The sequence below is a fragment of the Pseudomonas sp. NPDC089554 genome (genome assembly GCF_050280645.1).
In the GTDB taxonomy this organism is placed as follows: Bacteria; Pseudomonadota; Gammaproteobacteria; order Pseudomonadales; family Pseudomonadaceae; genus Aquipseudomonas.
This window is the reverse complement of record NZ_JBNNVR010000043.1, coordinates 1-40,727: the sequence shown is the minus strand read 5'-3', so window position 1 is coordinate 40,727 and position 40,727 is coordinate 1. Positions and strand designations below refer to the sequence as shown.

Sequence of the window (40,727 nt, the reverse complement as noted above, 5' to 3'; positions counted from 1 at the left end):
GTCTCAAGATGAGATCTCACTGGGATCTTGAATCCCCTAAAGGGCCGTCGAAGACTACGACGTTGATACTGGCCAACGCCATTGCCGCGTGCAACAAGGCCGGCAAGTACATCGGCATCTGCGGCCAGGGCCCCTCGGACCACCCGGACCTGGCTAAATGGCTGATGGAGCAGGGCATCGAAAGCGTGTCGCTGAACCCGGACTCGGTACTCGAGACCTGGTTCTTCCTCGCAGAGGGCCAGGGCGCAGCCTGATGCGCTGAACGCGGGGGCGCCCCGTGGCGCCCCCGCCCGGTTTCACCCAGGGCGAGTTCCAGTAATGGACCCCGCCCTTTTTTCGTCCAGAACCTATGCAAAGCAGCAGCACCCTTTTTCCCGTGGCCTTGCTCAGTGCCGAGCGCCGCGGCGACCTCAGTGAAGACGTGTACCGGATCAAGGCCGGCAACAGCCCCGACGTCAGCGTCGAACTGGCCGTCACCCGCCTGGGTTTGGCCGACCAGGGCGGTGCCCAGGGTATGCCGGTGATCCTTCTGCACGGCAGTTTTTCCAACCGGCGCTTCTGGTATTCGCCCAAGGGTATTGGCCTGGGCGCCTACCTGGCACGTGCCGGTTTCGATGTATGGATACCCGAGATGCGTGGCCACGGCCTTTCGCCGCGTAACCGCCAGTGGCAGGACAACTGTGTGGCCGACTATGCGCGTGACGACCTGCCGGTGATCGGCGCGTTCGTGCGTGAACAGTGTGGGCAAGCGCCGCACTGGGTCGGTCATTCGCTGGGCGGCACCACCTTGGCTGCCGCCCTCGGCGGTGGTTACCTGGAGCCCGGCCTGGTGGCCAGCGTGGCGTTGTTCGGCACCCAGATCAGCCGCGTGTATTGGCCTTTGAAGGTGCCGCCGGTGGCGTGGGGCGCGCGTGCCGTGCTCAAGCGCTTCGCTCAGTTGTCCGGCCCGCGTTTCAAGCGCGGGCCGGAAGACGAGCCCATCGGCCTGGCCTTGGAAAGCTTGCGCTGGCATGGCCTGTTCGGGCGTTTCGGGGTGAAGGGCAACGACTGGTGGGCAGGGCTTGCCGAGGTCGATGTGCCGCTGCTGGCCGTGGCGGGGGCCGGAGACTTCCAGGACCCGGTGTGGGCCTGCCGCAAGCTTTACGAGCAACTGGGCGGCACGCGCAAGCAGTTCCTGCGCCTGGGGCGCGAGGAAGGCTTCGAGGCGTTCGGGCATGTCGACATGCTGGTCAGCAAAGCAGCGCAGGCGCAGGTGTGGCCGCTGGTCGAGGGCTGGCTGCGCGACCCGTCGGCGGTCGTGCAGGGGGCTGAGGTAGTGGTGCAGGTGCCGGCCACGCAAACCTGACTGCGTGGTCTCAGATGGCTGGAAGCGCTTCCAGGGTGTAGCCTTGCCTTCACCCGTTTTCGTTATGACTGACAGGAGTTTCCCATGCAGCATTACGTAACCCCCGACCTGTGCGACGCCTACCCGGAACTGGTTCAGGTGCTGGAGCCGATGTTCAGCAACTTTGGTGGCCGCGACTCGTTCGGCGGGCAAATCGTCACCATCAAGTGCTTCGAAGACAATTCCCTGGTCAAGGAGCAGGTTGAGCTCGACGGCAAGGGCAAGGTGCTGGTGGTCGACGGCGGCGGTTCATTGCGCCGCGCGCTGCTCGGCGACATGCTCGCCGAGAAGGCGGCGAAGAATGGCTGGGAAGGGTTGGTGATCTACGGCTGCGTGCGTGACGTGGACGTGCTGATCCAGACCGACGTCGGTGTGCAGGCCCTGGCCAGCCACCCGATGAAGACCGACAAGCGCGGCATCGGCGACCTCAACGTCGCGGTGACCTTCGCCGGGGTCACCTTCCGTCCGGGTGAGTACGTGTATGCCGACAACAATGGCGTGATCGTCTCGCCAAGCCCGCTGAAAATGCCGGAGTGACGCGCAGCGCGCTGATGGAGCTTTGATGTTCGAGGAAGACAACGCGCAATGGGGCCTGGTCCATGCCCTGGTGCTCGATGGCAAGGGCGGTGCGCGTTCCATCGCCCGCACCGAACTGGACGACCTGCAACTGCAACCCCAGGAAAGCCTCTGGCTGCACTGGGACCGCAGCCATCCACAAACCCGCTCCTGGCTGCTGCGTGACAGCGGCCTGAGCGCGTTCGCCTGCGAGCTGCTGCTCGAAGAGAACACCCGCCCACGGCTGTTGCCGCTGGCCGATGAACAGCTGTTGCTGTTTCTGCGTGGGGTCAACCTGAACCCGGGTGCCGAGCCAGAAGACATGGTCTCGGTGCGTATCTTCGCCGAGGCGCGCCGGGTGATTTCCCTGCGCCTGCGGCCGCTGCGCGCCAGCGACGAGGTGTTGCAGCACCTGGACGAGGGCAGGGGGCCGAAATCGGCCTCCGAGCTGCTGCTATTGATGGGCGAGTTACTCACCGAGAAGGTCCAGGCGCTGATCAGCGACCTGTCGGAAGTGGTCGATCTGGAAGAGGAAAAGGTAGAGTCCGACGAACGGTATAGCCCGGCACCGGGCAGCTTGCAGCAGATTCGCCGACGTGCTGCCGGCCTGCGCCGTTTCCTTGCCCCTCAGCGCGACATCTACGCGCAGCTGTCGCGGCACAAGTGGAGCTGGTTCGCCGATGCCGACGCCGATTACTGGAACGAGCTCAACAACAGCCTCATTCGCTACCTGGAGGAGCTGGAGCTGACCCGCGAGCGCGCCGCGCTGCTGCTGGAAAACGAAGACCGTCGGCGTGCCGAGCGGATGAACCGCACCATGTACCGCTTCGGCATCATTACCTGCATCTTCCTGCCCATGAGCTTCGTCACCGGCCTGTTGGGCATCAATGTCGGCGGCATTCCGGGTGCGGACAGCCCCTATGGCTTCCTGTTCGCCAGCCTCCTGGTGCTGGGCTTGGCGGCCGGGCAGTGGTGGTTGTTCCGGCGCTTGCGATGGGTCTAGCGGGTTTGTTTCGTTCGCAACTTGAAACATTCGTCCCACTTTTCGGTGTGACCTATCTTTCACCATCCTCGTCTCTGACTGACATTGCGCGAGGTGCACATGCACGATCCGTTTGAAGAATCCCTGCGCGACCTGCTCAAGGCGTCGCCGTCCGGCAAGGACCGCGACGACGACGCTTGCCTGGGTCGCGTGCTGAAAACCGCCAACCGCCAGGTCGGCGTGGGCGATCTGTTCAGCCTGCTGGGCCGCTGGAGCCAGGCGCTGCTGATCGCTGTCAACAATGGCTCGGCGCATGTCGCGCCGGTGCGTCGTACGCCTGCCGCTGGCAGAACGAAAGCTGATAAGGCCGATTGAATATGGAACTCGATCTCTGGACCCAGAGCCTGGTCACCGCCATGACCGCCCTTTGGACGAAGGTTGCCAACTTCATCCCCAACCTGTTTGGCGCGCTGGTGGTGGTGCTGCTCGGTTTCGTGGTGGCCAAGCTGCTCGACACCTTGCTGTCGAAACTGCTCGCCAAGTTCGGCCTGGACCGCCTGATGAGCGGCACCGGGCTGACCAAGATGTTGGCCCGGGTTGGTATCCAGGTGCCGATCTCCACCTTGATCGGCAAGATCGTCTACTGGTTCGTGTTGCTGATTTTCCTGGTTTCCGCTGCCGAGTCCCTGGGCCTTGAGCGGGTTTCCGCGACTTTGGACATGCTCGCCCTGTACCTGCCCAAGGTGTTCGGCGCAGCCTTGGTGTTGCTGGCCGGTGTGCTGCTGGCGCAACTGGCCAACGGCCTGGTGCGTGGCGCTGCCGAAGGCATTGGCCTTGAGTATGCCGGTGGCCTGGGGCGTATCGCCCAGGGCCTGGTGATCATCATCAGCATCTCGGTGGCCATCAGCCAGCTCGAGGTCAAGACCGACCTGCTCAACCATGTGATCGTCATTGGCCTGATTACCGTTGGTCTGGCCGTTGCCTTGGCCATGGGCCTGGGCAGCCGCGAAATTGCCGGGCAGATCATCGCCGGTATCTACGTACGTGAACTCTACCAAGTGGGCCAGCAGGTGCAGATTGGAGAGGTCGAAGGGCAGATCGAGGAAATCGGAACGGTGAAAACCACCTTGCTGACCGATGATGGCGAATTGGTGTCGTTGTCCAACCGGGTGTTGCTCGAGCAGCGAGTCAATAGCCGCTAACCGCACAAAAGCTGTTAATGTATGCCGCCGCGAAAACCGGCCCACGGGGCCGAGCGGCGACATTGACCTGACTGTCGGCCAGATCCGTTTTGAATAAAGTCCATTCGCCGCCCATGCGCTATGACCCCCGCGAGCTCACCGACGAGGAGTTGGTGGCGCGTTCGCATGAGGAACTGTTTCACGTCACCCGCGCCTATGAAGAGCTGATGCGGCGCTACCAACGAACCCTATTCAACGTCTGTGCACGTTATCTTGGGAACGATCGGGACGCCGACGATGTCTGTCAGGAGGTGATGTTGAAGGTGTTGTACGGTCTGAAGAACTTCGAGGGTAAATCGAAGTTCAAGACCTGGCTCTACAGCATCACCTACAACGAGTGCATTACCCAGTACCGCAAGGAGCGCCGCAAGCGGCGGTTGATGGATGCCCTGAGTCTGGACCCTGTTGAAGAGGCGTCCGAAGAAAAGGCACCGAAAGCCGAAGAAAAAGGCGGGCTGGATAAATGGCTGGTGCATGTGAACCCGATCGACCGGGAAATCCTGGTGCTTCGATTTGTCGCAGAGCTGGAATTCCAGGAGATCGCCGACATCATGCACATGGGCCTGAGCGCCACGAAAATGCGTTACAAACGCGCGCTCGACAAACTCAAGGAGAAATTTGCAGGTTTGACTGAAACTTAGTGGCCAGCAAATATCTCTAAGCAATCGGCGAGTTCTGCTAGACTTGCCGTCGAGTTGTCCCCCCGGTTTTTGGTGGGACCGCTTAACTATCACCAGATGGGGATTTAACGGATGAAATTGAAAAACACCTTGGGCTTGGCCATTGGCTCGCTCGTTGCCGCTACTTCGTTCGGCGTTCTGGCACAAGGCCAAGGCGCTGTCGAAATTGAAGGTAACGTTACCAAGCAGTTCTACGACAGCGAGCGTAACTTCAAGAACGACGGCACCAACCCTGGTGTTCGCCTGGGTTACTTCCTGACCGACGACGTTTCCCTGGACCTCGGCTACAACGAGACCCACAACGCCCGTGGCGAAGTCTTCAACAAAGACATCAAAGGCTCCAAGACCAAGCTGGACGCCACCTACCACTTCGGTACCGTGGGCGACGCTCTGCGTCCGTACGTCTCCGCGGGTTTCGCTCACGAAAGCCTGGGTCAAGCTACCCGTAGCGGCCGTGACCACTCCACCTTCGCCAACGTTGGCGCTGGCGCCAAGTGGTACATCACCGACATGTTCTTCGCCCGTGCTGGCGTCGAAGCCATGTACAACATCGACAACGGCAACACCGAGTGGGGCCCAACCGTTGGTCTGGGTCTGAACTTCGGTGGCAGCGGCGGCAAGCAGCCAGCTCCGGCTCCGGCTCCAGTTGCTGAAGTGTGCTCCGACAGCGACAACGACGGCGTGTGCGACAACGTCGACAAGTGCCCTGACACCCCGGCCAACGTCACCGTTGACGCCGACGGCTGCCCGGCTGTTGCCGAAGTCGTTCGCGTTGAGCTGGACGTCAAGTTCGACTTCGACAAGTCGGTCGTCAAGCCTAACAGCTACGGCGACATCAAGAACCTGGCCGACTTCATGAAGCAGTACCCACAAACCACCACCGTGGTTGAAGGTCACACTGACTCCGTAGGTCCAGACGCTTACAACCAGAAGCTGTCCGAGCGTCGTGCCAATGCTGTCAAGCAGGTTCTGACCCAGCAGTACGGCGTTGAAGCTAGCCGTGTTGACTCGGTTGGCTACGGCGAAACCCGTCCGGTTGCCGACAACGCTACCGAATCGGGCCGCGCTGTTAACCGCCGCGTAGAAGCTCAGGTAGAAGCCCAGGCCAAGTAATTGGTTTGACGCTTCATGAAAAACCCGGCCTCGGCCGGGTTTTTCTTTGTGCTCCATAAAGTGTACGGCATGGCCTCAGCCCTTGAGCCAGGCCAGCAACATCACCAGGTTCACCAGCAAAGACACCAGCGCCACCGTGCGCCATACCTTCAGCGGCTCACGCTCCAGCAGCGGTCGTGCCCGCCCCGGCAACTCCTGCCGATCCCCACGTTCCAGCAACAACAGCCACTGCTCGGCGGTCTCGAAACGCTGCACCGGGTCTGCGGCCACTGCCTGTTCCAGGTTGTGTTGCAACCACTCTGGCAGGTCCGGCCGATAGCGTGCGGCATTGACCGGGTTGCCGAAACGAGGGTGCTGAAACGCTTCGACCTCGCCATAGGGATAATGCCCGGTCAGCAGGTAATACAGCGTCACGCCCACGGCATAGAGGTCCTGGCGCGGGCTGGGCGGGCGGCCTTCGAATGCCTCTGGCGCGATGAACGACGGTGTGCCGGGCAGGTCATGGGGTTGGTCTTCGGACAAGCCTGGGCAGTAGGCCAGGCCAAAATCCAGCAAGCGCAATTGCCCGTCATCGCCCAGGTGCAGGTTTTCCGGCTTGATATCCCGGTGCAACAGGTTGCGCCGGTGCAGTATGCCCACGGCCTGCAACAGCTGGCGGGCCAGCTCCAGCCATTGTGCCAGCGGCAGGGGGCCGTGTTCGGCCAGCAGGCTGGCCAGGGTTCTGCCGGAGTACTCGCGCATCACGTAGTACAGCTGCTGGCGCTGGCTGGCGGCGTGCACATGGGGGAAATGCCGACCGGCAACCCGGCGCAGGAACCACTCTTCGAGCAACAGTTGCTGGCCAGCCAGTGGGTCTGTCTCACGTGAGGGGGGCAGGGTCTTGAGCAGCCAGGGCTGGCCCTGGCTGTCCTTGACGCGGTAGAGCAGTGACTGCTTGCTCTGCGCTACCAGGCTGTCTACCAGCCAGTCGTCGATACCTTGGCCGGGGCGCAGCAGTGGCGGCGTCGACCAGTCCTGCAACTGCGCCAAGGTATCGCCGAGGTTGGCCGGGCCAAGCTGTTCGACCCGCACCAGCAAGGCGCTGGCGTTGTCCTGGCTGCCTGCATGATGGGCGGCGGCCACCAGGGTGTCGGCTGCTACTTGCAAGTCGGCCTGCTCACGCAGGATCGACAGGATGTGTTGATCGCCCAGGCTGGCCCACACGCCGTCGCTGACCAGCAGAAAGCACTCGCCCGGTCGTAGCTCGCCCTCCAGGTAGTCCACCAGCAGGTGTTGGTCCAGGCCCAGCGCGCGCTTGAGCACATGCTGCATGCCGGGCTGTTCCCAGACGTGGTCTTCGCTCAGGCAGTGCAACTGGTCGTCGTGCCAGCGGTAGGCGCGGCAGTCACCGACATGCGCCAAGGTGTAGCGGCGCCCACGCAGCACCAGGGCGGTAAGCGTGGTCAGCAGTGTCTGGCCCGTTCCCTGGGCACGCAGCCAGCGGTTCTGGGCCAGCAACAACCGGTCCAGCGCCTGGGTCACGCCCCAGGTTGCGGGCGTGGCGTAGTAGTCCAGGGCCAGGGCCTGCAAGCTCGCCCGGGCCGCCAGCCCGCCATCGGCGCACTGGCTGACGCCGTCGGCGAGGGCGAACAGGTAGCCCTTGCTGGCCGCCAGCTCCGGGGCTGGCGTGACCAGGCGCAGGGCGTCCTGGTTCTCGGCCCGTGGGCCGGTGGCGCTGGCCTGGGCGAATAGCAGTTGCAGGCTCATCGAGCCGGTCAGACCCGCGCCGCAGTGACGGCGGCCGAGCCCCATGTGGTGCGCCAGCGTAGCTTGACGCCATACAGGCCGAACCAGGCCAGCACGCCAAGGCTGGCGAACAGCCACAGGCCCAGCTGATAGTCACCGGTCTGCTGCTTGATCGCACCAAGGCCTGCGGCCAGCAGGAAGCCGCCGATGCCGCCGGCCATGCCGATCAGCCCGGTCATCACCCCAAGTTCCTGGCGGAAGCGCTGTGGTACCAGCTGGAACACCGCACCATTGCCAGCCCCCAAGCCAAGCATGGCGATCACGAACAACGCCAGGGCCGCCATGGCACTCGGCAGGTTGAAGCCCACCGCAGCGATGCAGGTTGCCGCCACGGCGTACATACCCAGCAGCGTGCGGATACCGCCGAAGCGGTCGGCCATGGCGCCGCCCAGGGGGCGCATCAGGCTGCCGGCGAACACGCAGGCGGCGGTGTAGTAGCCGGCGGTGACCGGGTTCAGGCCGTACTGGTCGCTGAAGTAGCCGGGCAGGGCGCTGGCCAGGCCGATGAAGCCGCCGAAAGTGACGCTGTAGAAGAACATGAACCACCAGCTGTCACGGTCACCCAGAGCCTTGAAGTAGTCGGCCATGGCCTTGGGCTTCGGACGCTCCGGGGCGTTGCGTGCCATCAGGGTGAACAGCACCAGGGTCAATGCCAGCGGGATCAGCGCAAAGCCGAACACGTTGTTCCAGCCAAAGCCGGCCGCCAGGGCGGGTGCCAGCAGGGCGGCGAACACCGTGCCGGAGTTGCCGGCACCGGCGATCCCCATGGCTTTACCCTGGTGCTGGGGCGGATACCACTGCGAAGCCAGCGGCAAGGACACCGCGAACGAGGCGCCGGCAAAGCCCAGGAACACGCCGAGCAGCAGCGCTTGCTCATAGCTGCTGACGCCGATGAACCAGGCGCAAGCCAGGGCGACGATCACGATCACTTGGCCGATCAGGCCTGCGGTCTTGGGCGAGAGGCGGTCCACCAGCATGCCCATGGCGAAGCGCAGCACGGCGCCCGCCAGGATCGGCGTGGCCACCATCAGGCCGCGTTGCTGGGTGGTCAGTTGCAGGTCGGCGGCAATCTGCACCGCCATGGGGCCGAGCAGGTACCAGACCATGAAGCTCAGGTCGAAATACAGGAACGCGGCGAACAGGGTGGGCACATGCCCGGATTTCCAGAAGCTCGTATTCATCGAACACCTCGCGCGGCTTGCAACGGTAGTCATGCCCTAGTTTTCAGGGGCGCAAATGAAAAAGACGCCGCTACCCGGTCCACCAGCGTGGAGGGGAGAGCGACGTCTTTGTCGGGGTATGGGGGCAACCGCCGTTGGCTACCTGGGAATTGCTGAGCAAGAGGCGGGCCAAGATGCCTTGGCTAGCCGAGCATCTCGTGCATGGCGATGATCTGCTCGGCCACTTGCACCAGCTTCTGCTGGCGGCTCATGGCCTGGCGACGCATCAGGGTGTAGGCCTGTTCCTCGTTGCAATCCTTCATTTTCATCAACAGGCCCTTGGCCTGCTCGATGCGCTTGCGCTCGGCCAACTGCTGGTCGCGGGCCAGCAGCTGCGCGCGCAGCGCCTGGTCGCTCTCGAAGCGCGCCATGGCGACATCGAGTATCGGTTGCAGGCGTGCAGCATGGATACCTTCGACGATATAGGCACTGACCCCGGCCTGGATGGCCTGGCGCATCACCCCGGGGTCGTGTTCGTCGGTGAACAACACGATCGGCCGTGGCCGGTCGCGGCTGACCAGCACCACCTGTTCCATTACATCGCGGCCCGGTGACTCGGTATCGATCAACACCACGTCCGGGCGCACTGTTTCGACGCAGGTGGGCAGGTCGATGGTCAGGCCTTGGGCTTCGATCACTTCGAAGCCGGACTCGATCAGCGCGGCTTTGAGGCGGCCGACTTTCTTTTCGGTGTCGTCGATCAACAGGATGCGCAACATACGGGCCTCCTCACGAACCGACACGGGCATCAGCCGCATCGCCCAGGGCGTGCAGGCGGAAACTGCGGGCATAGCCATAGGGGTCGCTACCGTCCCAGCGGCTGCCGTCGATCAACAGGCTGCTGCGCATGGCCGGGCCATTGCAGGGTATGCCGAGCGCTTCGGCGGCCTCGCGGTACAGCGTCAGCTGCTGCACGTCGGTGGCCACGGCCAGGTAGTCGGGGTCTTCGCGCAACAGGCCCCAACGGCGGAACTGAGTCATGAACCACATGCCGTCGGACAGGTACGGCAGGTTGGCGCGACCTTGGTCGAACAGGCGCAAGGCGTGGCGGTCTTGCCAGTGGTTGCCCAGGCCATCGTGGTAGTCGCCGAGCAGGCGCGGCTCGATGCTGCTGGCGGGCAGGTCCAGGTAGGCCGCGCCGCTGAGCAATTGCGCGGTGCTGCGGCGGTTTTCCGGGCTCTGCTCGATGAAGCGGCTGGCGGCCAGGATGGCTTTGACCAGCGCGCGTGCGCTATTGGGGTATTGCTCGACGAAGGCGCGGGCGCAGCCCAGCACTTTCTCCGGGTGGTCCGGCCAGATCGACTGGCTGGTGGCCAGGGTGAAGCCCTGGCCCTGGGCCACGGCATCGGCCGACCACGGCTCGCCCACGCAAAAGCCATCGATACGCCCGGCTTGCAGGTGTGCGACCATTTGCGCCGGTGGTACCACCACGCTGTCGACATCGTGCAGGGGGTGGATACCTTGGCTGGCCAGCCAGTAGTACAGCCACATGGCGTGGGTGCCGGTGGGGAAGGTCTGGGCGAAGGTCAGTCGCGCGCCATTCTGGTGCGCCAGTTTCGCCAGTGCTTCAGGGCAGGTCACACCCTTGCGTTGCAGGGCGGGGGAAAGGTTGATGGCCTGGGCATTCTGGTTCAGGCCCATGAGCACTGCCATGTCGGTGGCGGGCACGCCGCCCAGGCCCAGGTGCACGGCGTAGACCAGGCCATACAGGCAATGAGCGGCGTCCAGTTCGCCGCTGACCAGCTTGTCGCGCAGCCCGGACCACGACGCCTGGCGCTGCAGGTTGAGGGTCAGGCCGTATTGCTGGGCGAAGCCCTGGGTGGCGGCGACCACCACGGAAGCGCAATCGGTGAGGGCCATGAAGCCGATATTCAGGCTGGGTTTTTCCGGCGCATCGCTGCCGTTGACCCAGGCCAGGGGTGCTGCGGGGGGAACTGTATTCACGAAAAATCCTCGCCCGTACCGATCGGGCTGCACCCAGGGCGAAGCAACCCATATGCCAAGGCCCTGTCCCCCAGGCGGCGCGCTGGCTATAATCGCACCCCTCACTCACCCCGAGTCTTGCCCGCCCATGTATACCCTGGCCCGCCAGCTATTGTTCAAGCTTTCCCCGGAAACCTCCCACGACCTGTCCCTGGACCTGATCGGCGCCGGTGGCCGCCTGGGCCTCAATGGCCTGCTGTGCAAGCGCCCGGCCTCGCTGCCGGTGACGGTGATGGGCTTGAACTTCGCCAACCCCGTGGGCCTGGCCGCAGGCCTGGACAAGAACGGTGCGGCCATCGATGGCTTCGCCCAGCTGGGCTTCGGCTTCGTCGAGATCGGCACCGTCACGCCGCGTGCGCAACCGGGCAACCCCAAGCCGCGCCTGTTCCGCCTGCCTGAGGCGACGGCGATCATCAACCGCATGGGTTTCAACAACCTGGGTGTGGACCACCTGCTGACGCGGGTACGGGCCTCGCGCTACGACGGCGTGCTGGGTATCAATATCGGCAAGAACTTCGACACCCCGGTGGAGCGAGCCCAGGACGACTACCTGATCTGCCTGGAAAAGGTCTACAACGACGCCAGCTACATCACCGTCAACGTCAGCTCGCCCAACACCCCTGGCCTGCGTACCTTGCAGTTCGGCGATTCGCTCAAGCAACTGCTCGATGCCCTGGCCGAACGTCGCGAGCAATTGGCGGGTGAGTATGGCAAGCGCGTACCGCTGGCGATCAAGATCGCCCCGGACATGAGCGACGAGGAAACCGCGCTGGTGGCCTCGGCACTGCTGGAATCGGGCATGGATGCAGTGATCGCCACCAACACCACCCTGGGCCGCGAAGGAGTAGAGGGCTTGCCGTTCGGCGGCGAGGCGGGTGGGTTGTCGGGTGCGCCGGTGCTGGAGAAGAGCACGCACATCGTGAAGGTATTGGCCGGTGAGTTGGCCGGCAAGTTGCCGATCATCGCAGCGGGGGGCATCACCGAGGGCCGTCATGCGGCTGAGAAGATCGCCGCTGGCGCGAGCCTGGTGCAGATTTACTCCGGCTTCATCTACAAAGGCCCGGCGCTGATTCGCGAAGCGGTGGATGCCATTGCAGCAATGCCGGGACGCTGATCGAACGCAATAAAAAGGGCCCCGAATGGGGCCCCTGGGCCGCAGCCCGCCGCCCGGATAGGGCGCGCATGGTGACTCGAATTCAGTGTCCTCGTTCAGCCAACGGCGTGATTTTCGTTGAGTCTATGGATGCCAGCGGTGCCGGTCATGCCGTCCCAGTTGTCGCCGCGACCTTCACGCCAGCCGTTGATCCAGGCCTGGCGAACGGATGGCAAATTGAAGGGGCAAAGCTCGCGGGATTTACCGGTGACCCCATACTGGTAGCCACGTGAATATGCTCTTTCCAACGGATCACGCTTAAGTCTTCTCATAGGGTGTTGCCCTCACTTGTTGACTGTAATGTCCCGTCGGCCTCTGGGAGGCCGGGCAGAATCGTTCTGCCGGTTTTGCGCTCGCTGCCGGCGTCGCGAGCGGAAAGTGCCAACTCGTTGCGAGATGGCCTGAGAGGAGTTCTAACGCACCGCGCGTCACAGTGTGAATGATCGATTTGTCATAAGGACGTAACGTTTCCAAGGGTCATAGGATAAGTAAATAAATGAGACACCAGGCGATTCAGGGTTCAGCCCGCTATGATCAGGGTTTCGCCTCGATTGACGTCAAATGGCCAGCGTTTTTGCGGCCATGGTGGTAACAAGAAGTAATACGACGAAGGGTCATTTTGCGGCACTCGACCAACGAAATTTTCACACTGCTCGACGATCAAAGCCTTTTCACTCGATAGGTTTGTCGCTCGGGTGGCCCGGCCGCCAGTTGGCGAGCCACCCCGGTTGAAGCCTGTTGGAAGGGCGCCGGGGCAAACATCGGCAGGGCGTGCGCCGCCTTGCCACTGCATGGCCCAAGGCCCTGGATTTGCTCATGTCGGACCGTATCGAACTCTACCTCACCTGCCCCAAGGGCCTTGAAGGCCTGCTGGCCGAAGAAGCCCGCGGGCTTGGCCTGGAGGATGTGCGTGAGCACACCTCAGCCATTCGCGGCCTGGCCGACATGGAAACCGCCTACCGCCTGTGCCTGTGGTCGCGCCTGGGCAACCGCGTGTTGCTGGTACTCCAGCGCTTCACCATGAAGAACGCCGACGACCTCTACGACGGCGTGCACGCGGTGGACTGGCAGGACCACCTGGCCGCCGATGGCACCCTGGCCGTGGAGTTCAGTGGCCACGGCTCGGGCATCGACAACACCCATTTCGGTGCGCTCAAGGTCAAGGATGCGATCGTCGACAAGCTGCGCAACCGCGAAGGCCAGCGCCCCTCGGTCGACAAGCTCAACCCGGACCTGCGTGTTCACCTGCGCCTGGACCGCGGCGAGGCGATCCTCTCCCTTGACCTCTCCGGCCACAGCCTGCACCAGCGCGGCTATCGCTTGCAGCAAGGCGCCGCACCGCTCAAGGAAAACCTCGCCGCTGCCGTGTTGATCCGCGCCGGTTGGCCGCGCATCGCCGCCGAAGGCGGCGCCCTGGCCGACCCGATGTGCGGCGTAGGTACTTTCCTGGTAGAAGCGGCAATGATCGCCGCCGATATCGCCCCTAACCTCAAGCGCGAGCGCTGGGGCTTCACTGCGTGGCAGGGCCACGTGCCGGCGCTGTGGCGCAAGGTTCACGACGAGGCCCAGGCCCGTGCGCAGGCAGGCCTGGCCAAGCCACCGCTGTGGATCCGCGGCTACGAGGCCGACCCGCGTTTGATCCAGCCGGGGCGCAACAACGTCGAGCGCGCCGGGCTGGGCGATTGGGTGAAGATCTACCAGGGCGAGGTGGCCAGCTTCGAGCCGCGCCCCGACCAGAACCAGAAAGGCCTGGTCATCAGCAACCCGCCCTATGGCGAGCGCCTGGGCGACGAGGCGAGCCTGCTGTACCTCTACCAGAACCTTGGCGAGCGCCTGCGCCAGGCCTGCATGGGCTGGGAAGCGGCGGTGTTCACCGGCGCACCGGAGCTGGGCAAGCGCATGGGCATTCGCAGCCACAAGCAGTACGCCTTCTGGAACGGCGCCTTGCCGTGCAAGCTGCTGCTGTTCAAGGTGCAACCCGACCAATTCGTCACCGGCGAGCGCCGTGCTGCCGGCGCTGACGACGGCGAAAGCCGCCCTCAGGCCGCGATGGCCGCTGAGCCTGCGCGCCTGTCCGAAGGCGCGCAGATGTTCGCCAACCGCCTGCAGAAGAACCTGCGTCAGCTGGGCAAGTGGGCGCGTCGCGAGCAGGTGTCATGCTACCGCCTGTACGATGCCGACATGCCCGAGTACGCGCTGGCAGTCGACCTGTACCAGGATTGGGTGCACGTTCAGGAATACGCCGCGCCACGCTCGATCGACCCGGACAAGGCCCAGGCCCGCCTGCTCGACGCCTTGGCCGCCATTCCCCAGGCCCTGGGCATCGACCCGCAGCGTGTAGTGCTCAAGCGCCGCGAGCGCCAGAGCGGCACGCGCCAGTACGAGCGCCAGGCCACCCAGGGGCAGTTCCAGGAGGTCAGCGAAGGTGGCGTGAAGCTGCTGGTCAACCTCACCGACTACCTCGACACCGGCCTGTTCCTCGACCACCGCCCGATGCGCATGCGCATCCAGCGCGAGGCCGAGGGCAAGCGCTTCCTCAACCTGTTCTGCTACACCGCCACGGCCACCGTGCATGCGGCCAAGGGCGGCGCGCGCAGTACCACCAGTGTCGACCTGTCGAAAACCTACCTGGATTGGGCGCGGCGCAACCTGTCGCTCAACGGTTTCTCCGAGCGCAACCGCCTGGAGCAGGGCGATGTGATGGCTTGGCTGGAGAACGCCCAGGAAAGCTTCGACCTGATCTTCATCGACCCGCCGACCTTCTCCAACTCCAAGCGCATGGAAGGGGTGTTCGACGTCCAGCGCGACCACGTGCAACTGCTCGACCTGGCCATGGCGCGCCTGGCGCCGGGGGGGGTGCTGTACTTCTCCAACAACTTCCGCAAGTTCCAGCTCGATGAGCATTTGCAGGCACGCTATGCGGTGGAGGAAATCAGCGCGCAGTCCCTGGACCCGGACTTCGCCCGCAACAGCCGTATACACCGGGCCTGGCGCCTGCAACTGCGTTAAGCCGACGCCTAGTGTTGCGGGGCTAATGGCTAATAGCTATAACCCGTACAGGGCCGGACAATTCGCAGGACGCTGATGTGACGAGAATGCTTTATGGCGAAACATGGCGTGCGCGCGAAGATGTTCGGTCTGGTCAGCGAGGAGCTGTCGGCGCAGGGCGTGGCCTTGGTCGCGCTCTGCGCCGGCGGTTTGCTGACTGCGGCACTGGGCTTTGCTGCTGAGGGTTTCTACCAGCAGCAACTGCGCCAGCGCTTCGAGCTGCTGGCCAATGAGCGCTACAGTCGAATCGCCGAACGCTTCGAGGATCAAGCCCAGCGCCTGGATGGGCTGAGGCGCTTTTTCAGCTATTCCAGCGAAATCACGCCAGCCGAGTTCGATGGCTACGCGCGGCCCTTGCTGCACCGTACCCAGGCCTATTCCTGGGCGCCACGGGTCGAGGCCGGACAGCGCGAGGCCTTCGAGCGCCAGGCCAGTGCCAGGCTCGGGCAGCCCTACCAGATCCGCGACCACGACGAACAGGGCCGCTGGCAGCCGGCGCCGCAGCGCGACTACTACTACCCGGTGCTCTATACCCAGGCCACGCACCAGGAAAAACAACCCTACGGCTTCGACCTGCGTAGCCAGCCCCAGCGTGAACAAGCGCTGTTGCGTGCAAGCACCCCGGGCAGCATGGCGGTCTCGGTACCGCTGGACATGATCAACGTTGAGCCGGCCTACACCCGCGGCTTGCTGGTGGTCGCGCCCTTGTTCAGCGAGGCGAAGGCCAATGGCCCGCCGTCCGGTTATGTCATGGCGTTGCTCAGCATGCACCAGTTGATCGCCGAAGGCCTGCCGACCAGCGCCGATGACAACTTGGTGGTGCGCATCGTCGATTTGTCCGACGGCATTGGCCATGAGGTGCTGTACGACTCACGCAATCCGGCAGCGCCGCTGGCGCTGCAGAGCCGTCACCTGCTGCACCTGGCCGACCATCGTTACCAGCTCGATATTCGTCCCAGCCAGGCGTTCCTGCAGGCCAACCGTTCTTCGGCGATGCTCACGGTGACCTTGCTCGGCGGGCTGTTGAGCGTGATGCTCAGTGCGTTGTTGTACAGCCTGTTCAGCCAGCGCCAGCGGGCCCTGACCCTGGTCGAGCAGCGTACTGCCGAGCTGCGGGTCAGCGAGCAATCGCTGCGCGAGACCCACAACCAACTGCACAGCGTGCTCGAGGCCGCTACCCAGGTGGCGATCATCGCCACCAGCCTGCGCGGCGTCATCAGTACCTTCAATGCCGGTGCCGAGCGGATGCTCGGCTACTCGGCCAACGAAGCCCTGGGCCATCTGACCCTCGAACACCTGGTGCTGCCCGAGGAACTGCACCAGCGCGCGCATGCCCTGAGCCTGCGCTATGGACGCGAGATCGCCGGGGGCCAGGCGATGTTTGCCGAAACCGTACAGGAAGCCGGCGGCGAGCCGGGCGAATGGACCCTCGTGCGCAAGGATGGCAGCCAACTGCTGGCCAACATGCTGGTCACCGCCGTGCTCGACGAGCAGGGGTTGTGGGTGGGTTACCTGGCGATTTGCATCGATGTCACTGAGCGACGCCGGGTGCATGAGGCCCTTGAGGCCCGGGACCGCCTGCTGGAGAAGCTGAGCGCCGAGGTGCCGGGCGGTATCTACCAGTACCGCCTGGATACCGATGGACGCTCCTGTTTCCCTTATGCCAGCCAGGGGTTGCACGACATCTACGAGGTCGATCTGCAGCAACTGCGCGAAGATGCCTCGACGGTGTTCGAACGCATCCACCCCGATGACCTGGAACGTGTACGTCGCTCGGTGCAAACGTCCGCCGAGCATTTGACCCCCTGGCGTGAAGAGTACCGGGTGTGTTTGCCCCGGGCAGGCTTGCGGTGGGTGCGTGGCGAGGCGACGCCAGAAGTGGGCGAGGCTGGCTGCACGCTATGGCACGGCTACCTCACTGACATCTCCGACCTCAAGCGGGTGGAGGAGGAGTTGCGGGCGCTGTCGATCACTGATGCCCTGACCGGCATCCACAACCGCCGCTATTTCCAGGAGCGCCTGCGTACCGAGCTGGAGCGGGCACAGCGTGACAAGCTGGACCTTGCGGTGATCATGCTGGATATCGACCACTTCAAGAGTATCAACGACCAGTTCGGCCATGCCGTGGGCGACCATGTGCTGCGCAGCCTGTGCCAGCGTATCGGCCAGCGGCTGCGGCGCACCGATGTGTTCTGCCGCCTGGGCGGCGAGGAGTTCATGGTGTTGTGCCCGGGCACCGATGCCGAGCAGGCACGCTCGTTGGCGCTGGAGTTGTGGCAAGGGTTGCGCAGTGTGCCGGTGGAGGGCGTCGGCCGGGTTACCGCGAGCTTTGGCGTAGCAGGCTGGCGCCCGGGGGAGGGCGCCGATGCGCTGCTGCTGCGTGCCGATGCTGGGGTGTATGCGGCCAAGCAGGCCGGGCGCGACAGGGTCGAGGCGGAACTGCCCTAAGACCTGCAACACAGTACAGAATTTGCGGTGTTCTTCAGAACGGTACGATCGATGCGTAGGGCTTGTCGGGGCGCCGAACCGCCGCGAACACCGGCTTCGCCGGTGCCATGCACCGCGGTGTCTGGTTCGCGGGCAAGCCCGCTCCTACAAAGTCAACCGATTAGGTCTGGATCACGGCACCACACCAACAGTGCTGCCACCCACCTTGGGCTGGCGATACAGGTCCAGCAGCACCTGGTCGAGCACCTGCGAGGCGCCCCAGGGTTTCGGGTCGTTGAGGATCGCCGCCACCGCCCAGGTGTTGCCGTTGCTGTCGCGGCTGAAGCCAGCGATGGCGCGCACGGTGTTCAGCGTGCCGGTCTTGATGTGCGCTTCGCCGGTCATGGCGGTGCGTTTCAAGCGCTTGCGCATGGTGCCGTCCATGCCCACCAGCGGCATGGAGCTGATGAACTCGGCCGCGTATGGGCTCTTCCAGGCAGCTTGCAGCAGCGCTGCCATCTCGCGGGTACTGACCCGCTCGGCCCGTGAAAGCCCCGAACCGTTTTCCATCACCAGGTGCGGCGAGGTGATGCCTTTCTTGGCCATCCACTGGCGTACCACACGCTGGGCGGCGCGGGCATCGTCGCCATCGGCGTCGGTGCGGAACTGCGCGCCAAGGCTCAGGAACAGCTGCTGGGCCATGGTGTTGTTGCTGTACTTGTTGATGTCGCGGATCACTTCCACCAGGTCTGGCGAGAAGGCGCGGGCCAGAAGGCGCGCGCTCTTGGGTACGTTCTCGATGCGGTCGCTGCCCTGGATGGTGCCGCCCAGCTCGTTCCAGATCGCCCTTACGGCGCCTGCGGCATAGGTCGGGTGGTCGAGCAGCGCCAGGTAGGTCTGCGAGTTGCAACCATCGCCCAGCTGGCCGCTGACCGTAACGCTCACGCCGTCGGCCTGTGGCACCGGGTTGTAGCGCACATCGCCGGTGCACTGCTTGGAGGCGACCGCCTTGACCTGGTTGTCGATGCGCACGCTGGCGATCGGCGGCTCGACCGCGATGGTGACCCGGCCGCCGTCGTTACGGGCGACGAAACGCAGGGCCTTGAGGTTGACCAGCAGTGAGTCGGGCTTGACCAGAAAAGGCTTGTTGAGGTCGCCGCCGTCATCGTCGAAATGCGGCAGGTTGGGCTGTACGAAGTGGCTACGGTCCAGCACCAGGTCGCCGGTGATGGTGCGCACGCCATTGGCGCGCAGGTCACGCATCAGCAGCCAGAGCTTTTCCATGTTCAGCTTCGGGTCGCCACCGCCCTTGAGGTAGAGGTTGCCGTTGAGCACCCCGTTGCTCAAGGTGCCGTCGGTGAAGAACTCGGTCTTCCACTGGAAGGTCGGGCCGAGCATTTCCAGGGCTGCGTAGGTGGTGATCAGCTTCATGGTCGAGGCTGGGTTGACCGAGATATCCGCGTTGTAGACGGTAGGCGTGCCCGGGCCGTCCAGGGGCAGCATCACCAGGGACAGGGCCGAGTCCTGCAGTTTGCTGGCCTTGAGTGCCTGCTGCACCTTGGGCGAAAGGCTGGTATTGACGGCAGCGGCGTGGCTGGACAAGGCCAGGGGTAGCAGCAGGCCGGCGAGAAGCAGTGGGCGAAACGTCTTTATCATGGGAACAGAAACCCTACTTGCGAGGGAAAAGGACGACGGGGCCGTAAGAAGTGATAACCCCTGCACGAAATATAGTGCGCATTATGCCCCAAGCGTGCCGCGCATGGGCATGCCTGACATAAATGTAAGAGTTTGGCGGGAAAGGGGGCAGGGCGGGGGGATTGGGCTAGCTGCGCAGCCCATCGCGACGCAAGGCCGCTCCCACCGAGCACATTGGCCATCTGTGGGAACGGCCCTGGGGCGCGAAAGGGCCGCAAAGCGGCCCAGGCGATCTCAACCGAACCGTTGCGTCTCAGGCAACCGGGTTGATCGGGTTCTGCGGGTACCAGGCATCGAGCAGCGGGCTGACTTCGATCTTGGTCAGCTCTGGACGCGCCTTGAGCCAGGCTTCGACCACGCTGCGCTGTTCTTCGCTGACCGAGCCACGCTTGGCCAGGCAGACCAGGCCGAAGTCGTCACCGCCGACGTAGTCCAGGCCGTTGGCGTCCATCGCGTCTTGCAGGAAGGCATCGAGGAAGGCGTCGATTGCTGCTTCAGACAGGTCTTCCTTGAATTCCAGGTTGAGCTCGAAGCCCAGTTCCTGGAACTCGCCTACACACAGCTTCTTGCGCAGACGACGGGAGCGGTTGGTGGCCATGAAACAATCCTCTTAGGTAATAACGGCGCGCAGTCTACCAGCTAACGCGGCGGGCCGCCTGTCTCTGTGCGCGGTGCGGGAGTTTTAAGTTTGCCTTCAAGGGGCGTGCGCGGTTAAGCGATATTCCGGCGTTTGCCAAGTATCTAGTCTTTAAGGGATGACGCTCTCGCAGAAGGGCGGTACCGGCTAACCCCACTGTGAACCGACGAGGAGCCCCCCATGGCACACCAGCTGAAGATCAACGGCACCGTTCATGAAGTCGATGTCGATGACGACACCCCCTTGCTCTGGGTACTGCGCGATGTGCTGCACATGACCGGCACCAAGTTCGGCTGCGGCATGGCGCTGTGCGGGGCCTGCACCGTGCACATGAATGGCACCGCCATCCGCTCGTGCGTGATGCCGGTCAGCGCCTTGGCCGGGGCCGAGATCACCACCATCGAAGGGGTGGGTGCGACGCCGGCCGGCAAGCGTGTGCAGGACGCCTGGCTGGCCCACGAGGTGGTGCAATGTGGCTACTGCCAGTCCGGGCAGATCATGACCGCCAGCGCCTTGATCGCCGGCAACCCGGCGCCGGACGACGCGGCCATCGACGCGGCCATGTCGGGCAACCTGTGCCGCTGCGGCACCTATGTGCGCATTCGCGAAGCGATCAAGGGCGCTGCCGCCTCTACCCCGGAGAAGCAAGCATGAACAGCATCGCGCAATCGGGTTTCAGCCGCCGTGGCTTTCTCAAGGCGAGTGCGGCGGTGGGCGGCGGCTTGCTGGTCAGCTTCGTGCTGCCACGTGGCCTGCTCGATGCCCAGGCCGCTGGCGAGGCCTTCAACCCCAATGCCTATGTGCGTATCGACCGCAGCGGCAAGGTGTTCCTGACCATCCAACCTGTGGAAATGGGTCAGGGCACTTATACCTCGATGCCGGCGCTGATCGCCGAGGAACTGGAGGTGGGCCTCGATCAGGTGGTGATCGAACACGCACCGGCCGACGACAAGCGCTACGCCAACCCTGTGCTTGGCTTCCAGGTAACCGGCGGCTCCACCTCGGTGCCGGGCAACTGGAAACCGCTGCGCGAGGCCGGTGCAGCGGCGCGCATCCTGCTGGTAAGCGCGGCGGCCGAGCGCTGGAAGGTCAGCCCGGACAGCTGCAGCGTGGAGAAAGGCGTGGTGATGCACGCCGCCAGCGGGCGCAAGGCCAGTTATGGCGAGCTGGTCGATGACGCGGCCAAGCAGAAGCTGCCGGCCACCATCCCACTCAAGGCCCCGGCGGACTTCAAGCTGATCGGCACCCCCGCCCGGCGCACCGACAGCCCGGACAAGGTCAATGGCAAGGCGGTGTTCGGCATCGACGTACACCCCGAGGGCATGAAGGTCGCCGCGATCCAGTTGTGCCCAGTGGCCGGTGGCACCTTCGCCAGCGTCGACGAAAGCCCCGCGATGGCGGTGAAGGGCGTGCGCAAGGTGCTGCACAGCGACACCGCCGTGGCGGTGGTGGCCGACCATATGGGCGCGGCGCGCAAGGGCCTGGCCCTGTTGCAGGTGAAGTGGAACGAAGGCGCCAATGCCAAGCTGACCAGTGCCAAGCTGCTCGAAGACATCGAGGTTGCATCGCGCCAGGAGGGCGTGCAGGTGCGCAACGAGGGTGATGTTGCCGCTGCCATGGCCAAGGCCAAGCAGAAGGTCGAGGTGGTGTACCAGGTGCCCTTTCTCGCCCACGCCTGCCTGGAGCCGGTGAACTGCACCGTGCATGTGCGCAAGGATGGCTGCGACCTGTGGTTGGGCATCCAGGTGCCCGCGCGGGCCAAGGCCCTGGCCGCGCAACTCACCGGCCTGCCAGAAGACAAGGTGCAGGTGCACAACCACCTGATCGGGGGCGGCTTCGGGCGGCGCCTGGAGGTGGACTTCGTCGGCGAGTCGGTGAAGCTGGCGCGCCAGGTCGACTACCCGCTGAAAGTGGTCTGGTCGCGCGAGGAAGACACCCGCCACAGCACCCTGCGGCCGTTCCACTACAACCACCTGTCTGCCGCCCTGGACGAGCAAGGCAGGCCGACGGCCTGGACCCACAAGGTCACCGGCGGCTCGATCCTGGCGCGCTGGGCACCGGCGGCGTTCGTCAACGGTATCGACCGCGATGCGATACGCGATGCTGCGGGGCCTTACGCCTTCCCCAATATCCACGTGCGCTATGTGCGCCACGAGCCGCCTGCGGGCATTGTCCCGGCGTTCTGGCGTGGGGTAGGACATACGCAGAACGGCTTCATGGTCGAAGGCCTGCTCGATGAGCTGGCGGTGCTGGCCAAGATCGACCCGTTCGAGTACCGCTACCCTCTGCTGGAGAAGCACCCAAGGGCCGTGGCGGTGCTCAAGGCGCTGCGCGAGAAGTCGGGCTGGGACAGCCCGTTGCCGGCCGGGCATGGTCGCGGCCTGGCGCTGACCTATTGCTTCAGCACCTACGCCGCGCAGGTGGCCGAGGTGAGTGTCAGCGACAGCGGCGAGGTGACAGTGCAGCGGGTGACCACTGTGGTCGACTGCGGCATCGCCATCAACCCCGACAGCGTGGTCGCCCAGATACAGGGCGGCACGATATTCGGGCTGACAGCGGCGCTGTTCGGCAATATCACCTTCAAGGACGGGCGCGCTGAGCAGGGCAACTTCGACACCTACCGCTTGCTGCGCATCAACGAGGCGCCGCGCATCGAGACTCACCGCCTAGACAGCAGCGAGCCGCCGGGCGGGCTGGGCGAGGTCTCGACCGTGACCATCGCGCCTGCCGTGGTCAACGCGGTGCACGCCGCCACCGGCAAGCGTCTGCGCACGCTGCCGATCGACCCGCAGCAACTGCGCAAGGCGTGAGCTTGCGCTGAACGCTAAGGCCAGCGCCTGATACCAGGCGCTGGCCTTGTTGCCTGTCGCTTCAGTTTTTCTCAAACGAGCCACGTCTTTATATCGTTTGTCGGCCTTGCGGCGACTCCCGAACATACCTCCAATGCGCCGCCACCGCGGCTGCTGCTACTGGAGGTAGAACAATGACTACAAACCTTTGGAGCGAGGATACGCCAGCGCGGCTCCTGGCCTCATGCCACCGCGAAACCGGCGAAGTCGCCTTCCCGCCACTGCCCGCTCACTCACCGATTGCCCATCAGTACGAACCCTACGTACTGCAAAGCCACGGCACGCTGTACAGCTTCACCATCATCCACCCCTCCCCGAAAAGCGGCCTGGCGCCGTTCGCCCTCGGCTACCTCGACCTGCCGGGGCCGGTGCGTCTGTTCGGCCGGGTCAATGCCAAGCGCCGCCCGGCGATCGGCGACACCTGCCAGGTGGTGGCCGACGCCACCTACGGCTATGCCTTCGAATTGCTGGAGACCGCGCAATGAAGCACATGCACGTGATGGGTGGGGCCATGACCCGCTTTGGCAAGCACAGCAACGTGAAGGCGCCGGAGCTGGCCCAGCAGGCGATACTCGCCGCCGTGGCCGACGCGGGCCTGGCCTTGCAGGATATCCAGGCGATCTACTGCGCCAACGTGCTCGGCGGGATGATCCTCGGCCAGGTGATCCTGCGTGACCTGGGCCTTGCCGGTATTTCCGTCTACAACGTCGAGAACGCCTGCGCCAGTGGCGCCACGGCGGTGCACCTGGCGCGCCATGCGTTGCTGGCCGAGCAGTACGACACCGTGCTGGTGTTCGGTATCGAGCAACTGACCCAGCTGGGCGGCGGCACCATTCCGATGCAGCGCAACGATGAAAAGACCGACCTCTATGCCACTGCCGGCATGGTCCTGCCGGCGGTGTACGCCATGCGCGCCACGCGCTTTCTGCACGAGCGCGGCGCAAGCCCTGCCGACCTTGCCGCCGTGGCGGTGAAGAACCGCTACCACGGCTCGCTCAACGAATACGCCCAGCAGCGCACCGAGGTGACCCTGGAAGAGGTGCTGGCCTCGCGGATGATCGCCGACCCGCTGACCCTGTTGCAGTGCTGCCCGTCGCAGGTCGATGGCGCCGCGGCGATGGTGCTGAGCAAGCGCCGTGGCCCGCATGCCAAGGACGTTCGCGTACTCGGCTCGACCGTGGTCTCGGGCCTGGGCGAAGGCCCGCGCGACGACATCCTCGATGCCGAAATCACCGCCCGCGCCGCGCGCCTGGCCTACGAGCAGGCCGGGGTCGGCCCGCAGGACGTGGGCGTGGTCGAGCTGCACGATGCCTTCACCATCGCCGAATTGCTGTACTACGAAGCCCTTGGCCTGGCAGCCCCGGGCGAGGCGGTGGCGCTGCTGCACTCCGGCGCCACGCGGGTCGGTGGCCGGGTACCGGTCAACCCCAGCGGCGGCCTGCTCGCCAAGGGCCACCCGCTGGGCGCCACGGGCATTGCCCAGATGGTCGAGCTGATGTGGCAGCTGCGTGGCATTGCGGGCGCACGCCAAGCCAATGAGCCACGCATCGGCGTGGCGCAATGCACCGGTGGCGGTATCGCTGGCGTCGACCATGCGGCCTCGGCCGTGCACATCCTGGGGGTGTGAGATGAGTGCACAACGTTTCAATGCCGGCCAGGTGGCCGTGGTCACCGGTGCCGCGCGCGGCATCGGCCTGGGCATCGCCACGCGCCTGGCGCAGCAGGGGGTGTTCACCTATTTGCTGGACCGCGACGAAGGGGCACTGGCCGCCGAAATCGAACGCATGCAGGCGCTCGGCCTGCAAGTGCATGGCATCGCCCTGGACCTCACCGAGGCCCAGGCGGTCAACCGCGCCTTTGCCCGCATCGAGGAAGTGCATGGCCGCCTCGACTTCCTGGTGAACAACGCAGGCGTGGTGCGCGACAAGCGCTTCCTGCAAATGACCGACGATGACTGGGACCTAGTGGTCGATACCAACCTGCGCGCGCAGTTCCTGTGCTGCCGTGCGGCCATCGGGCTGATGCTCGGCAAGGGCTTCGGGCGCATCGTCAACCTGTCGTCGCGGGCCTGGCTCGGTGGCTTTGGCCAGGCCAACTATTCCGCAGCCAAAGGTGGCGTGGTCAGCCTGACCCGCAGCCTGGCCATCGAGTTCGCGGCCAAGGGCATCACAGTCAACGCGGTTGCCCCAGGCATCGTCGACACGCCGCTGTTCCGAGGTTTCGACGAACAGGTGCAGGCGCGTTTGAAGGACACCGTGCCAGTCAAGCGCATCGGCACTGCCGACGATATCGCCCACGCCGTGGAGTTTCTGCTGGACCCTGCCAGCAGCTACGTCACCGGGCAAACCTTGTATGTCTGCGGCGGGCGCAGCCTGTCGTCGGCCAGTGTGTAGGAGGCAGCCATGAGCGTACACCTGAGCCTCTATGGCAGCCTCGCGCACATCGTCATCGACCGCCCCGAGGCACTCAACGCCCTGAGCCTGGACGCGCTGCGCGAATTGCGCGGGCATTTGTGCGAGGTGCGTGACCGGCAGGAAATCCGCGCAGTGGTCCTCACCGGTGGCGGCGAGCGGGCGTTCTGTGTCGGCGCCGACCTCAAGCGTACCCGCGAGTCGTCCAGCAGCTACGCCCAGGCGCTGTTCCAGGCGCGCGAGCCGTCGGCTGATGCGGGTTTGTACATTCGCCTGATGGACCTCAGCGACCTGGAGCTGCGCAAGCCCTTGATCGCTGCCATCAATGGCCACTGCCTGGGCGGCGGCCTGGAGCTGGCGCTGCAATGCAGCCTGCGTATCGCCTCGGCCAACGCCACCTTTGGTCTGCCCGAGGCGGTGGTGGGGTCGATCCCGGCAGTGTCTGGTTTGCACCGCCTGCTCAAGGCCGTGCCGGGTGCCCATGCCATGCAGATGGCCCTGACCGGCCAGCGCATCGACGCCAACCAGGCGGCGCAGATCGGCCTGGTGTCTGAGGTGCTGGCCACCCAGGGCCAGTTGGCCGACCGCGCCTTCGAACTGGGCGAGCGCATCGCCTCGGCAGCGCCCCTGGCGGTGCAGGCGTTGATGGCCCTGTCGACCCAGACCGCGCACTTGTCCGATGCCGATGCCCAGCGCCTCACCGAGCTGTACTGGGGCGTATTGCGTGACACCGATGACCGTCGCGAAGGCCGCGCTGCCTTCGCCGAAAAACGCCCTCCTGAATACCGGGGGCAGTAATGGTCGCTAGACGAAAAGGAGGGTCTCGCCATGTTGCGTGACGCACTCAAGGGCCTGACGGTGCTGGATTTCACCCAGATCGCCGCCGGCCCCACTTGCAGCATGCTGCTGGCCGACATGGGCGCCCGGGTAATCAAGGTCGAACCGCCCAGTGGCGACCTCGGCCGCCTGCTCGGCCCGGCCTGGGTCGGCAACGACAGCGCTCTGTACCACGGCTTCAATCGCGGCAAGCAGGGCTTGTGCCTGGACCTCAAGCAGCCCGAGGCGGTGGCGGTGGTCGAGCGTCTGGTGCTCGAGGCCGACATACTGATCGAAAGCATGCGCCCCGGGGTGATGGAGCGCCTGGGGCTTGGCCACGCGCGCCTGGCTGAGCTGAATCCGGCGCTGGTTTACTGCTCGATTTCCGCCTATGGCCAGCAAGGCCCCTATGCGCAGCGCGCGGGTGTGGATGGGATCCTGCAAGCCGACTCCGGGCTGATGAGCCTGATCGGCCTGCCGGATGCGCCACCCTGCAAGGTGCAGGCGCCGGTGGTGGATGTGGTGACCGGCTACATGGCGTGTATGTCGATCCTGGCCAAGTTGCGCGCGCGCCAGCAGGACGGGCAGGGCGGGCACCTGGACGTCAGCCTGATGAACTCGGCGCTGGCCTTGCAGCAGTCGTCGATCAACAGCTTTCTGCACGACGGCCAGCGGCCGGTGCCGATCGGCAGCGCTGCACCCTATGCGGCGCCGAACGAGGCGTTCAGGACCGCAGACGGCTGGATCATGGTCGCCGCCTACAACGGCAACCGCTGGCAGCAGCTGTGTGCGGTGCTAGGCCAGGCCCAATGGGTGAACGACCCGCGTTTCGCCACCTCGGCCTTGCGCGTGGAGCACCGGGCGGCCATGCAGGCGGCGCTCAATGGCGTGTTCGGCCAGCAGCCGACGGCGCACTGGCTGGAGCGCTTGCAGGCGGCGGATATCCTCTGTGCCAATGTGGCTAACTACGATGACCTGCTGGAGCATCCGCAGTTGGCTGCCAATGGCCTGCTGGCGACGGTCGAGCACCCTCGGCATGGGCGTTTGCGTTCCGTGGGCTTCCCGGTGAACAGTGCCGAGGCGGCTTGCGAGCCTTACTTGCCCGCGCCGGATTTGGGCGAGCATACCCGCAGCGTGCTGCGTTCGTTCGAGTTCAGCGAAGCGCGTATCGATGCGTTGCTGGCCAGCGGCGCGGCGCGTTGACGAGAGCGACGCGGTCCCTGTAGGAGCGGGCTTGCCCGCGAAGCATACACCGCGGTGTGTGGCCGGGGCCTAGCCCCGGTTCGCGGGCAAGCCCGCTCCTACAGGGGCTGCGTCGTTGGGCGGTTCAATTGCCGCTACGGGTCTGGCGCGCCTGTTCCAGCAGCCACAGACGAAAGGTGGTCATGTCCTCGGCTTCCGGGCGGTGCCGTGGCGTCAGCAGGTAATAGGTGTAGGCGCCCATGTCCACCGCCTGCTCGAAGGGCCGCACCAGCTTGCCTTCTTTCAATTCCCGCTCCACCAGGAACAGCTGCGCCATGGCGATGCCCTGTCCGCCCACGGCGGCGGCATAGGCCATGGACGAGCTCTGGTAGCTCATCCCCGCACGCGCATCGACCTGCCCCATCACCCCCATCGCCCGCAGCCAGTGCGCCCAGTCATCGGGGCGTGCCAGTGAATGCAGCATGGTGTAGCTGGCCACGTCCCTTGGCCCATGCAGGCCGGGCGGCTGTTCCAGCAAGGCCGGGCTGCACACCGGCGCCAGCTGGTTCTCGCTGAGCACGTAGCAGTGGCAGTTCGGCCAGTCGCCGGCGCCCAGGCGAATGGCGGCGTCCAGGTCTTCGCGCTGGAAATCCACAGGCTCCAGGGAGGCGGTCAGCAGCACTTCGATCTTCGGGTGCTCCTGGTGGAAGCTGGCCAGGCGCGGGATCAGCCACTGCATGGCGAAGGTGGTATAGGCGCGCACCTTGATCTGCCGTCGGGCCGGTGGGCGCTTGAGGGCGCGGGTGGCGCTGCGCAGTTCCTCGATCAGCCGGGCGACCGCTTCGAAGTACTGCTGGCCGGCGGGGGTCAGGGTGATCTGCCGGTGGCCGCGCACGAACAGCGGTTGCTCGATGAATTCCTCGAGGCCGCGGATCTGCCGAGAGACTGCGCCGGGGGTCACGTTCAGCTCGTCGGCGGCAACCGTGATGCTCAGGTGCCGTGCGACGGCCTCGAAGGCGCGGATCGCATTGAGGGGCGGTAGTCTGTCCTTCATGGGGGCTTCTTGTAGTGGTTGTACAGCGCCATTCTAGCAACGCACGATGCCCCGCGAGAGCGGGGCATGCAAGGTGCAGCGGGACAGCCTCAGAGGCGGATGATGATCGACTTGAGCTGGGTGTAGTGCGACAGCGCGTCCAGGCCCTGTTCGCGGCCATAACCGCTTTGCTTGAAGCCACCGCAGGGCGTCTGCACGAAGCCGCCGCTGTATTCGTTGACCACGATGCGCCCTGCCTCCAAGCCCGCGGCCATGCGGTGCACGCGGCCGATGTCGCGGCTCCAGATACCCGCGCCCAGGCCGAATTCGCTGTCGTTGGCGATGTGCAGGGCGTCGGCTTCGTCCTTGAACGGGATCACGCAGACGATCGGCCCGAACACCTCTTCCTTGGCCAGCGTCATGTCGTTGCGCACGCCCGTGTAAACCGTCGGCTCGATGTACCAGCCGCTGCCCAGGGCCGCGCCACTGGCGACCTTGCCGCCGATGGCCGGGGTCAGGCCATCGCGCTCGGCCACGCCGAAGTAGCTCTGGATCTTCTCGAACTGCGCCTGGGTGGTGATCGGCCCGGAGGTCGCGTTGAAGTGCGGCCCGATGTCCAGCGCCGCCACTTCTGCGATGAGCTTCTCGACGAAGCGGTCATGGATGTTTTCCTGCACCAGCAGGCGCGTGCCGGCGGCGCACCATTGCCCGCTGTTCCAGGTGAAGGCACGGGTGGCACCTTTGGCGGCGGCATCCAGGTCGGCATCGTCGAACACGATGTTGGCGGACTTGCCGCCCAGCTCCAGGGTCAGTGGCAGGATGCGTTCGGCGGCGATCTTGCCCAGCTCCTGGCCGGCAGTCAGGCCGCCGGTGAAGGAGATCTTGCGCATGGCCGGGTGACGCGCCATCACCGGGCCGATCACGCTGCCCTTGCCGACTACCACGTTGAACACGCCCGGCGGCAGGCCGGCTTCCTCGACGGCAATGCGCGCCAGTTCCACCAGCGAGGCGGAGGTGTGCTCAGAAGGTTTGGCCACCACGCTGTTGCCGGTCGCCAGGGCCGGCGCGATGGCGCGCACCGCCTGGTGCAGCGGTGCGTTCCAGGGCAGGATCGCGCCAATCACGCCGAACGGGTCGCGGCGGGTGTAGATGTGGTAGTCCGGGCCCTGGTTGATGACTTCACCGTCCATGGCATTGACCAGCCCGGCGTAGTACTCGAAGTATTGTGCAGTCAGGTCCATCAAGCCGGCCATCTCAACGCCTGGCTTGCCGGTGTCGGCACTTTCCAGGGCGCCCAGGCGGTCTTCACTGCGCCGAATGATGCGGGCCAGCTCCAGCAGGATGCGGCCGCGCTCGCTGGGGCGCAGGTTGCGCCAGGCCGCTTGCGCGCGGTCGGCGTCTTCGATGGCCAGGGCCACGTCGGCGGCTGGGCTGTTGGCCACCTCGGCCATCTTCTCGCCGGTGCGCGGATCGAGCTTGTCATTGTAGCGACCATCGCTCGGAGGCAGCGCGCGACCGCCTATGTAACTGTTGACCTTGAACATCGTCGGGTGTCCTCGTTCGGGTAGCGGGCGCCTGGACAGACGCCTCTTGTTAACGATCCTGGGATCATGCTCCGCAGGTTGCTGCCAGGCGCGGTGGGCTTCAACGGAAAATTGCGCGTACGTGACTTGAGAAAAACTAAAGGGAAGCGCTTGCCTCGCTTGCGCCTGGCTCAAGCGAACCCTTCGCAAAACTCGCTTCACCGCCGCCACGGCGGCTGCCATCGTTCAGCTCATCACAACAAGAACAGCAGCCCTCGGGAGCCATGCCATGTCTCATGAAAGCGGTGCCTTGCACCATCCCCTGCCTGAAACCGGCGCTCACGCCGAGCCTGCCAATGCCGGGCGCAAGCTCGACAGCCGCGAACGCAAGGCCATCGTCGCCGCCACCCTCGGCACCATCGTCGAGTACACCGACTGGGTGATCTACGCGACCTTCTCATCCATTCTGGCCAAGCAGTTCTTCCCCGCTGGCAACAGCCTGACTGCCTTGCTCTCGGTGCTGGCGGTGTTTGCCGTGGGCTTCTTGATGCGGCCGATCGGCGGCGCGGTGCTTGGCGTGTTCGCCGACCGCCATGGCCGCAAGAAAGGCCTGACCTTGTCGATCCTGCTGATGTCGCTGGCGTCCCTGGTGATCGGCCTGTGCCCCAATTATGAAAGCATCGGCATCGCGGCGCCGATCATCCTGGTGCTGGCGCGCCTGACCCAGGGCTTTTCCGCCGGCGGCGAGTACGGTTCGGCGTCGGCCTTCCTGATCGAGTCGGCGGCGCCCAACCGCCGTGCCTTTGCAGGTTCCTGGCAGTGGTTCGCGATCAATGCCGGCACCTTGGTTTCGTTCCTGCTGGGGGTGATGCTGGCCTCTATCGGCAGTGACACGGCCCTGGAAACCTGGGGCTGGCGCGTGGCCTTCGTGATTGCCGCGCTGCTGGGTCTGGTGACCCTGTGGATTCGCCTGTCGGTGAAGGAAACCGAGGTGTTCAAGGCCAAGGTGGTGAAGAAAGCTGCCGAGAAGCGCCCGATCCGCGAGCTGTTCACCCGTCACCGTCGCGATGTGCTGCGGGTGATCGGCGTGGCCATGGCAGGCAACCTGCTCAACTATGTATGGATGGTCAGCTACCCGGCCCAGGTGCACCTGCTGACCGGCATGTCCATCCGCGACACCTTGGTGGCGGGCGCCATCGCGGTCTCGGTGTCGCTGCTGCTGATGCCGTTGATGGGCATGCTCGCCGACCGCATTGGCCGCAGGCCGCTGCTGATTGGCTTCGCGGTGTGCGCAATGGCCTGGGCCTGGCCCAGCTTCGGGCTGCTGTACACCGGGATCAGCATGCTCGAAGTGACGCTGTTGCAGACCGTGTCCATGGTGATTCTGACCGGGTTCGGCGCCGCGTCGGCGGTGACCATGGCCGAGCAGTTCCCCACCGAGGTGCGGGTGACCGGTATCGCGCTGCCCTACGCACTGTCGGTGACGCTGTTCGGCGGTACTTCGCCGTACATCATGACGGCGATGGCGGGTTGGGGGTATGGCCACCTGTTCTGGCTGTACCTGGTGGCGGTGTGCCTGGTGAGTTGCATCACCTATATGCGCATGCCAGAGATGAAAGGCCAGCCGCTGCGCTGAACAGGCAGGGCGTGACGAACGAAGGCAGCCCCTGAGGGCTGCCTTTTTCGTTAGGCGATGCTGCGCAGGCGGGTGACATCCTTCAGCGGCGAGGCGCCGAATTGGCGGCTGTACTCGCGGCTGAACTGCGAGGGGCTCTCGTAGCCGACCTCGAAGGCGGCGCTGCCGACGTCCAGGTGTTCGGCAAGCATCAATCGGCGGGCTTCCTGCAGACGCAGCTGTTTCTGGTACTGCAAGGGGCTCATGGCGGTCATCGCCTTGAAGCGATGGTGCAGGGTGGAAACGCCGAGGTTGACCCGCTGGGCCAGCTCCTCCATGCGCAGCGATTCCTTGAAATTGTAATTGAGCCACTCGATGGCACGGGTGACCCGGTGTGCGTGGCTGTCCACCACGGCAATTTCGTAGAGGCGCTGGCCTTGCTGGCCGCGCAGCAGGCGGTAATAGATTTCGCGCAGTGCCATGGGCGCGAGCACGTCGATGCTGGCGGGGTCGTCCAGCAGGCGCACCAGGCGCAGGAGGGCGTCGAGCAAGCCGGTATCGGTGCGCTCGACGAACAGGCCGCGGCCAGGGACCTCGGCAGGAACGCCGATAGGCGCCTTGTCGGCGATCAGCTGGGTGATCTGTGCCGGGTCGATGTCCAGCCGTGCACACAGGTAAGGCTGGTCGGGGGTGGCCTCGATGACCCTGCCGGAGATGGGCAAGGTGACCGACACCACCAGGTAGTGCAGGGCGTCGTAGGTGTAGCTTTCGCCACGCAGGCTCACTTCCTTGCGGCCTTGTGCGAGGACGCACAGGGCGGGCTTGTGTATCTGCTGCAAGCTGTCGGTGGGGGTATCGGAGCGAATGAAGTTCAACGGCCCGATCGCGGTCTCGTGGATACCGAAGCCGGGGGAGAAGCGACGAATGAGGGACGCCAATTCGGCCTGGCGGTCGGCAAGGTCATCCGGCGGCGTTTGTGCATTGGAAAGAGGCATGGCGGCGGGCCCTGATACGTTGACCGATCCAGCTTAGTCCAAGGCGATTCGGGCGCGATAGAGGGGAGGGATTTTCTTGCAACATAATGTTTAAAAGCTGTTCGACCGCCCATTGAAAAGCCCGGCCTGTGCCGGGCTTTGGGAGCAGCAGGGTCTCAAGCGTTGCGCACGCGTTCGGCCAGGCGGTCGGCACCACCCTCGGCGACGCGCTGGCCGGCTGGGGTGCGTTCGAAGCCGCCCTCGGCGACGCGCTGGCCCATGGAGGTACGATCAGAGCCACCTTCGGTCAGGATACGTTCCTGGGCGACTTCGTTGTCTGCCGAGGTGACTGGCAGTTGTTGATAGGCGGCGAAGCTGTTGGCACTGCTGGCAATCAGGGTAGCGGCAACGATCAGCGAAGAAAGGCTTTTCATGGCGATGACTCCAAATGTGTCCAGTAGGGGGCAGTGAGGGGTGTCCGTCTCTGCATGGGTTCAGATTACGGTCTGCCCCCGCTGGGCGTTATTCGATAAGTGCCGCCTTCTTGCCTGATTCTGTCGCCATGCAATGGCGGGTGTTTCGTCCATGGACAAGCATCGATGGGTTTTCCCGCGCGGTGCGCAGAAAGCCGATCAGCACCCGCAGCTTGGCGGGCACTCGGCGCCTGTCGGGGTAGTAGAGTTGCAGTGGCGCGAATGCCGGGCACCAGTCCTCCAGCAGCGATACCAGCTTGCCATCGTCGACCCAGGAGGGCGTTTCGGCACTGGTGACATAGGCGATTCCCAAGCCATCCCTTGCCGCACTCACCAGAATCTGCGAGTCGTTGAGTACCAGGCGCCCCTTGACGTTCAGGTCGTGGCGCTCATCGGCGCGGGCGAACGACCAGCGCTCGATCTGCCCGCTGCTTTCGTGGCGCAGGGTCAGGCAGTCATGGGTCAACAGTTCGCGAGGGTGCTGTGGGGCTGCGTGCCGTGCCAGGTACTCGGGAGAGGCAATGACCTGGGCTTTGAGCGCAGGCCCCACGGCGAGCGCGACCATGTCCTTTTCCACGGCGTCACCGAAGCGAATGCCGGCGTCGCAACCCTGGCTGACGATGTCCACCAAGCCATTCTCGACACGGATCTCCAGGTTGATCTGCGGGTACGCCCGCATGAATCGCCGCAGGATTGGCTGCAACACGAGCCGGTAGCCGGCCCGCGGCACGCTCAGGCGCAGCAGGCCGGTCGGCAGTTCGGCCTCGCGGCCAAGCTCCTCCGAGGCGCTGGTCAGTTGTGCCAGTGCCGGTTGTACCCGGGCCAGGAAGCGCTGGCCGATCTCGGTGAGGCTGACGCTGCGGGTGGTGCGGTTGAACAGCACCATGCCCAGGCGCTGTTCGAGGTTGCGAATGCTTTGGCTGACGGCTGAGGGCGAGACGCCGAGCCGGATGGCGGCGGTGGAGAATCCTTTTTCCTCGGCGACGGCAATGAACGTGATCAATCCATCGAGGTGGTCTTGTCGCATGAGGGAATCTCCAGCCGTGACGGAGGGAAAGGTTTTATTTCACACCCAAATCTACGGGCCGCGCGGTAAGAAAATGTTACCTCAATTTGCAAGGTTATCAGCGAGTCCGGGTACTGCAAAAACATGGCTTATTAGTGAATATATTTCATTTAACTATCCAATATTCATTGGATTATCACAGCAGTCTCAGCGCTTTACAGTGGCTTGCATTCACCACTGGAGGTTGCCATGTACCGGATCGTTCGCTTCGCGTTCAATGCCCCTCGGCAGCTCGATGGCCTGGGTGTGCTCGCCGGCATCGTCACGCGCAGGGCAGGGCAATGAACGCCGCCTCGCGCCCTTACGCCTATCGCCTGGTGCTGCGTTTCGTCGCGGGCATGTGGTTGCGTCGGCGTGGGTACTTTGCCTTGGGCAGCGTGCTGACCCTGGCGGCCACCGGCTTCGATTTGCTGCTGCCGTGGGCGTCGGCACGCCTGATCGAGAACGTGGCGCAAGGCGCCGAGGGCCATTCCCCCTGGCAGGACTGGTTGCTGTTGCTCGGCGCCTTCGCGGGGTTCGCCATCAGCCGCAACCTGGCTCACCGCCTGTGGATCCCACTCGCGTCCAGCAACATGCAGGCGGTGCTGCTGCACAGCTATGAGCATGTGTTGTCGGCATCGCCTCACTGGCATGCCGTGCAATCGTCCGGTGAGACGTTGCGCCGGCTGCGGCGTTCGATGTCGGGCTACGACAAGGTCACCGATGCCGTCACGGTGCACCTGGGGCCCGCGCTGATGGTGTTGCTGGGGCTGGTGGTAATGATCGCCTGGCGCGAACCGCTGGCAGGTGCCTTCGCCTTGTTGGTGGCGGTGGCCTTCATCGCCAGTAATCTGCTGCTGGGTATGCAGTGGATACGCCCGGCGCACCTCAACGCCAACTTCAACGATGGGCAATTGAGCGGCCTGGCTGCCGATGTGCTGGCTGCGGCCAGTACCGTCAAGAGTTTCAGGGCCGAGGCGCGCGAACGCATGCAGATGGAGGCAGCCGCCCGGCAATGGGGGCGTGCCTCGTCGAAGGCCTGGCGTCGCGTGGTGGACTTGGGGTTGATACAGAACCTGCTGCTGCTGTTGCTGTTGGCCGGATTGAGCGGTGTGGCCTTGCTGGCTTGGTCGAAAGGGGCGACGGGCCCGGGCGATGTGGCGTTCGCGGTGACCTCGTTCTTGCTGATGGCAGGTTACCTGCGAGGTTTTGGCGAGCAACTGCGCACGGCGCAATCGGGGTTGGAAGATGCCGCTGATGCGCTGTTCCTGGCGCAGCTGCCCCGGGAAGAGCCTGGCGCTGGCGCGCGCTTGCAAACCTTTACCGCGCAACAGGGCGAGCTAGTGTTTGAGCGGGTCGGCTTTGCCTACCCTGGTGCCGACATCGCTGTTCTTGACGAGGTGAGCCTGCACGTGCGGCCAGGTGAAACGGTGGTCATCACGGGGGCCAGCGGTTCGGGTAAATCCACGCTCGGCAAGTTGCTGCAGCGCTTCTACGCGCCTGTTCAGGGGCGGGTCTTGCTCGATGGCTACGACATTGCGACGTTGCCGCTCGATAGCTTGCGCCGCAGCGTGTCCGTGGTGGGGCAGGAGGCTGCGCTGCTCAGCCGTTCCATTCGCGACAACATCAGCTACTCACGCCCCTCGGCCAGCCTGGATGAGGTGATCGCGGCAGCCACGGCGGCCTGTGCGCATGAGTTCATCATGGCACTGCCGCAGGGGTACGACACCCATGTGGGCAGTTTCGGCGCATTGTTGTCGGGTGGGCAGCGCCAGCGTATCGCCCTGGCCCGGGCGTTGCTGGCGGATGCCGCGGTGCTGGTGCTGGACGAAGCCACGTCGGCGCTGGATACCTGCACCGAGGCCCGTGTCTTGGCCAATATCGTTGCCTTTCGGCCGCAGCAGACACGGCTGGTGATCGCCCACCGCCCGGCGGTCATTCGGGCGGCGGACAGGGTGTTGTGGTTGGAGCAGGGCGGCGTGCAGGAAACGCTGGCTGAGAGCGTGGCCTGAGCGGGCGCTCGCTCAATCGGCCAGCCGACGCATTTGCACGTCGCTTGGGTCGACTTGCAGTTCGCGGGCCAGGGCTTTCTCCAGGCGGCGCATGTGGCGCGCGAGCGCTTGTCGATAGCGTTTGCGCTGCGACACTGGCAGGTCGCTTCGCTCCAACGCTTCGCAGGCCAGCATCAGAGGCCTGGCCTCCAGGATGCGCGCCACGCTGAGGATCTTGTGCGCCTGTGCGGCCAAGGCGTCGGCCTGGGTCTGTGGGTCCAGTGCCATCAAGTCCTGCAGGTCTTGCTGCAGGCTCTGGTGCAGTGTGCACAGCATTCGCTGGCGATCCTTCGGGTCGTTGCCAACGATGGCATCCAGGCCCTGCAAATGGAACAAGTGGGTCGACGATTGCGGATGAACGCTGGGCACCACACGTGCCAGGCGCTGGCCAAGGGTGTGCAGGCTGATGGGCTTGAGCAGGCAATCGTCCATGCCGGCATCCAGGCAGCGCTGCAACACTTCCGGTTGGGCGTTGGCCGTGTAGCCCAGGATGGTGCAACGCGGCCTGCCCAATCGGCGTTCCTCGCCGCGCACCGTTTCGGCCAGCTGGTAGCCGTTCATGCGCGGCATGTTGCAGTCCAGAATCAGTACATCGAAGGTGCCTTCTTGCCACTTGCTCAGGCCTTCCTGGCCATCGCGAGCCTTGTCATGGGCCAGCCCGAGGTAGCTCAGTTGCTGGGTCATGAGCAGCAGGTTGGCGGGGTGGTCGTCGATGACCAGAACATTCAGGCGCAGGTCCGGCACCTCGATTTCCTCGGCCTTCATGTCGACGGGCGAGGTGACGCTCACGTATTGCAGAGGCATCGTCAGGCTCACCTGGGTTCCCACACCCTGGAGGCTCTTGAGCTGCAACTGGCCGCCCATCATTTCGCACAGGGTGCGGCTGATGGCCAGACCCAGGCCTGTGCCGGCACGCGCGCCTTCGCTGTGCGGGTTGGCCTGGGCGAAAGGGGTGAACAGCCGCTGCAAGTCGTCGTCGTGAATACCGATGCCGCTGTCGCGTACCTCCAGGTCCAAGCTTGGCAGGCTGTTCGGGCCGCAGGGCAGGACCCTGGCACTGATACGTACCTGGCCGTGTTCGGTGAACTTGATGGCATTGCTCAGCAAGTTGGACAGCACCTGCTTGAAGCGCAGGGGGTCGAGCATGGCCTGGCAATGTGCCGACGGTTCGATATCGACCTCCAGCGCCAGGCCCTTTTCCCGGGCCTGGCCATCGAACACCCGGCGCACGGCCTCGACCAGGCTGGCGATGTCGACCGGCTCGGGGACCAGCGACAGGTGGCCGGATTCGATCCTGACGATATCGAGGATATCGCCGATCAAGCCAAGCAGGTCCTTCGCCGAGTGGTAGGCGACGTCGATGGCTGCGCGATCCAGCTGCCCGCGATCGGCATGCCGCAGGGCGAGCTCCAGCATACCGATCACCGCGTTCATGGGCGTGCGGATTTCATGGCTGATGGTCGCCAGGAAGGTGCTCTTGGCGCGGTTGGCATCGTCCGCCTGCTGCTTGGCTGCGCGCAGGTCCTGGATCAGCACGCGTCGCTCGCTGATGTCGATCCAGCCACCGATGATGCCCTGCACCTCACCGAGGGAATCGCGATAGGGCAGGATCCAGTGGTAGATGGTCAGTTCGCGGTCTTTAAGGCGCAGCGGGCGGTCGACGATCAAGGGCGTACCTGCGGCCATGACCTGCAGGTAGTCGGTGTGAACCTGGCGGGTGTAGTCACAGTTGCCCAGCAGGCTCTCTTGCAGGCGCTTGCCCATGACCTCTTCGGCGCTTGCCTCTACGGCTTCCAGGTAACTGTCGTTGCAGCTTTGCAGGCGTCCGTCGCGATCTCGCACGTACATCGGGTGGGGGGTGCCATTGAGCAAGGCGCGCATGAACTCGAGCTGGTCGTTCAGGGCGCGCTCGGCGCGCTGGCGTTGGCGAATCTGACGACGCAGGTAGGCGTTCCAGACCATCACCAACGCCAGCAGCAAGGCAATGCCCAGTACCACGTGTACCACCAGGCGTTGGTAGTCGCGCCACTGGCTGCCGTCGTGCAGGGTGTAGCCCCGCCAGCGATTGTTGATGGCGCCTAGCTCCTCCGGCGAAATGCTCAGCAGTGCCTTGTCGAGAATCGACGCCAGTTCCGGTGATTGCCGGCTGCTGGCGATGGAGAATGCGGCAGGTTCGGCTCCGACGGTACTGCGGATTTGTAGGTCATCGTTGGCGGCCAGGGCATGGTTGGCATCGATCAAGGTGGTGATCGCCGCGTCGACCGCTCCGCTTTTCAGCAGGGCGATCGAATAGAAGGTGCTATCGGTTTCCACCCGCCATACCAAGGGGTGGGCGCGGCTCAGCTCCTTGACGATGCCGCTGTTGCGGGTGACGGCTACCCGGCGACCCTCCAATGCCTGAAGGGAGGAAAATGGCGTGTTGGCGCTGCGCGTCATCAAGACATAGGGGCTTTCCAGGTAGGGGTGGCTGCTGTTGAGGCCCGCTTCGAGATAGTCGTCGCTCGGGAGCGCTGCGATCAGGTCGGCGCGACCGTCCTTGACCTGCTCGAGCATGTCTTCGGTGCCGCTGGCGCGATGGATTTCGAAGACCAGGCCGGTGCGCAGGCGGATCAGTTCCAGCAGGTCGGCGGTGACACCACGGAAGTGACCGGCACTGTCGAAGAATGACAAGGGGGCCGCGGTGTCGCTGACGGCCACGCGCATCGTGGGGTTTTTCCTCAGCCACTGTTCTTCCTCGCGGGTCAGCTGCAGCTTGCTGTCGCCCAATAGCACATCACCACCGGCGCTCCAGCGTTTGAAGATATTGGTGTCGACGCCGCTTGGCTGGCTTTGCAGCACACTGTTGACCAGCTCCAGCAATGCAGTGTCCTGGCGGCGCAGGGCGAAACTGAAGCCGACCGCTTCCTGCTTGCCGAAGTTGGCCATGCGCAAGCGCGGAAGGTGGCTGCGGTTGAGTTGGAAATGCGTGGAAATGGTATCGCCGATGAACACGTCGGCCTGGCCAAAGGCTACGGCATTGAGCGCCAGGCTGGTGGAGTCGAACCTGAGCAGGTCGGCCTGGGGATAGCTGGCAAGCACGTCGTCAGCCGGCAGGTAGTGGTACAGCATGCTCAGGCGCAACCCTGCAAGGCCGTGGTCCAGGGAGCGGTTTTCGTCTTCGCGGGTGACCAGCACCGAACGGTCGACCGCATAGGGTTGCGACAGCAGCAGGTCTGCGACAGCGGCCTCGTAGCCATTGGCACTGCCCAGCAGGTCGATGTGCCCGGCCTTGAGCGCCTCGACGGCAGACTGGCGGTTGGCAAAACGCAGCACTTGGACCGGTAGCCCCAAGGCTTTGCCGAGCACGTTGGCGTATTCGGCTGTAAGCCCTTGGTACTCATGGCCGCTGGTGATGTCGAAGGGTGGATTGTCCGGTGCCGAGGTACCCAGGGTCAGTTGCTGCCTGCCCTGTAGCCATTGTTGGTGGCTGGGCGTCAGCTCGACCCTGTTCACTGTCGCGCTCGAGCGGGGCAGCAGGTTGTAGGGCTTGGCAACGGGAGGCATTGCTTGTTCGCCGTATGCCGTCAGGGTGATGAGTGAGCATAGCAGGGCAGGGATGTACCCTTTCATGGCCTTTCTCATACCAATGTGTTGCGCTTGGCCACTTCGATCAGGTCCACGAGGCTGGCGGCACGCAATTTTTGCATCAGGCGCTTTTTATAGGTACTGACGGTCTTGTTGCTGAGGAACATACCTTCGGCGATGTCCTTGTTACTGCGACCTTGTGCAAAAAGTTGCAAGACCATCAGCTCTCTGTCGTTTACTTGTCGGAAAAGATCCAGGTCTTGTGTTGAAACTTCTTGGGACGGTTGGATCGCCTGGCTAGGAAAATAGTTGTATCCCGAAAGGACTGCCTTGATGGCGCTGAGCAGCTCACTCAAGTCCTCCTGCTTGCATACATAGCCCGAAGCACCAGAGTGCATGCAGCGAATGGCGAAGATAGCCGGTGATTGTGCAGTCAGTACCAACACTTTAATTGGCAGTGACATGGATTGAAAGCGCGACAGCACTTCCAGGCCGTCCAGTTTGGGAATGCTGATATCCAGGATTACCAGGTCTGGACGGGTCTCTCGAACCATCTGCATGGCGTCGACGCCGTTGTCTGATTCACCGACGATCTTGTAGTTCTGGTTTTCCAGCAGCATGCGAACTGCCAGACGAATAACGGGATGGTCATCGACGATAAATACGGATTGCATATAAAACTTCCCTGCGGTAGGAGGCGGTGGCAGGTGCACCTTATCTCAGATAAAAGTCCTCGGGCACGGAAGGTTGGAGTGTGAGTGCTATATGGGAAAATGCCTACACTGAAAGACTACAGTGGCTACAATTTATTTTGAGTGCGAAAAAAGTCAATTACAACTTGGTAACTCTTTATTGTTAATTTTTGTCGCATTGTTTATTTTTGATTTTTTTGTGTAGGAGGTTTCTTTCAGATTGGGCGGGCGGCGTAGATAACGGAATACCACGCCACCCTACAAGGTTCAGGTCGGGCTGGAGCGTCCAGTCATCTCGCTGGCCATTTCACTGGCGTAGCTGTCGGTCATGCCCGCGATGAAGTCGATCATTCGCAGGAATGCATTGTGCAGCGAGCCATGCGGGTCGGGGGCGTGGTTGCCGATCAGGTCCAGGACGCGCCGACTCTTGAATGAAGGCGTTCGTCCCCCGTGTTGTTCCAGCGCGGCGCCACAGAAAGCGTTGAGGAGGATTTCCAGAGTGGTGACCGACAACACCTCGGTCGAGCTGGGCTACCGTTACCTGCGCAGCAATGCCGCCACCGAGATCAGCAGCCACGGCGGGCCCAAGACCGGCA

General features: G+C 64.3%; 34 protein-coding genes and 1 pseudogene. 20 read left to right on the top strand and 15 right to left on the bottom strand.

Translation table 11 applies throughout. The features are described 5' to 3' along the window. From ACQKPE_RS14545 to ACQKPE_RS14510, 8 genes are all read left to right on the top strand, one after another. Positions 1–254 (top strand): putative PEP-binding protein (locus ACQKPE_RS14545; protein WP_427666871.1); only part of this gene is annotated, 254 nt, incomplete at its 5' end. Positions 255–349: 95 nt separating this feature from the next. Continuing rightward, positions 350–1,345, top strand: a complete 996-nt coding sequence (locus ACQKPE_RS14540; RefSeq protein WP_427666870.1) for an alpha/beta fold hydrolase — start codon at positions 350–352, stop codon at positions 1,343–1,345. 84 nt (positions 1,346–1,429) lie between these two features. Then, positions 1,430–1,921, top strand: coding sequence for a ribonuclease E activity regulator RraA (gene rraA / locus ACQKPE_RS14535; RefSeq protein ID WP_427666869.1), 492 nt, complete (start codon positions 1,430–1,432; stop codon positions 1,919–1,921). A gap of 25 nt (positions 1,922–1,946) precedes the next feature. Then, a complete protein-coding gene (locus ACQKPE_RS14530) occupies positions 1,947–2,942 on the top strand; it encodes a zinc transporter ZntB (RefSeq protein ID WP_427666868.1) in 996 nt (331 codons plus the stop codon). 99 nt (positions 2,943–3,041) lie between these two features. Continuing rightward, on the top strand, positions 3,042–3,296 hold the full coding sequence (locus ACQKPE_RS14525; protein WP_427666867.1) for a CrfX protein: 255 nt from the start codon (positions 3,042–3,044) through the stop codon (positions 3,294–3,296). A 2-nt stretch (positions 3,297–3,298) separates the two neighbouring features. Continuing rightward, positions 3,299–4,123 carry a mechanosensitive ion channel family protein gene (locus ACQKPE_RS14520; protein ID WP_427666866.1) on the top strand — a complete coding sequence of 275 codons (825 nt, stop codon included), beginning with the start codon at positions 3,299–3,301 and terminating at the stop codon, positions 4,121–4,123. Positions 4,124–4,236: 113 nt separating this feature from the next. Beyond that, entirely contained in the window at positions 4,237–4,803 is a 567-nt protein-coding gene (gene sigX, locus ACQKPE_RS14515) for an RNA polymerase sigma factor SigX (RefSeq protein WP_427666865.1), read from the top strand. Positions 4,804–4,914: 111 nt separating this feature from the next. Further along, positions 4,915–5,955, top strand: coding sequence for an OmpA family protein (locus ACQKPE_RS14510; RefSeq protein WP_375101889.1), 1,041 nt, complete (start codon positions 4,915–4,917; stop codon positions 5,953–5,955). A 75-nt stretch (positions 5,956–6,030) separates the two neighbouring features. On the opposite strand, the gene ACQKPE_RS14505 is transcribed toward ACQKPE_RS14510, so the two are convergent. The 4 genes from ACQKPE_RS14505 to ACQKPE_RS14490 all read right to left on the bottom strand — a co-directional run bounded on the left by ACQKPE_RS14505 (position 6,031) and on the right by ACQKPE_RS14490 (position 10,904). Continuing rightward, a complete protein-coding gene (locus tag ACQKPE_RS14505) occupies positions 6,031–7,701 on the bottom strand; it encodes a protein kinase domain-containing protein (protein WP_427666872.1) in 1,671 nt (556 codons plus the stop codon). A gap of 8 nt (positions 7,702–7,709) precedes the next feature. After that, positions 7,710–8,921 carry a nitrate/nitrite transporter gene (locus ACQKPE_RS14500; protein WP_427666864.1) on the bottom strand — a complete coding sequence of 404 codons (1,212 nt, stop codon included), beginning with the start codon at positions 8,919–8,921 and terminating at the stop codon, positions 7,710–7,712. A 182-nt stretch (positions 8,922–9,103) separates the two neighbouring features. After that, positions 9,104–9,679: an ANTAR domain-containing response regulator gene (locus tag ACQKPE_RS14495; RefSeq protein ID WP_427666862.1), complete on the bottom strand. Its 576-nt coding sequence runs from the start codon at positions 9,677–9,679 to the stop codon at positions 9,104–9,106. 10 nt (positions 9,680–9,689) lie between these two features. After that, a complete protein-coding gene (locus ACQKPE_RS14490; protein ID WP_427666860.1) occupies positions 9,690–10,904 on the bottom strand; it encodes a CmpA/NrtA family ABC transporter substrate-binding protein in 1,215 nt (404 codons plus the stop codon). A gap of 127 nt (positions 10,905–11,031) precedes the next feature. Here ACQKPE_RS14490 and ACQKPE_RS14485 point away from each other — a divergent pair, with 127 nt between their 5' ends. Beyond that, positions 11,032–12,057, top strand: a complete 1,026-nt coding sequence (locus ACQKPE_RS14485; protein WP_427666858.1) for a quinone-dependent dihydroorotate dehydrogenase — start codon at positions 11,032–11,034, stop codon at positions 12,055–12,057. Between the two features lie 95 nt (positions 12,058–12,152). Here the strand turns inward: ACQKPE_RS14485 and rmf are convergent, their stop codons facing one another. Beyond that, positions 12,153–12,368, bottom strand: a complete 216-nt coding sequence (rmf, locus tag ACQKPE_RS14480; protein ID WP_003248687.1) for a ribosome modulation factor — start codon at positions 12,366–12,368, stop codon at positions 12,153–12,155. A gap of 544 nt (positions 12,369–12,912) precedes the next feature. Here rmf and rlmKL point away from each other — a divergent pair. After that, positions 12,913–15,105: a bifunctional 23S rRNA (guanine(2069)-N(7))-methyltransferase RlmK/23S rRNA (guanine(2445)-N(2))-methyltransferase RlmL gene (gene rlmKL / locus ACQKPE_RS14475; protein ID WP_427666857.1), complete on the top strand. Its 2,193-nt coding sequence runs from the start codon at positions 12,913–12,915 to the stop codon at positions 15,103–15,105. A gap of 93 nt (positions 15,106–15,198) precedes the next feature. Beyond that, the gene (locus ACQKPE_RS14470; protein ID WP_427666855.1) at positions 15,199–17,592 is read left to right on the top strand and encodes a sensor domain-containing diguanylate cyclase; all 2,394 of its coding nucleotides are present in this window, start codon (positions 15,199–15,201) and stop codon (positions 17,590–17,592) included. Between the two features lie 171 nt (positions 17,593–17,763). Here the strand turns inward: ACQKPE_RS14470 and dacB are convergent, their stop codons facing one another. After that, positions 17,764–19,227, bottom strand: a complete 1,464-nt coding sequence (gene dacB, locus ACQKPE_RS14465; protein WP_427666853.1) for a D-alanyl-D-alanine carboxypeptidase/D-alanyl-D-alanine endopeptidase — start codon at positions 19,225–19,227, stop codon at positions 17,764–17,766. A gap of 292 nt (positions 19,228–19,519) precedes the next feature. Then, on the bottom strand, positions 19,520–19,864 hold the full coding sequence (locus ACQKPE_RS14460; RefSeq protein WP_427666851.1) for a YggL family protein: 345 nt from the start codon (positions 19,862–19,864) through the stop codon (positions 19,520–19,522). A gap of 219 nt (positions 19,865–20,083) precedes the next feature. On the opposite strand from ACQKPE_RS14460, the gene ACQKPE_RS14455 reads away from it, so the two are divergent. The 7 genes from ACQKPE_RS14455 (at position 20,084) to ACQKPE_RS14425 (ending at position 27,182) form a co-directional block, all read left to right on the top strand. Further along, positions 20,084–20,557: a (2Fe-2S)-binding protein gene (locus ACQKPE_RS14455; RefSeq protein WP_427666850.1), complete on the top strand. Its 474-nt coding sequence runs from the start codon at positions 20,084–20,086 to the stop codon at positions 20,555–20,557. Next, positions 20,554–22,713 carry a molybdopterin cofactor-binding domain-containing protein gene (locus ACQKPE_RS14450; RefSeq protein WP_427666848.1) on the top strand — a complete coding sequence of 720 codons (2,160 nt, stop codon included), beginning with the start codon at positions 20,554–20,556 and terminating at the stop codon, positions 22,711–22,713. The genes ACQKPE_RS14455 and ACQKPE_RS14450 overlap by 4 nt, the downstream gene beginning before the upstream one ends. 173 nt (positions 22,714–22,886) lie before the next feature. After that, positions 22,887–23,237 (top strand): Zn-ribbon domain-containing OB-fold protein, encoded by a 351-nt coding sequence (locus ACQKPE_RS14445; RefSeq protein WP_427666846.1) that lies wholly within the window; start codon positions 22,887–22,889, stop codon positions 23,235–23,237. Then, positions 23,234–24,379, top strand: coding sequence for a thiolase family protein (locus ACQKPE_RS14440; RefSeq protein ID WP_427666844.1), 1,146 nt, complete (start codon positions 23,234–23,236; stop codon positions 24,377–24,379). The genes ACQKPE_RS14445 and ACQKPE_RS14440 overlap by 4 nt, the downstream gene beginning before the upstream one ends. Before the next feature lies 1 nt (position 24,380). Then, on the top strand, positions 24,381–25,145 hold the full coding sequence (locus ACQKPE_RS14435; RefSeq protein WP_427666842.1) for an SDR family NAD(P)-dependent oxidoreductase: 765 nt from the start codon (positions 24,381–24,383) through the stop codon (positions 25,143–25,145). A gap of 9 nt (positions 25,146–25,154) precedes the next feature. Then, the gene (locus ACQKPE_RS14430) at positions 25,155–25,961 is read left to right on the top strand and encodes an enoyl-CoA hydratase/isomerase family protein (RefSeq protein ID WP_427666840.1); all 807 of its coding nucleotides are present in this window, start codon (positions 25,155–25,157) and stop codon (positions 25,959–25,961) included. Between the two features lie 30 nt (positions 25,962–25,991). After that, positions 25,992–27,182, top strand: a complete 1,191-nt coding sequence (locus ACQKPE_RS14425) for a CaiB/BaiF CoA transferase family protein (RefSeq protein WP_427666838.1) — start codon at positions 25,992–25,994, stop codon at positions 27,180–27,182. Positions 27,183–27,306: 124 nt separating this feature from the next. Here the strand turns inward: ACQKPE_RS14425 and gcvA are convergent, their stop codons facing one another. After that, positions 27,307–28,215, bottom strand: a complete 909-nt coding sequence (gene gcvA / locus ACQKPE_RS14420; RefSeq protein WP_427666836.1) for a transcriptional regulator GcvA — start codon at positions 28,213–28,215, stop codon at positions 27,307–27,309. Positions 28,216–28,304: 89 nt separating this feature from the next. After that, on the bottom strand, positions 28,305–29,738 hold the full coding sequence (locus tag ACQKPE_RS14415) for an aldehyde dehydrogenase family protein (RefSeq protein WP_427666834.1): 1,434 nt from the start codon (positions 29,736–29,738) through the stop codon (positions 28,305–28,307). Between the two features lie 268 nt (positions 29,739–30,006). Here ACQKPE_RS14415 and ACQKPE_RS14410 point away from each other — a divergent pair, with 268 nt between their 5' ends. Then, a complete protein-coding gene (locus ACQKPE_RS14410; RefSeq protein WP_427666832.1) occupies positions 30,007–31,353 on the top strand; it encodes an MFS transporter in 1,347 nt (448 codons plus the stop codon). Positions 31,354–31,403: 50 nt separating this feature from the next. Here the strand turns inward: ACQKPE_RS14410 and ACQKPE_RS14405 are convergent, their stop codons facing one another. The 3 genes from ACQKPE_RS14405 to ACQKPE_RS14395 form a co-directional block, all read right to left on the bottom strand. Next, the gene (locus ACQKPE_RS14405; RefSeq protein WP_427666830.1) at positions 31,404–32,327 is read right to left on the bottom strand and encodes an AraC family transcriptional regulator N-terminal domain-containing protein; all 924 of its coding nucleotides are present in this window, start codon (positions 32,325–32,327) and stop codon (positions 31,404–31,406) included. Positions 32,328–32,482: 155 nt separating this feature from the next. After that, positions 32,483–32,740, bottom strand: a complete 258-nt coding sequence (locus tag ACQKPE_RS14400) for a hypothetical protein (protein ID WP_427666828.1) — start codon at positions 32,738–32,740, stop codon at positions 32,483–32,485. A gap of 88 nt (positions 32,741–32,828) precedes the next feature. Continuing rightward, a complete protein-coding gene (locus ACQKPE_RS14395; RefSeq protein ID WP_427666826.1) occupies positions 32,829–33,806 on the bottom strand; it encodes a LysR family transcriptional regulator in 978 nt (325 codons plus the stop codon). A 320-nt stretch (positions 33,807–34,126) separates the two neighbouring features. Here ACQKPE_RS14395 and ACQKPE_RS14390 point away from each other — a divergent pair, with 320 nt between their 5' ends. Beyond that, entirely contained in the window at positions 34,127–35,836 is a 1,710-nt protein-coding gene (locus ACQKPE_RS14390; RefSeq protein ID WP_427666824.1) for an ABC transporter ATP-binding protein, read from the top strand. A gap of 12 nt (positions 35,837–35,848) precedes the next feature. Here the strand turns inward: ACQKPE_RS14390 and ACQKPE_RS14385 are convergent, their stop codons facing one another. The 3 genes and pseudogenes from ACQKPE_RS14385 to ACQKPE_RS14375 form a co-directional block, all read right to left on the bottom strand. Next, positions 35,849–39,484 (bottom strand): transporter substrate-binding domain-containing protein, encoded by a 3,636-nt coding sequence (locus ACQKPE_RS14385; RefSeq protein ID WP_427666822.1) that lies wholly within the window; start codon positions 39,482–39,484, stop codon positions 35,849–35,851. A gap of 8 nt (positions 39,485–39,492) precedes the next feature. After that, complete coding sequence (locus tag ACQKPE_RS14380; RefSeq protein WP_427666820.1) at positions 39,493–40,113, bottom strand: response regulator; 621 nt, start codon at positions 40,111–40,113, stop codon at positions 39,493–39,495. Positions 40,114–40,398: 285 nt separating this feature from the next. Continuing rightward, positions 40,399–40,650 (bottom strand): annotated as a pseudogene (locus ACQKPE_RS14375) (deoxyguanosinetriphosphate triphosphohydrolase); the annotation flags it as partial. Positions 40,651–40,727 lie beyond the last annotated feature (77 nt).

What these genes read in the sequence shown, in the direction of transcription:
- dacB (WP_427666853.1), bottom strand. Translation starts at nt 19,227, where the DNA reads ATGATAAAGACGTTTCGCCCACTGCTTCTCGCCGGCCTGCTGCTACCC.
- ACQKPE_RS14520 (WP_427666866.1), top strand. Translation starts at nt 3,299, where the DNA reads ATGGAACTCGATCTCTGGACCCAGAGCCTGGTCACCGCCATGACCGCC.
- ACQKPE_RS14505 (WP_427666872.1), bottom strand. Translation starts at nt 7,701, where the DNA reads ATGAGCCTGCAACTGCTATTCGCCCAGGCCAGCGCCACCGGCCCACGG.
- rlmKL (WP_427666857.1), top strand. Translation starts at nt 12,913, where the DNA reads ATGTCGGACCGTATCGAACTCTACCTCACCTGCCCCAAGGGCCTTGAA.
- ACQKPE_RS14485 (WP_427666858.1), top strand. Translation starts at nt 11,032, where the DNA reads ATGTATACCCTGGCCCGCCAGCTATTGTTCAAGCTTTCCCCGGAAACC.
- ACQKPE_RS14450 (WP_427666848.1), top strand. Translation starts at nt 20,554, where the DNA reads ATGAACAGCATCGCGCAATCGGGTTTCAGCCGCCGTGGCTTTCTCAAG.
- ACQKPE_RS14395 (WP_427666826.1), bottom strand. Translation starts at nt 33,806, where the DNA reads ATGCGACAAGACCACCTCGATGGATTGATCACGTTCATTGCCGTCGCC.
- ACQKPE_RS14400 (WP_427666828.1), bottom strand. Translation starts at nt 32,740, where the DNA reads ATGAAAAGCCTTTCTTCGCTGATCGTTGCCGCTACCCTGATTGCCAGC.
- ACQKPE_RS14525 (WP_427666867.1), top strand. Translation starts at nt 3,042, where the DNA reads ATGCACGATCCGTTTGAAGAATCCCTGCGCGACCTGCTCAAGGCGTCG.
- ACQKPE_RS14440 (WP_427666844.1), top strand. Translation starts at nt 23,234, where the DNA reads ATGAAGCACATGCACGTGATGGGTGGGGCCATGACCCGCTTTGGCAAG.
- rmf (WP_003248687.1), bottom strand. Translation starts at nt 12,368, where the DNA reads ATGAGAAGACTTAAGCGTGATCCGTTGGAAAGAGCATATTCACGTGGC.
- rraA (WP_427666869.1), top strand. Translation starts at nt 1,430, where the DNA reads ATGCAGCATTACGTAACCCCCGACCTGTGCGACGCCTACCCGGAACTG.
- ACQKPE_RS14390 (WP_427666824.1), top strand. Translation starts at nt 34,127, where the DNA reads ATGAACGCCGCCTCGCGCCCTTACGCCTATCGCCTGGTGCTGCGTTTC.
- ACQKPE_RS14435 (WP_427666842.1), top strand. Translation starts at nt 24,381, where the DNA reads ATGAGTGCACAACGTTTCAATGCCGGCCAGGTGGCCGTGGTCACCGGT.
- ACQKPE_RS14455 (WP_427666850.1), top strand. Translation starts at nt 20,084, where the DNA reads ATGGCACACCAGCTGAAGATCAACGGCACCGTTCATGAAGTCGATGTC.
- ACQKPE_RS14385 (WP_427666822.1), bottom strand. Translation starts at nt 39,484, where the DNA reads ATGAAAGGGTACATCCCTGCCCTGCTATGCTCACTCATCACCCTGACG.
- ACQKPE_RS14460 (WP_427666851.1), bottom strand. Translation starts at nt 19,864, where the DNA reads ATGGCCACCAACCGCTCCCGTCGTCTGCGCAAGAAGCTGTGTGTAGGC.
- ACQKPE_RS14540 (WP_427666870.1), top strand. Translation starts at nt 350, where the DNA reads ATGCAAAGCAGCAGCACCCTTTTTCCCGTGGCCTTGCTCAGTGCCGAG.
- ACQKPE_RS14380 (WP_427666820.1), bottom strand. Translation starts at nt 40,113, where the DNA reads ATGCAATCCGTATTTATCGTCGATGACCATCCCGTTATTCGTCTGGCA.
- ACQKPE_RS14410 (WP_427666832.1), top strand. Translation starts at nt 30,007, where the DNA reads ATGTCTCATGAAAGCGGTGCCTTGCACCATCCCCTGCCTGAAACCGGC.
- sigX (WP_427666865.1), top strand. Translation starts at nt 4,237, where the DNA reads ATGCGCTATGACCCCCGCGAGCTCACCGACGAGGAGTTGGTGGCGCGT.
- ACQKPE_RS14415 (WP_427666834.1), bottom strand. Translation starts at nt 29,738, where the DNA reads ATGTTCAAGGTCAACAGTTACATAGGCGGTCGCGCGCTGCCTCCGAGC.
- ACQKPE_RS14500 (WP_427666864.1), bottom strand. Translation starts at nt 8,921, where the DNA reads ATGAATACGAGCTTCTGGAAATCCGGGCATGTGCCCACCCTGTTCGCC.
- ACQKPE_RS14530 (WP_427666868.1), top strand. Translation starts at nt 1,947, where the DNA reads ATGTTCGAGGAAGACAACGCGCAATGGGGCCTGGTCCATGCCCTGGTG.
- ACQKPE_RS14445 (WP_427666846.1), top strand. Translation starts at nt 22,887, where the DNA reads ATGACTACAAACCTTTGGAGCGAGGATACGCCAGCGCGGCTCCTGGCC.
- ACQKPE_RS14495 (WP_427666862.1), bottom strand. Translation starts at nt 9,679, where the DNA reads ATGTTGCGCATCCTGTTGATCGACGACACCGAAAAGAAAGTCGGCCGC.
- ACQKPE_RS14405 (WP_427666830.1), bottom strand. Translation starts at nt 32,327, where the DNA reads ATGCCTCTTTCCAATGCACAAACGCCGCCGGATGACCTTGCCGACCGC.
- ACQKPE_RS14470 (WP_427666855.1), top strand. Translation starts at nt 15,199, where the DNA reads ATGGCGAAACATGGCGTGCGCGCGAAGATGTTCGGTCTGGTCAGCGAG.
- ACQKPE_RS14510 (WP_375101889.1), top strand. Translation starts at nt 4,915, where the DNA reads ATGAAATTGAAAAACACCTTGGGCTTGGCCATTGGCTCGCTCGTTGCC.
- ACQKPE_RS14425 (WP_427666838.1), top strand. Translation starts at nt 25,992, where the DNA reads ATGTTGCGTGACGCACTCAAGGGCCTGACGGTGCTGGATTTCACCCAG.
- gcvA (WP_427666836.1), bottom strand. Translation starts at nt 28,215, where the DNA reads ATGAAGGACAGACTACCGCCCCTCAATGCGATCCGCGCCTTCGAGGCC.
- ACQKPE_RS14430 (WP_427666840.1), top strand. Translation starts at nt 25,155, where the DNA reads ATGAGCGTACACCTGAGCCTCTATGGCAGCCTCGCGCACATCGTCATC.